We start from the raw sequence: 57671 nt of genomic DNA on the forward strand, positions 1-57671 counted from the left end.
TCGGGAGAAAGCGGGATAAGAAAAACTGAACGCTAACCCTCCAGAAAGTGGTCTCGTACCACTTTCTTTTTATTTTGCATTAATAGTAGGAAAAATATTTCCAATCTCTTTTTGAAATTTTGGCATTGCGCATCCTTTTTTTGTTTGCTATGCTTCTCAATGAAAACGACAATGATAATCATTATCAATGATAAAGCATTCCTGTTGCCTACATAGACAAGATCAACAACAGGGATGCCGTTCGATTGAGAAGGTTGTCGGCGTGATCAATACATATAGGGAGATGGAAAAAGTGGGGAAATTAAAAGCATCAATCATGGCGACATCGCTCGTCTTGTTGCTCGCGGCATGCGGGAACGAGAATGAAGCAAAAGATACGGGTAACGCGGAAGCGGAAGCGAAACCGAAGACGGTGGAAATCACGGACGCACACGGCACGATCGAAGTACCGGTCAACCCGGAGAAGGTCGTCGCGCTCGACAACCGGACGTTCGAGACGCTCTCGGATTGGGACATCGACTTGGTCGCGGCACCAATCGGATTGATTCCAGCGGACTTGCCTTATAAAAATGATAAAGACATCGTTGACGTCGGGATGCACAATGAACCGAACTTAGAAGCAATCGCCGGTGTCGATCCGGATGTCGTCATCGTCGGTCAACGATTCGCCGACTACTACGACGACATTAAAAAATTAGTTCCGGAAGCAGCCGTCATCGATTTGAATATTGAGCTCCCAGAAGATGCGGGCACGCCAGGTGAAATCTTGGTAGAAGGCTTTGAGACGACGACGCGTTCACTCGGCCAAATCTTTGAAAAAGAAACGGAAGCAGATGAACTCATCAAAAGCTTCGAAGCATCGATCGACAGTGTAAAAGCTTCATACAACGGTGAAGACAAAGTGATGTCAGTCATCGTCTCAGGCGCCGATATCGGATTCTCGGCACCGAATACAGGTCGTGTCTTCGGACCGATGTATGACATCTTTGACTGGACACCTGCCCTCGAGGTAGAGAAAACGACAGGTGACCACCAAGGGGATGAGGTATCGGTTGAAGCGATTGCTGAGAGTGACCCGGACTGGTTGTTCGTCCTCGACCGTGACGCGGCGATTTCGAGCATGGAAGACGCTGTACCTGCAGCAGACGTGATCGATAACGCACCGGCACTTCAAAAAACAAAAGCCGTGACAGATGCAAAAATCGTTTATGCACCGAACGACACGTACATCAACGAGTCGATTCAAACATACTCTGAACTATTCAACGATATCGCAGCCGCGCTTTCGAAGTAAGGGAGTCATGTTGTGCAAAAACCAATGACAGCAAGGGTTGAGACATTGTCTCAGCCCTCCTTTTCTAACATATGGACAAAGTCCTTTGTCGTAGCAGTTCTCGTTGTCTTCATGTTGGCATGCCTCTCGCTCGTGACCGGCGTCTATGACATTCGTCAGGAGGGCGGAGCGGATATGTTTTGGATTACCCGCGTCCCGCGCACGATTGCCATCATGTTGACCGGTGCCGCCATGGCGATGTCGGGGCTCGTCATGCAACTGATTACGCAAAACCGTCTCGTCGAACCGACGACGACCGGAACGCTCGAATGGGCGGGGCTCGGTCTGCTCACTGTGTATCTGCTCGTTCCGGCGCCGACGCTCATGATGCGCATGACGGGGGCCATCGTCTTCTCGTTCATCGGAACGATGGTCTTCTTCTGGTTCCTGCGCTCGGTCAAACTTCGCTCATCGTTGATCGTCCCGATTATCGGGCTCATGCTCGGGGCGGTCGTATCGGCCGTGTCGACGTTTCTCGGCTTGTTCTTCCAAGCGAGTCAGACTATTGAAGGCTGGTTCGTCGGGTCGTTCGCATCGGTGCAGGTCGGACGTTATGAATACTTGTGGCTTATCATTCTCGTCACGTTCTTCATCTTCATCCTCGCGAACCGGTTAACGCTCGCCGGACTCGGCGAAGATATCGCGACGAGCCTTGGCGTCAACTATAGCCGTCTCATCTTGATTGCGACGGGGCTGATCGCACTTGCGGTCGGGGTCGTGGCGACGGTCATCGGTAATCTGCCGTTCCTCGGACTGATCGTCCCGAACATCGTCTCGATGTTTCGTGGAGACGATCTCCGCAGCAACTTGCCGTGGGTATGCGTCATCGGTATGGGCACGGTTCTCGTCAGCGACTTGATTTCGCGGACGATCATCATGCCGTTTGAATTACCGGTATCGCTCATTCTCGGGACGGTCGGGTCGGTCGTGTTTATCGCGATTCTCTTGAGACAACGGAAGACGGGAGGGGTACGATGAGCACACTCATCGAAAACAAGACGAAGCAACGGGAAGCGTATGACGTCGATGGTCGATCCGTGCATACGGAAGAGCGGTGTGCGACGGCGTTCCGTTCGAAACGAGAACAGCGCCGTTATTGGCTGTTCCTTGCATTCTTCATCGTGGGCGGACTGCTCTGTGCGTTCGGGTTACTCGTCTACAACAATCCGGTCCCGTTCGATTCGCCGTCGTTCATCCCGGTCGTCGAGCGTCGGGTCGTCGCCGTCATCACGATGGCGATCGCCGCGCTCTGTCAAAGCTTGGCGACGGTCGCGTTTCATTCGGTGACGAACAACCGCATCATCACGCCATCCTTGCTCGGGTTCGATGCGCTTTATTCGACGATTCAGACGAGCATGATCTTCTTCTTCGGTGCGGGTGCGTTAATCGGTTTTTCGGGAACCGGTGCCTTTTTGACCCAGGTCGGCCTCATGGTGCTCATGAGCCTGCTCTTGTATGGCTGGCTCTTGTCCGGGAAATACGGGAATCTGCAACTCATGCTTCTCGTCGGGATCATCATCGGGACCGGTTTGAATTCGGTGTCCTCGTTCATGCGCCGTATGCTCGCGCCGTCGGATTTTGATATCCTTCAGGCCCGTCTGTTCGGATCGGTCATGCATGCTGATGCCGCGTACTTCCCAATCGTCATTCCGATTGTGATTGTCGTCGGAATCATGTTGTATAGCTTCTCAAATCGCTTGAACGTCGTCGCACTCGGGAAAGATGTAGCGACATCGTTCGGGGTGAACCATCGGGGGAGCGTCATCTTTACGCTCATTCTCATCTCGCTATTGATGTCGGTATCGACAGCGCTCATCGGACCGCTGACGTTCTTTGGATTCTTGGTGGCGACGCTCAGCTATCAGGTTGCTTCGACGTATGACCATAAGTATATGTTTCCGATGGCGTTCGCGCTCGGTTTCTTCGTGTTGACGAGCGCGTATTTCTTTATGTATCACATTCTCAATACACCGAGTGTCGTGTCCGTCATTATCGAATTGTTCGGCGGAATCGTTTTCTTGGCAATCATCTTAAGGAGAAAATCGCTATGATTCAACTTGAACAAGTACAAAAATCGTATACGGATGACGTCCGAATCGGACCGATCAATCTCGACATCCCGAAAGCCGGGTTCACGTCGTTGATTGGGCCGAACGGGGCCGGCAAGTCGACGACGCTCATGATGATTGGCCGCCTGCTCGATTTAGACGCGGGTCAAATTCAAGTCGCGGGGATGGACGTGTCGAGCACGAAATCGAAAGACTTGGCGAAAATCATCACGATTTTACGACAAGAAAACCATTTCGTGACGCGTCTCACCGTCCGTCAGCTCGCCGGGTTCGGTCGCTTCCCGTATTCGAAAGGACGGTTGACGCAAGAAGATGAACGCATCATCTCGAAGTATATCGACTTCCTTGATTTGACGGAGCTCGAGCATCGTTATCTCGATGAACTGTCGGGCGGGCAGCGCCAGCGGGCGTACGTCGCGATGGTGCTCTGCCAGGAGACGGAATACGTGTTGCTCGATGAGCCGCTCAATAACTTGGACATCGCTCGCTCGGTCCAGATGATGGAATACTTGCGCCACGTCGCCGACGAGTTCGGCCGGACGATCGTCACCGTGCTCCACGACATCAACTTCGCGGCCAAGTACTCGGACCGGATTTGTGCGATGAAAGACGGCAAGATCGCCGCCTTCGGTACGGTTGATGAGATCATGGTCGCCGAGACGCTATCCGACATCTTTGAAACGAAGCTTGAAATCATTCAAGGACCATACGGACCGATTGCGGTCTATTAATAGAAGGAAGGAGTGACGACGATGCAAATTTACTGGACACCGATTCAACGAGTTGTACAGGAAGCGCCAGATACATACACGTTCCAACTCGAGCTCCCGGACGGCTTCACGTGGGACGAGGGGGCGCATACCCACTTCGCGTTAGAAGGGTTCAACAAAGAAGACAAACCGAACCGGAGCTTGATTCGCCACATGTCGATCTCGACGCTGCCGCGTGAAGGCGCGATCGGTATCACGACACGGATCAAGCGAGAGTGCTCCGAGTTCAAGTCGATCTTGCGTGATATGAAGATTGGCGAACAAGTCGCCATCTTCAAGACACATTCGAACGTCCCATTGAAGCGTGAGGGGAAGAATGTGTACTTGTTGTCGGCCGGTGTCGGGCTCGCGACGTTCCGCCCGATCGTACTCGAATACTTACAGAATGGGGCAGGTATCCCGCATCTCCATTCGCTGAACGTCGACACGTCAGCGAACTATCTATTCAACGACGTATTTACGTCATCAAACAGCTTCACGGCAGAGTTTGTCGCCAATCGTTCAGATTATTACGCGGCGGTCGAGATGCTCGCGACCGATCAGGATGGTTTGTATTACATCGTTGGGAGCGACGACTTCTTGCGGGAGACGATCGCGACACTACGTGAGCGAGGCATCGCACGCGATCAAATTGTGCTCGACAAGCATGACTTTCAGTTGGATGAGTTTTTAGCAGAAAGAGACAAAAACACGATCTCTTCTTCAGGCAATGGATAACGATTGAGCAATCTCGTGCAATCAAAAAAAGGGTGCCGATTCATTCGAAAACAGAATGAGTCAGCACTCTTTTTCATTTGCTATGGACGTCAGACATGTCTCAGATTGTGAACTCGATTCCTTTAGAGGTGAGCCAAGCTATTAACACGCCATACCCGAATATACTGATGGCTGAATAGATGAGAAGTGTAGAGCGCCTCATCCCAATCGAATGACCAATCACGCCAACTACCCATGATCCTAATAGAGGCGTGACGAGGATGATGGACCAACTGCCATGTTCGCGCATTAAATGACTAAAGCGGTGTTTCTCTAGGCGGTCTAACCAGCCACTAAGACGTTTGAATCGATGAAGCCAATCGTAAAAATAAGCGAGCAGAGGAACCGGCAAGAAGTTACCAAGCCCGGCCCAAAGGACGGCAGAGACGCCGTCGAGACCGAGTAACATCGTACTCGGGATGGCTAAATAGATTTCGAACATAGGGAAGAAGCCCATGAACCATGCGGTCGCAGACAGACTGATGTATTCAAATAGATTCATTTTGATTCTCCTTTATGTTCAATCGTTTGACCACTTGTCTTCACGGTGAATGCCTAAATTCAGATTATTGAGTACTTCAATCGAACCTTTGACATCAATCTATTCTTCCAAGAAATAATCATAGAATCGTCCTTCGTCTCGAATCAATTCCTTTGAGTTGGGCGGGACATCCTCGAGGAAGAGCTCCATCTGATGTTCATTTTCCACGTGTACATAATAGTGTAAATCACCGATTAATCTTGGGTCTTCAATCACTTCGATTTTCATCAGTCCGCGTTCCTCGGCATTCGAGAGTCGCATCACAAAGAGCCAACAATACATACATTCTTTTCACTTTGACGGTCTTTACTAAAAAACACGTCTCGGAAGAATTATTGCTTAATCCATTTCGCACTCCGGCCGAGTCCAGACGGAGCGATTTCCCCTTCATCCCGCAATTCCCGAAGGACACGGTTGATGGTCGCCTCACTAATGTCGGGACAAGCATTCCGAACATCCGACTTGGTAAACGGTACGATTCTCCCTTCTACGAATCGTCTAATCCGGCTACTCTTACTTTGACTTCCTGACGTGACGAGTCCTACACGATCTTCTAGCTCTTTATATGCGGCAAGGATCACGCTCAACAGATAATGAATCCATGGAAAAGGGTCTTGTTGGTTCTCATGCCAATCGATTGAGGACAATCGCAGGGATTCATAGTAATCTTCTTTTCGTTCCTCGACAATCTTCTCGAGACTAATATAGCGACCGACCTCGAAGCCGAATTGATAGAGCATCAACAAGGTTAAAAGACGGGCGATTCGTCCGTTCCCGTCATTGAACGGATGGATGGATAAAAAGTCGAGGATGAACATACTCGTCAAGATGAGCGAATCGACGTCTTCATTTTGCCGACGTTCTTTTACACTGTCACATAAGGCCTGGACAGCCGCTGGGGTCTCAAAGGCTGGGACTGGTACGAAACGCGTCCGGCGCGTGCCATCAGGGAAGGTCTCACTGATTTCATTATCGACATTCTTCCATCTCCCGCCCTCAATCGGAACAAACTTGTAGAGCTCTTTATGGAGCTGAAGCAATATGTTCGGGTTGATTGGGATGTCCTGGGCTGAGGCATGAATCAAGTTCAATACATCCCGGTATCCGGCAATTTCAGCTTCCGAGCGGTCGGCCGGGTCAGAGGTCTTCGACATGATGGTGTGTAGGCGGCTCTCGGTCACGACGATTCCCTCGATTGCATTGGAAGCCTTGGTCGATTGGATGACAGCCACGTCACGCAAGGTGTTCAGAATTTGAGGCGCCTGTTGTTTATACAGGTCTTGTTTGCCTTTGTATTCATTGATGTGGCCGATCAATCGTACGGTCTCCATCGGCAAGGAGAGATTTCTTAAATACTGATAATCGTAATTTCGCATAAGAATCACCCTCATTCATTATCAAAATTGATTAAACATATTCATTTCATCAATTTTTGACTATGTTTAGCTATAATATAACCTATTTATGATGAGTTTAAAATATTAAACATACTCATTCTCTTAATGTATGACTATGTTTAGGGATAGATGAGTTATATTTCAAATTATGAACGTGAGTGACATGAAAAAGCGCATCTCCGATTTCAACGAAGACGCGCTTGGTTCATATGATTCATCGTATGTGTAGCATCAGACTTCTTCATCATTGTACGGAAGTTCGACACTCAGACCGAGGACACGTTCCTCGGTCTTTTTGTGTGACAAATCGCGACGAACCGTTCGAACAGGTCCCGTCCGTCCGGTGTCCCGATCGACTCGGGGTGGAACTGGACGCCGTACGTCGGGTGTTCGGGATGCTCGAGCGCCATGATGACACCGTCCGCAGTCTTAGCCGTCACGGTGAGTTCCGTCGCTTGGACGACGAGCGAATGATACCGCATGACGTCCATCGGTTCCCCGTCAAACAAGGCACCGGGTGTCGTCTCGATCACGGACGTCTTGCCGTGCATGACCTGTTTGGCCCGGCCGACCGTGCCGCCGAACGATTCGGCGATGACTTGATGACCGAGACAGACACCGAGGATTGGGATTTGTCCCGACAGCTGTCGGACGACGTCGAGGGAGACACCGGCGTCACCTGGACCACCTGGACCAGGTGAAATGATGATACCGGACGGGTTAAGGGCGCGAATTTCATCGACCGTCAGCTCGTCGTTACGGACGACCAAGACATCGCTGAACCGGGCGACGTCTTGATAGACGTTATATGTGAACGAGTCGTAGTTATCGATCAGTAAAATCATGCGAACACCTCCAACAGGGATTTGGCTTTATGCAGCGTCTCTTCATATTCAGACACTGGGTCCGAGTCAAAGACAATGCCGGCCCCAGCTTGGACGTACGCCGTATCATTTTGGACGACCATCGTCCGGATGGCGAGGGCGAAGTCGAAGCCGCCCCGGACGTCGAGATAGCCGACGGCCCCGGCGTATACTTCACGTTTCACCGTCTCGAGCTCATCGATCAACTGCATCGCCCGAATCTTCGGCGCCCCAGAGACGGTGCCGGCCGGGAGACAGGCCCGTAGCGCGTCGATCGGGTTCAAGTCGTCACGCAGTTCGCCTTCGACTTCGGAGACGAGATGCATGACGTTTTTGAAACGCTCGACTTCCATCTGTTTCGGGATCGTGACCGTGCCGACTTTGGCGACGCGGCCGATGTCGTTCCGGCCAAGGTCAAGTAGCATCCGATGTTCGGCCAGCTCTTTCTCGTCTTCAATCAAGTCGGCAGCGTGGCGCATGTCTTCTTCGACGGTCTTGCCGCGCGGGCGCGTACCGGCGATCGGGTTCGTCGAGACGCGGTTCCCTTCGACACGGACGAGACTCTCAGGCGACGCCCCGAGGACGATTGCTTCGCCGAGGTCGATGTAGAATAAGTACGGGCTCGGATTAAGTTTTCGCAGCGTCCGGTAGAAGTGGAACGGGTCACCGGTGAACGTCGCGTCAATCCGTTGCGACAACACGAGCTGGAACACCTCGCCGGCAAGGATTGCTTCTTTCGCTTTCAAGACACGCTCGATAAATGCGTCTTTGTCGGTCAAGATCCGTTCGCTCGTTCGGACGACCGGCGCGAGTTCATGCGTCTTCGCCGTCTCGAGCTCGATTTTCAACTGTTCGAGCCGGGCCGCTCCGTCGCTGTCGCCGGTGTCGATCAAGATGACACGCTCCTCGAGATGGTCGTATAAGACGACCGTCTCATAGCGCTGGAATAACGCGTCCGGCAAGTCGCGCGTCTCGGTCGGCGTGTTCGGGATTGGCTCGTACGTCCGCAGCAGGTCGTAGCCGATATACCCGACGGCGCCGCCGATGAACGGGTAGGGGGCGTCTTCCGTGTCGCGTGCGATCAATGTGGATAAGACGGCGAGCGGGTCGTCCGTTTGGGTCGTGCCCGTTGCATCGGTCACGGTGTTGCCGTCGACACGGATCGTCTCGACCGGGTTCGCCGCGATGATCGAGTAACGTCCGTGTTTGCCTTCAGCCCGGCTCTCGAGCAGTACTTTCCGCTCTCCTTGCAATCGGTGGAAGATTGCCACCGGGGTCAGTTCGTCGCCGTTGATGATCAGTTGTTCCATGTAATCTCCTCCTCCAAATAAAAAAGTCCCCCGCCCGACATGTCTAAATAGACATGAAGGACGGGAGACCCGTGGTGCCACCTTCGTTGGGGGAGTTCCCCCCACTCATCGCGAACGATCATTCGCTGTCCTCGGTAACGGGAGGACCCGTCAGAGCCTACGTATCGGTCTGAACGCTCAAAAGCCCATTCACGCAAGACACGTCACCGGTTCGCATCGACCACCGGCTTTCTGGAGACGTCCCTTCGCGCTACTCTTCTTTCTCATCGCGAGTTCGTATGATGTTATCGTTACTTTAACGGGATGACGTGATGATGTCAATCTTTGACGTGTTTCATTTTCGAAATATTTTTGTAACACGATTGAAACATTTTCTAACAGATCTCGTATACTATATCCAAGGTGATTCACCTAATACTTGGAAAAGAGGAAAACAAATGAAACGATTGGTGCAACGGACTGTTGCGACATTGCTCGCGGTCCTACTTATCGTCTCGCTCGTCCCGCCGCGCATCCACGCTGATGCCGGGGCCGGAATGAAGCAAGCGACACTACTTGAAGCCGGGGAGGCTGTCACGTTCACGACGGGCGTCGACCCGGTCAATACATACTGGTTCAAGATGGAGCGAGGAGCTCCGAGCCAGATGACCCATATGGAAATCGTCATGGAGGCGACGAAACTCACCAACGTCTCGGTCTATCCGAGCGCCGATATGGCCGGGAAAGACGATACGTTCTATCCGTACCGTGCGAGCGCCTCGAAAGAGGACGGCAAAGCGACAATCCATCTCCCATATGCATGGGAAGGACCATACTACGTCAAAGTCGAGTACATGCCGATGGAGACGCCGGACATGTATCCACCGGAAGAGGAGATCTTCTCACTTGAAGAAGGAGAAGAGCCGAGTGAAGAAGGAACAGAACCGAGTGAAGAAGGAACAGAACCGCCAAGCGAACCGGACCCGTCGGAGTTCGCTTCAGAGATCAACCTCGTCTACAACCCGGTCAAATTGCCGGTGAAATATGAACAGGCAAGCGGCGATATGTGTGCCGTCGAATCGATTTTAATGCCGGCAAGTGATCAAAAGACGATGCTCGAGCTGATTCGACGTGTCCAGACGGACGTGCTCAACCAATCAGAAGAAGGGCGGGAACTCGCGGCACTCTACTACCGTGCCTCGCCTTACATCATCAAGGCGATCACGTTCGACAAGACGAAGCGTCAGGCGGCGTATAACGACCTGGTGACACTCAAACCGCTTTTGACAGCTCTCGTCGAGCGAAAACAGCATACAGTGTCGTCGAAAGAGTCAGCGGCCATCAACCGGATGCACGCCCTCGTCAGTCAAAGCGTGCCGGAAGGATTGAAGGCGGACATCGCGTCTGTCGCAGGTCTTGCCGGGATGGATGAACTTGCGGGAACACCGCTCACGGACGTGTTCGACCGCATCGGCGTCACCGTCAACGTGACGGACGCCCCGCGTTATATCGTCAAATACAAGTCGTCACCGAACCAATCGATTGGCAAGATGAACGCGATGCGTGATGTCTCGGCCGAACGTCTCGCCATCGGTTCACCGGGTGACCAATTCGCGCTCGTCGATGTCGAAACGGCGTCAGCGAAGACGAAAGCGTCGGCACAAGCGGTGCTCGAGTCAGACCCGAACGTCGACTATATCGAGCCGATCGAGACGTACTCTGCATTTATGGCGGACCCGAGCTATAGCTATCAATGGTCGGTCAACAGCCGCTCTGTGTTGAAACCGTTCGGGGACGCGGGCATCAGCCTTGATAAGTACGAGGCGCTCAACTTGAAAGCCCGTACCGTCAAAGTTGCCGTTCTCGATACCGGTGTCGACCACCGCCTTCTCGATTTGAAAGGGAAAGTTGATGTCCGAAATGGGAAGAACTTCGTCGACCCGAACGGGGAAGGCGACGCAATCGATGACCACGGTCACGGGACGCACGTCGCCGGTGTCATCGCGGCCGCTCAAAACAACGGCACGTCGATGCGGGGGATTGTCCCGAACGTGTCCATCTTACCGGTGAAAGTACTTGATGCCGGCGGATATGGGGAGACGGATCAAATCGCACTCGGTATCAAGTATGCCGTCGACGCCGGAGCGAAAGTCATCAATATGAGCCTCGGCGGAACAGAAAGCCGCACGATCGGTTATATGTTGAAGTATGCGCATGACCGCGGTGTCATTATCGTTGCAGCAACGGGGAACGACGGACAGTCTCGCGTCTCGTATCCGGCGTCTTCGAAGTACACGATTTCGGTCGGCGCGACGAACACGTTCGGTCTCGTCACGGACTACTCAAACTACGGAGTCAATGTCGACGTTGTCGCACCGGGTTCAAAAGTCGCGAGTCTTGTTCCGGACGGTAACGTCGTCTATATGGACGGGACGAGCATGGCGACGCCACACGTCGCATCCGCTGTGGCACTTCTCGTCTCGCAACACCCGCGTGTGACAGTCGAAGGCGTCCGGACGATCTTACGCCGTTCGTCGGAGCCGCTCGCCTTCACGGGTGGAGACGCACCGAAAGACCCGCGTGAATATGATGGTATGCAAGACGTGTTAGATGGTTTGAATACTCCGCTCCTCCCGTATTATGACGTCGTGAGCGGTTACGGGAAAGTGAACGTCTACCGGGCCGAGTCGATGCTTCAACTCGCGCCGAAGCCGGAGCGCATATTTGATAACGCGCCGGTCTTCAACGTTTCCGCAAAATCGGGAACGGTCGTCAACGTGTATAATAAAACGAAACGGATCGGCTGGGGAACGGTCAAAAACGGCAAGTTGACGATGTCGCTCGCCCCACAAAAAGCGGGAACGGTACTTCGTGTCACGTATACGAACGGGCCACTCTTCACGGGAGAACGTGTCGTCGTCGCCAAAGGGCTTCGACCGAGTGCCCCGAGCGTCACAGCACCTCGTGCAAACGCGAAACAAGTGACCGGGAAAGCGCAAGCCGGGATGACCGTCGTCGTGCGTGACCAGAACAAACGTGTCATCGGCAAGTCGAAAATAGCATTGAACGGCACATACGTGGCGAAGACGCGAGCCTTGAAAAAAGGTGAGCGCTTGTCTGTCCACGTTGAAGACGTGACGAAGAAAGTCAGTAAAATCACGACCGTCACCGTCAAATGAACGAACGAAAACCGGCTCTCCATAGAGGGCCGGTTTTCGTATGCGTCAAAAGATTTCGGTATTCAAATAATTGACGGACACTTTCAAATTGCCGTTCATCTTGCGGAGCTCATCGATCACTTGCTTGTCTTTGACACCGTCCTTGTTTTGGACGATGTAGACGAGCTGGATCATCGTGCCGAGGTTCGTCGTCTCGACCGAGCGAAGCGCGTAGTATTTATAGTGGGCCGACAAGACACCGTCGAACGCCGTCTCGTCGTGCAAGTTTTCAGGCACCGTGATCGACAGTCGCTTCTTGTCCGAGCCGCCGCGACCGAAGTCGAACATGTACAACACGATGATGATGACCGACAAGCTGACGGTGAACAGGATTGCGAGTATGTAGAAGCCGAGCCCGCATGAGATACCGGCCGCCATACCGAAAAAGATGAAGGCGATGTCTTTCGGGTCGCTCATCGCGCTACGGAAGCGGATAATCGAGAACGCACCGACGAGACCGAAGGCGACAGCAACGTTGTTGCCGATGACGATCATGACGACCGACACGGTGACGCCCATAATGATGATCGTCTGGACGAACGATTGCGAGTAACGGGCACCTGTATGCGTCTTTTTATATAGGTAGGCGATACAGAGCGTTAAGATGAAGCTGAGGAAAATGGCGGCCGCCGCCTCGAGCACGGTTAGTCGGGACGTAACGTCGGCGAGCTGGCGGACTTCGTTAAAAATATCGGTCATGACAGAATCCTACCTTCACTTGAATTTTCTTTGTCTAGCAGTTCGACACTCGTACAGAACTTCGAGACGCTTTGCTTGTTACACTCGAGGTCGGAGAGAAGCCGTGCGAGCCAGAACGGCACGACCTCAGACACTTTCACTTCGAGGACGACGAGACCGGGATCGATGAAATGGTACCCTTCCGGCCCGTGCTCGATGCGAAGATCGTCGTTTCGGCACATGAGGTTATAGTCGAACGTGACACGCAAGTCATGCTCGAACGTGCCCGAGAACGCTTGGCGGTCGTAACTGACGACCGTGTGCGGCAATAAATTATATGAGTGCTGAAAATGGAGTGCCTCTTTTAAGATTTGCGGGTTCGACGCCGCGACCGCCTCAATCGGTTTGTTCGGGTCACGCAAAATATCGTACGCTTCGTGGAGCGGCAAAATCGTCCGGCGCTTGTTGACGACGTTTTTGAATTTCTGTTTTACCTCGATGAACGACATACTGCCGAGTTCGGCCTGATCATAGACACGGAGCCGCAGCTTTTGGCGGAACGGGAGCTTGTTGCGCGTCTCGTAATAGATCGCCTTGTCGCTTGAGTCGAAATAGAGACTGACGATATTGTATTTACCTTCCGGGTTGCCGTACGTGTCGTAATGCATGTATGGCATGATGAGCTCACGCAGCTCGAGGTATTTGGCGAAAGTGATTAAATATTTGATTTCGTATCGCTTGAAGATCTCTTGGGCCACGGTGTCACTCCTTTATGGGGATTGTTAATTATTTGTTAAGGTCTGTGTTAGAATTCAAGTATACTGTTACAACACACGAGACGCAAACGAAGTTATAGATCAGGAGGCCTGTATTATATGAAGGGTTTAAAAGTTGGGATTTTGGCCGTGCTCCTCGCCGGGACATGGGGTGGGATGTATTATCTTGCCGAGGAGCAAGCGACCGCGGGCGCAGCGTTCGAGCAAGCGCTCGCCGAACAATTGAATATCCCGGTCGGCTCATTCAACCAAAACAAAGTGCGTGGCGTCACCGAGCTCGACTTGTCAGGATACGGCCTGACCGACTTGGCCGGCCTCGAGCATTTTCAGTCGCTCGAGACGCTCAACTTGTCGGGGAACCAATTGACCGACGTCACAGTGCTTGAGAACCTCCGTTACTTAAAGACGCTCGACCTCAGTTTTAACCAGCTCAAACAAATACCTGAGTTGCCGGAAACGCTCGAGTCACTCGACCTCGAAGGGAACGACGTCAGCGATTTAGCGTTCTTGCCGGAGTCAGACACGCTGACGACGTTGAACGTACGGGATAACGACATCGATGCGCTCGACGTATTACCGGAGCGGACGCCGAACGTGACTTATCTCAATATCCGCGGGAATGCTGTCGCCTCGGTCGAGCCACTCCGCGACATGGCTGCGCTCATCGACGTCAACTTACGCGACAATCGCATCACTGACATGTCACCGCTTGAAGCATTAGCCATCACGGAACGGCTTTATGTGACGGGCAACGCGACGCATGACTATGCCGCGCTCGATTCGATTGCGGAACAAATCGTCGACCGTGACTTCGAGATGTTGCCGGATCGTCCGGTGTTCTCTGTTGACAGCGGCGTAATTTCTCCTGGCACCGAGCTCATACTCGAGGCAACACCCGGGAGTACGATCTATTATACGATCGACGGAAGCGACCCGACACCGGAGTCGATTCGATACAACGGACCAATTACACTCGATCAAGTGCTGACGCGTGACGTCGCCGTGCTGTCGAACAACCGGACGGCTACGAACCGTGTGCCGCCGACACTTGGGCGCGGGGCTTCCGAGCGAGCGCTCACCATCCGTGCCATCAGCGTAAAAGATGGGGCACAGAGTGCACGTGCGACAAAGACGTATCTACTCGACTTTGATTTGTTCACGTCGAACTTGCCTGTCGTCTCGCTCACGACTGACGCAACGAATTTGTTCGATTCGGCAATCGGTATTTATACGCCAGGTGACGCGCCGGACGGACCGCTCGAGTTTGGTCGCGGTAACTTTTTCGAAACGGGACAAGAATGGGAGCGACCAGCCCACGTCGACTATTTCGAGGGCGGGGAGCACGTTTTCGGACAAGACATCGGTATCCGAATTCACGGTGGCTTCTCGCGTGGACTCGCCCAAAAGAGCCTCCGACTTTACGCGCGGAGCGAGTACGGACAGAGCCGCTTCTATCACTCGTTCTTCCCGGGTAACGACGAGGTCGAATTCAATCGTCTTCTGCTCCGAAATGGGGGGAATGACTGGCAAGGGGCGATGCTCAGGGACGCCTTCATGCAGGAATTGCTCAATGAGCGTTCGCTCGACTTCCAAGACTACCAACCGGTTGTCGTGCTCGTGAACGGTGAATATTGGGGACTGCAGAATTTACGGGAGCTATATTCCTCAGACTACTTTGAAATCAAATACGATATCGACGAGACGGAACTCGTCATTCTCGAGGCCGATCGGGATATGCCAGAAGGTTTTGTTATCGAGGCGGGACGAGACGCCGACCTCATCCACTACCGGGAGATGGTCCGCTTCGCCGAGACGAACGATTTGAATGATCGCACGACATTTGAGGAGCTCGAGCGGCGAATGGACGTTGATAATTTCCTCGAGTACGTCGCCTATCAGGCGTTTTATGGCAACCTTGACAGCATGTTCAACAACTACGTCGTCTGGAGGAAGGCGACCGAGTTCGCGGATGAGACACCGCTCGGACATGATGGGCGCTGGCGCTGGGTCGTCTTCGACCTCGACCAAGGGTTCGCACAGCGACTTCCGCTCGACGAGAGCGTGAACTACGACATGTTCACGTATTTGACAGGGCCAGAGCCTGAGCATGCACTGTTCCGATCGCTCATGAGGAGTACGGAAGGTCAGGAGCGCTTCGTCCGGCTCTTCGAGGAATTGCTCAACGGACCGTTTACTTCCGAAAACATGGTGGCGAAGCTTGACGAAATGTCGGGTGTGATCGCCCCCGAGATGCCGAGACAAATCGCGAGATGGGGAAATATCCCATCTGTTACAGCGTGGGAAGCCGAAATCGCAGAGATGCGTCAGTTCGCCGAGATGCGGCCGGACATCGTGCAACAACAGCTGCAAGCTAGATTTGGAGAAGGGGTAGCGGAATGATGAAGAGGTATTCGTTCGGGGCGTTCTGAGCTTGATCTATGATATGATGGACGCGGAAAGGAAGGTACAGCTATGGAAACACTCAACATGAAACAACTTTCTGACGACCGGGCCTCGCTTCAAACCGCGGGCGACCTTGACGCGATGCGGGGCATCATGCACGATGAATTCCGCTATGTCGACTCGAGCGGGCGTCAGTTCGATAAAGAGACGTTTTTAGACCAGTTCGTCGACCCGGCCGCCGTCCAATGGATCGCCCAAGAGACGGTGACGTTCGACGAGACGATCAAAGGTGAGCTCGCTGTCGTGCAACTGTTGCTCGAGGAGCGGTTCATCCTTGGGACGAACGCTTACGAGGGCCGATTCTGGGCACTGCACTTGTACGTGAAAGACCAGGACACGTGGCTCTGGCAAGGCGGACAAGCGACGATGATTCACGAGACGTGATCAGGCATCTCCAGCGATGGAGATGTTTTTTTTGTGCACCGAAGAAAATTGTGCACCTAAAATAGAAAATTATGTACCTATTTTTAAAAAAATACATTAAAATAAAGTTGTTGTCTAATTCGATACATTATTTAGGAGGAATTCATAAAATGAAACAACCGAAATACTTAGCGCTTTTCCTCGCCGGGACACTCGTCATCGGTGGCTTTACACCGACGTTCGTCGCGGCTGAAGGAGACACGACGACTGTCGCCGACGTGACGGCACCTGCTGCACCGGTCGTAGCGGCACCGTTCCATACGTCGACGTCACTCACGATTCAAGGGGAGATCGGTGCAAAAGCTGAAATCCTTGTCGCTGGGAAAACATACGAGCGCGTCATCCGTACGAACGGTGAAGCCGTGTTCACGATGTCCCCACAACCAGTCGGCCGCGTCATCGATGTCCGTTTAGTCGATGCGAGCGGGAACGCAAGCGCTGTGACACGCGTCATCGTCGCGGAAGACCCGGCGGCACGTCCGGCGGCACCGGTCATCAACCCAGTCGATAACTCGGCTCGTGCGATCGAAGTGAAAGGTACACCAGGACTCGCCGTCACTGTGACGGTCGGGGGCAGCACGTTCAACGGCTCGTTCGACGCGAACGGGAACTACCGCCGTGTCATCGCGCTTCAAAAAGTCGGTACCGTCTTGACGGCGCAGGCGAAGACGGCGAACGGTGCGATCAGCGAACTCGTCAAGTCGACGGTTGTAGCGGATAAGGTCGCACCGAGCAAGGCGCGCCTCACGCAAGCGGTCACGACGCTTTCGAACGGGATTGCCGGAACGGCAGAGCCGCTCGCGACGGTCATCGTGACGATCGACGGGAAAGCGTACACGGCCCCGGTCATGTCGACAGGGAAGTTCGTTCTCCCGATCCCGAAACAACCGCTCGGCAAGAAGATGTCGCTCGTCGTCCGTGACGGTGCCGGCAACCGTAGCGCATCAGAGACGCTCACGGTCCAACACGCACTCTTCAACAACTTCCACCGTGTCAGTGACGAAGAGGGAAATCGTATCGTCGTTCATAAGGAAGTGTTCGCAGCAGACGGCTCGGTCCGTTATGACGAGACGTTCGCGCCGCTCTTCTTTGACCGTCCGACAAAAGTCAACATGGGATTCTTGTTGAACTACATCGCAGAAGACGGTGAGCCGCTCGAGTTCGAGAAGCTCCGGATTCGTGTCGGTTCGGCATCGTTCGTCCACACGATCGACCCGTATGACGTCGAATACTACGAATATGAGGATGGGACGGTCGAAGAGTCTTACTTGTTCCAACCGGATGCGAAGATGATTGCGTTCATCAAGCAGCACGTTCGTCCGGAAAACCGGATCGTCGTCACAATTGAAGGATATGACTATGACGTCGAATGGGCCCTTCTCGGTGGCGAGAAGCGCGCCTTCATTCAATCGCTCCAATACGCGGGTTACTAATATAGAAGAAAGACGTCTTTCATAAGCTACGGACCAAACCGGTTCGTAGCTTTTTTTGTGTATAATTTGCAATCGGACTAGTCAAAATGTATTCCCCAAATTTCAAACTAGTCTTATTGAATCAGTTTTAAAAGTTTGGTCAATGTAAAAATAAGGGTTAAATTATTCCTTATTTTGATACAATCTAAAATTAGACATGGTAATTATATGAGAAGGTAATAAAAGTAAAATTAAATACATTTAAAGGATTAATCATATCGAAAAATGTCGAAATGGCGTTATATCGGCGTTTTTCGACGGTTTTCGACATTTCAAAAAGTGGGGAATGTGATATTAAATTATCTCACAAACTCCAAAATTCAAAATCATTCCCATTTTTGCGAAAAAAAACGCTTGTGCTGATTGGAAGCGTTATGTATATTATGGATGTAAGGTTTTCCAAGTTCATACTTGGTAAATTGTTCAAGATTCACATCTTGAAAAATACCTATCAGTTTAAGTGAAACTCAAGACCTAAAGGATCAGGTTGCATAAGTCGTTCGAACGAATGGCGTATACATATGGAATCGTTTAGTGGGGGGAGCGTAGCTTGCAAGCTGGTAGAGCAAAATCGCAACATACCAAAGGGAGGATTTACACAAGATGGCAAAGAAATCATTCAAGCTAGTCAAAGCGTCAGCAGCACTTGCTGTGACGGCAGCAGCTCTTACTCCGGTAATGGCAGCAGAAGCTTCAACAGCGAAAACTGTTGAACTCAAAGCAGAGGTAGTACTCGGCGGCAAGTTCAAAGAGGCACTCGCGCTTAACACGCCTAAAGGTGTAGAAATCAAATGGGGCAAACACCTCGTAACAGCAATCAACAAATGGCAAACAGTTAAAGGTCAAGGTTCTGATGGCAAGACTTACATCAAAAAACTTTACCCACGTAACTACCCACTTTACGTCATTGAACAAGATCTTGGCGAAGTGAAAGCTGGTTCTGAACTTGTGAAGCCATCGATTCGCGTCATGTACCGCGACGGTAAAGTTTACACACAAGCTCCTGAGCGTTTCACAATGAGCTCTACTTACAACACAAAAGATGCAGGCGCACAAAAAGTCCTCATCTCGTACAACCATAACGGAAACCGCATCACTTCGTTCTTGACTTACACAGTTGTAGCAAGCGAAGTTGCATTCTCAAACGTTGCTTCTTCAGTCGACCAAGCAAAAGAAGTTCTTTCTGTAACTGCTGACGTTGAAAACGCTAAAGAAGATACGAAGGCAGATGTTCTCATCTACCCATTCAAAGATGCTTCTAAAGCAATCCCGGTTGCTGCAACAATCAAAGATGGTAAGTTGACTGCTAAGACTCCAGCTCTTCCTGCAGGAACTCACTCATTCGTCATCAAGTCTGGTGAAGTAATGACTGCAGAAACTGCTTTCACAGTTGAAGCTACTGAATTCTCAGTGAAGCCAGTTAAAGTTGACCAACTTGAAGTGAAATTCAACAAAGAAGTTTCAGGCGTTGAAGCTGCTGACTTCAAACTCAACAACGGCCGCTACGTTACTAAAGTAACAGTTGACGCTGACGACAAGTCTAAATTGCTTCTCACACTCAACGCAGACTTGGTTGACCGTGGCGAGTACACGCTCTCAGTTAATAACTTCTCAGTTCCATCTGGTGAAGTGACAACTGCGATCGAAAAAGACTTCGAGTTCGAAGTTGCTGCTGCTGCTTCAGTAACACTCACGAAAACAAACTTCCTTGATGGCGATGACATCTTCAAATCTCTCGTTGTCAAAGACAAAAACGGCGTTCTCTTGTCAAACAAAGATCTTACGCTTTCAGCTACTTCGCCAGTGTTGAACACAACTACAGGGAAGTTCACATTCTCTGAAAATGCTGCTCAAAACACGTTCTTCGTTGAAGTTAAAGCAATGGACGGTTCGAAAGTCTTGGCAACTACAGGCGCTGTCAAAGTAACTGTATCTAGTGCTCAAGAAATTGCAGCATTCGATGGCGTTCACATTTCTAATTCTGGTAGCCTGACAGAAGCTCAAGCAGTAACGGCATACGAGACAGCCAAGAAAGCAGGCAAACTTGATACGACAATCAAACTCTCTGAGAAGAACCAATTCTTGGATGTGTTCGTGAAAGATGTATCTGGAAATATCCACATCCTCACGAAAGCTAACTCAACGTACACGAACTTGACACCAGCAATCGCGACAGTATCTAAAGACGGTGTCATCACTGCTTATGCAACTGGAACGGCTAAAGTTAAAATTGTGAGCGGCGACTTCGAGCGTATCGTAGAATTCTCAGTTGTAGCTGACTCTAAGATTGCTGACGCTAAACTTACTACTACTTCACTCAGCTTTGATTCTGGAAAAGTAGTAGCTGGTGATTCACCGAAAACAGTTGGAATTGACTTCATTGACCAGTACAAAGAAGCATTCGACGCAGTCATCGAAGCTGATGGAGACGTTAAAGTTGGTACTTCTAAAGTTGGTACACTTGAAGTAAAATCAAGCAACACAAACGTAGCGACAGTATCACTCGACGCTAACGGTGCTGTTGTAGCTGAAGGCGAGCGTAACGGTACTGCTACTGTAACGATCACGTTCAAAGACAACGCTGGTAAAGTTGTATTCACGAAGTCGGTTGCTGTTAAAGTATCTGAGTTCGACGCAACAGTCGCTTCTTACGACCTCGTTCTCACATCGGCGAACACGTCACTTGATGCTGACGTAGATGTCGCACCAGCTGCGAATGATAATTTCGTGTCATTCGAAGTCCGTGGACTTGACAAGTATGGCAACGTCATCACAACTGTCGACAACGCTAAAGTTGACTATGTTGTAACTTACTCTTCAGCTGAAGATTTAAAATCTTTCAATGAACTTGATGGGGTACTTGAATTCAAAGGCGACGCTGCTGTGAAGTTCGCTTCTTCAGGTAAAGCAACGATCAAAGCACTCGTGAACGGTGTTCAAGTTGACACGATCTCAGTGGACTACACAAACACTGACTCTGTAGCGACGAAAGCACAAGTCAACACAGCGATGCGCACAATCGACGCTTCTGACTTCGGTAAATTGACAGTCGATAACCTTCTCTTCGGTCAAATCAAAGACAACAAGTTCACATTCGCTCCTGCTGTAACGGTCGTAGACCAGTTCGGTAAGACAATTGATTACAAAGGATTTACACAACTTTCAAACGGAGTTTTCGTTGACATCTCACCAGTTGTCACAAACTTGGTTGGTCTTGAGTACAACAAAACAACTGGAGAGCTTACATTGGCTGACAAGCGTCTCTCTGGTACTGCTACAATCGTCGTACCACAAATCACAACTGCTGCAAACGGAGATCTCCTTTCTTCGCCAGTATCGTTCGACGTAAAAGTCGTTCAGTAATCGTTGACCCTCCCTTAGGGTTAAATAGAGCAAAGTCTTCGGACAGAGCCATCTTGTAAACCGGTAGTGCTTCGGCACTGCCGGTTTTTTCTGTGCTTTGCACAAAAAACTATTCCCCTTTTCTAAAAAAGCAATTATACTTTTTTTGTAATAAAAAATATCATTTCCCATAATTTTAAGAAAAGAGGAAAACATACGTGAAACGAATTATCTATTTGTTGGCGCTTTTCTTGGTTGCCTCCGGCTTCGCTTTGCCAAGTGCGAACGCCGAGACAACCAATGAGCCGATCCCAGGGCACCACCGGATCTCAAACAGCCCTTACGTCTTACTAAACGACTGGACGGCGCTATATGAGCCTGCGACCGGCGAGCGCATCCCGCTCGAGGAGACGCTAGACATTATGCGTTACCATGACGTCAATAGCTTCGCAAGTATTGATGGTGACCACGTCGTCATCTTGAGAAGTTGCTCGGGTTGTTCCACGACGAGTTACCTCATCGGTTTTGATGGCAGCGTCACCGCTTTCTGGTTCGATGAAGACGACAAATTGCTCGGGGCGGATGTTGAAAATGATCGTTTGCTCTGGTACAAAGACGGCAAGACCGTCATGACAACACTCAACCGAGACGTGATTTGGGAGAAAGACCTTGGTACACGTTACGTGTCGTTGTCGACAGATCGAAAAACGGTGCTCGCCGCGTCGAGCCACCTCGAGACGGTCGACCATGTGTCGGTCGAGACGGGCGCGACGCTCTTTACTCGGACGTTGCCTCGCCAACTGAACCCGATCAACAAAGTGCTCACGTTCGAAAAGACGACCGTCTATGTGACAGGTTATTCGAACGAGGCCCACTACATTTACAATGAAACGACCGGTGCGGTCACCTTGACGACACGAAATCACTCACGGACCGAATATGCGATGTCGAACGGGGCGCTGCACTGGACCGGACAAAAAGCTTACTCGGTGCACGATGTGACGACCGGCGAGACCGAGACGTACCAAACGGACACCGTGCCGCGCGTCTATAACGGCGTCCTTGGCTTCACGGATCAGACGATGCCGATGGCGGATTACAAAAAGCTTCCGACGAAACTCGAACTCGTCGTCGACAAGCGCCAAAATCGCGAAGGGGACACGACGATTTATACGAAGCGTGACTACCCGGTCTATTTGAGCGCGACTTACCTGGACGGGACGACCGAGTCCATCTCGATTGAACGAGCGAAGAAAAATGGCCGTTATGAGCTGTTGACGTCGCCGTTCAATCGGAGCTATGCGACGACCGTCTATTACGATTTTGTTTATCTGGGGAAAGTATTTAGCGGTAGTTTGAATACGACAGATGAAGGGACGGTCAGTTTAAATCGATTTGGTCTTGCTGGTGAAATTGTCGGACAGACGTCGCCGCGGGCAAGTGTCACCGTCCGTGTGTTGAAGTCAGAGACTGACGTGTTGACATACACGGCGAGTGCTGACGCGACGGGTGTCTTCCGTATGCAGACGGAGCGCCTGCTCCCGGGGACACCGCTCACGGTGACGTCGAATTCGAGCGGGACATACGTTTATCGGAAACCGTTCGTCGTGCCGACGCCAAATCCGGAAGCGAACACGATCACGGTCGTGAGCGATTCAGCGGAGGCAGGTGTTGTCTTCAAGACGGTGCCGAACGGGAAAATCGATTTGTACGTCATCGAGTATGCGCACCGCTACTATGACACGATACAAGCGGACGCGAACGGTATCGCCCGTGTGACCGATACGGTCGACCCGATCGCCAAGGGTGTCGAGATCCAGTACGCGCCGGCCGGGACGGAAGGAGCCGAGAAGAAGCTCGTCGTCTATGAACGAGCCGAACCGGTATTCAGTCTAGCCGGCACGCCGAACGAAGGAGATACGACACTCACGATATCTTCGACGGCAAAATTGACGACGTTCACACATTATATCAACGGAAAACACGTCGGGAATGGGAAGACGGTCTCGTTGACGACGCCATTAAAAGACGGGGACGTCATCAAAGTCGTCGCCAAAGCCGGTGACCGGGAGAAGACGCTCGAACATCGTGTCGCCGCAGTTGGTCCGACCATCCTCCAAGTGACGGACGTTGCGATGACGGCGACGCATACGGTCGTCAGTGTTCGCCGTGACACGCGCGCTGTGCTCCAATTCTTCATCAACGGGAAGTTGACGACGGCGACACCGGTCTCATCGACACGCTTCACGGTGCCGGCAAAACCGGGCGACATCGTCCTCGTCCGCTTGACACGAGGCGGGCAAAAGCTCGACACACGCCTTGCCCTCCCGCAAGTGACGTTCAGCAACATTCGTCTCCACGATGAACAGAAGACGTGGGTCGGCATGGTGCTCCCGAACAGTCGCGTCACGTTGCAGAACGGGACGAAACAAATCACGAGCGGCAAGAGCTCATCGACGGGCCGTGTCGTCATGAGCTTGGCACCGCAACCGCTCAAGGCGAAGATCACGCTCGTCAGCACACGCGGTGTCTATCGCTTCGTCCAGACGGTGAACGTGAAGGCGGGTCTTACCCCGGTCATGAAGGTCGCCGCCCCGACGAGTACGATGCGCACGCTTACGGTGAACTCGAACGTCGACTACGGCACGATCACGGTCCGTCGCGGAACGACGCTGATCGCGACGAAGACGGTGACATCGAAATCGACACCGGTCGCGATTGCGGCACAAAAGTCAGGCACACGCCTGACCATCAAATTCACGACGCCGAAAGGGCGTACGCAGACGGTGTATGTGACCGTCCGCTAAACCGAAAAACGCCTGTCCGAATTGAAATCGGGCAGGCGTTTTCTTGTGAAGAAAAACGAGGCGCGTGAAGCACCTCGTTTGAAAAATTAATTGATGACCATGACAGACAGGCAAGACGTCGCCGCTTTGAGGCAGTCGCGCTGCGTATCGTATTTGGCTTTGACGTTCGGGAACCATTTCCAAAGCGCTGCCGAGTCGAGTGAATCGATTTGTTGGAATGGCTCGGCCAGCTTCGCTTGCTTACTGACGCGCAGCGTGAACGAGAATTCGGATGTGGCTGACTGGTGCAAATCGATCTCCGCGAGCCGCTGTAAATTTCGTTTATATGTGAATCGCTCGGAACAAGGGAGAAAAGTTGTCATGACCGCACCTCTTTCTATCAGTTTCTTCCACATCAGTATACATTTATATCCATAATTTGTCGCTTCTTTTTTTGTTTTTTTAGGTTGTGATTTTGGATTAATTGACGTTTACTCTTTTATGAATTCCAAATACAAGGAATTGAATAGTTTTACGAAATTACGTTTCAAAAACATAGATATTAAGGGATTCTGACGAGTATATCCTTGTAGCCATACGCTTGAATCCGAATCGATTTTCCTTTGCTCAATCCGTAACTGCCGGCCGCGAGGTATGTCCCTTTGTTCCAATCGCCGGCATCCGACACGTTGCCCACCGCGAATTGGGTCGGTTCATCATAAGTCCCGCCTGTCTTGAACTGTTGAGCGTGTTGTAGCCATGCCTGGTCCGACGAGCGGATGAAGATGTACCCGCTGCTCAGTTTGACTTCGACTTTTGGTGCGGGTTTTTGAAAAGCATGCAACGGTTGTCCGTTCACTTTGACGATGCCGAGACGTCCGTCGACATCGGCGACTTCGACGGAGACGATGTGCCGCTTTCCGTTTTGGATGGACACGTGACGGTACAGACCGGGTGCCTCGTATGGTTCAAGAATCATTTGACTGTCAAGGGTGCCGAACTGATGCAATTTCGGATTGGAATGCGTCCGCTTGAAGGCAATCTGTTCGAACTGACCCGTTGGACCGATGAGCCCGATCAACTCGTATTGATAAAGATCCGTTCGGTCGGTCTTCAAATCACGAAGCGGGCGATCGTGACGGACGAGGATGTCGTTGTCGTTCGCCAAGACGAACGGGTGATCATACGTCGTTGTGGCGAGTGAGGCGTTCACGTCGAGGATGAGCCGCTGCCAAGACTCAAGCGTCCCCATCTCGATGCGTGTGTTGGTCGCTTTCGCGTTCGTCTCGAATGCGAGTCGGTATGAGGGGAGGGCGTCGTCCGTGACGTGTTTTAAACCGAGCTGCGTGAACCATTGACGTAGCGTCTTGTCATCGATGGTTCGATTCGCCATCATCTCGGTCCAAGAACTGATTCGCCGCTCAGGGTCATTCATCCACCGCCCGCGAACGAGGGTCGCTCGCGGTCTTGTCCCGCGGATGAGGCCGAATTGACCGTCGAGCAGCTGATTGGCGTCCACACCTTTAAGGTTACGGACGACGGTCGTTTTTCCGAGTGTGACTTGGGCGTCCCGGTAGAGGCTCTCTAGGTGCGTGATCGTCCCATTGATTTGGACGTCGGCCGTGTAGCTGTGGGCGGACGGATATAGGTCGCCCATCCGCAGGACGAGGCGGTCGATCGTCGCTTTACCGGTGAGGGTGGCGCGACCTGTCAAGTCGACTTGCCGGAACGTTCCGTTCAAGCGCAAATCGCTTTCCCCGTAAAACCCTTTCTCATACGGTCTAGCGCCATACGTCGCGAGCTGGCGAACCGGGGCGGCCGCCGTGATCGTGACGGGCAGGTTCGGGAAGGCGTCAATCGGGACGACGAACGTGTGGATGCGGCTCGCCGCCGTGGCATCGATCTGAATCTGGGCAGCTTTAGGGCCGCGCAAATCAAATTTCAGCTCTTTATAGCCGGTCACGGTATTTCCGGATATGATCGGCAGTCCGAAGATTGTCTGCAGGGTGGCCACGTTTTTTTTGAAGAACGGCAGCAGCGGCGGGTCGATTTTATAGCTTTTCCCATAAATGCTGATCACCGAACCGCCTTTGTAAGAGGCGAACTGTGTATACGCATAACTTGGTGCCGGCAACGTGCCCGCTGCCGGTTTCGGCGCGGCGGTCTGCTTCTTGATGTCGCGCTTGGCGACGTAGCCTTTCTGCTTGCCGTATTGGACGTTCGACCAGCTGCCTTTATCGGACAAGTGGGTGACGACCTTGCCTTTCGGTATGGTGACGAGCGTCTTCGCTTTCGTCGACGCCGATTGCTTGAGGGCGACTTGCTTCACGGTCACATATGTTGCCTTCGCCGAGACGGCCGGCGGGAATACGCCGATGAGGAGTGTGGCGATCAAGGTGAAGATGATAAATCGTTTCATGGGACTGGACTCCTTTACGCATTTTCTTTCAGTATAGCAACGACCGGATGCGCAAACAGACCCTTTTGTCAGAAGGTGGAAATGAGTTATTTGGAAACGGAAATAAAAAAATGGTTCCCTTCATTTTGAAAAAGTTTCCTTATGTACGTGTTATAATGGTAAAAAAAGATAAATGGGGTATTCGATGAACACATTAATGAAAGGGACGCTTCTCACGACGGCGCTCGTCATGGCGTCGTCGTCTGTCGGGGCCGAAGCCGGCGCGCGTCCCTTCTTCACAGAAGTCGCGAAAGACACGACCGTCTATCGGCTCATGCCGGATAAGTCGATGAAGCCGATCGCATTGCTCGCGCCGAACAAGCGCTATGACGTCGTTGGCGTCTCGGGCGGGTACTATCAAGTCGAGGTCAATGGACGCCGTACATACGGATTGAAACGGGACATCCCGCTCAAGACGGCACTCCTCACGCAGGCGGTCGTCGCTGACAGTCAGTACGACCGTCTGCTCCACAACTATACGGCGCGCTCGGTGAAGCGTGAAGTGCCGTACTATTATGGTTTCTTGACCGAGGCACAGGCGGTATCGCAAGCGGACTCGGCGCTCAAAGGCAGTTGGCGCCTCGGTGCGGCACCGGGTCGACAAGCCGTCCCGGACATCGCGACGTTCGATTGGGAGCGTGACATTCGAGTCGGCGACTCGACGTCGTTCATGTTCCAGGCCCAGTACTGGATGGTCTTGAACCAAGTGACGATGGCGTACCATTACACGAAAGATGCCAAGTATTTGGCATACGGTAAACAGCTCGTCGAAGGGTGGGTCAAACAGTATCCGACAGCGCAGTATAAGCGTTATCCGAACGCCTATCATCAGCAAGGGACGGCCATCCGGACGTTCCACTTGATCAACTTTTGGAATCAATTTAAAAAGTCGCGTCTGAACAACGACCCGGCGTTCAGCGCGCTCGTGTTGCGCACGGTCGAAGGTCACGGTGACATCCTATCGACGCCGTCATTTTATCGTCCGCGCCATAATCACGGCATCTTCCAAGACATGGCGCTTACCGATATCGCCGAGACGTTCCCGGAACTCGAACGGTCATCGGAGTGGCGCGACCTCGCCGCGTTGCGTCTGACCGAGCAGCTCGACCACTCGTTGAGCCCGGACAACGTCCATCTCGAGCATTCGCCGGGCTATCAAGTGTACACGTATGAGATGCTGTACCGCTTCAATCGCTGGATCGAGGCGAACGCCTTCATGACGTCACCACGGCTCGAAGCCGTCCGACAGATGCCGGAGACGCTGACTCATCTCGTCAAGCCGAACCGGACGCTGCCGCTGTTTGGGGACACGACAGGCGAGCCGCGGACGATGTCGATGATATCGACGCTGCGCAATTATCCGCATCTCATGTATGCGGTAAGTGGCGGGAAGGAAGGGGAACGCCCGCTCGAACGGACGAAACAGCTCCATACCCAATACGCGATTCTACGTGAACATTGGGGTGAGAAGGAGCCGTTCGCTGATGCCATCTCCCTCATGATGACGGCCGGCTTCCATAATACGGCGCACAAGCATCAAGACGATTTGAGCATCGACTTGTACGGCTACGGCCGTGACTTCATCGTCGAGACGGGACGCTTCGGGTACACGACGCTTCCGCAGAGAAATGCAGCGGTGCACGTCAACGCCCATAACACGGTGAACACTGGCACCCGGCAATTGACGCTTCATCCGAGTACGATCGGTAAGAGCGGGATCGTATCGGTCGAGGAGACGGAAGGGTTACAACGAGCACTTGGATACAGCGAGTTGATTGGGCAGGATATGCACCATACGCGCAGTATCGCCCATGATCAAGCGGGCACGGTTATTGTCGCCGATACGATTCGGTCGGATTCGCGTGCCTCGTTCACCCAACGTTTCCACCTCGGTGTCGGGTTAGAACCGGTCGCGGAACAAACTGGTGAGATGACGTTCCGCGACAAAGAGGGACGCACTCTCCAAGTCGTTCAGCTTCCGGTCGCGTCGTCTGGTGCCATGAAACGAGAGTCGAGCTTTATCGCCTACCGTGACTTCGAGTGGGTGCCGCGTCACCAAGTCGTCTCGACGAAAACGGGTGCAGGGACATCGTTCGTCACGTTGTTCCACATGTCGAAGTCGGGGACGAACGTGACGTTCTCGAACGTGGTTGAGAATGATGCGAGTTATGTTGTCACGTATTCTCTTTCGGACGGACGCTCGCGGACGATTGAGATGCCGAAGGGTGAAGGACCGGTGTTGGAGCTTGAGGAAGTTGAAATATCAGAATGAGCGAGAGGATGCCAATCGGTGTCCTTTTTTTCAAAATTCAAAAGAAATAACGAAATATTTACAGAAAAGTAATTGTGTTATTCTGTGAGATTGCGTATCTTTAAAAGTGAAGTCTGTACGTGTTTTGTAATCGCTTCCATTGGCTTGAGGTCAGACATCTGGCAGTGGCGACGAAATGGCGGTTATGACTTCGGTTCGGTCGACTTATACATAATAGAGGAGGAACAGTGCATGTTGAATTCGAAGACACGCAAGTTTTATCAAGGGATGCTCGCGGCGACGCTCACGGCATCGGTGATCGCCCCAGCGGTCGTGACAGAGGCAGCCCCGGCCAAAAAAACAATCAAGTTGAAGGCGGCTTTCGTTGAGAACGGGGATCTTGACGCAGCGCTCGACAAGACATACCAAGGCAACAAGATCTATTGGTACAAATCGACAGTCAACATGGACAAGCTCGGTACATATCAAACGGTAAAAGGCTACATCAAGTGGAAGAACCAACACTTCGAGAAGAAAGTACGCGTCATCAACTATCCGAAAGCGATCATCGCACCGAAGGGTGAGTGGACGTTCAAGCACGGCGAGAAGTTGACTGGGCAATTGAACACGCTCCAAATCCAATTCGTCGACCGCGTTCTACGCCAACCGGTGAAGTGGACGAACTTATCGACTGACAAGATCGGTAAATTCACGGCGACGGCATCGTACACGCACAAAGGCCGCACGGTGACGCTCGACGTTCCTTACGAAGTAAAAGGTTTCGAACTCTCGTTCATGCATACGAACGACACGCATGCGTCGCTCGACTTTGCGGCGAACCGTGCTTCGGCAGTCAAAGAACTCCGTGCCGCTAACCCGAACCGCCTCTTAGTTGACGCGGGTGACGTCTTCTCTGGCTCGCTCTACTTCAACGAATTCAAAGGACAAGTCGATCTTAAGCTCATGAACTATATGAAGTACGACATGATGGTACCGGGTAACCACGAGTTCGACCTCGGCACAGAGCAAGGCCATAAAGAGTTGGCACAATTCGTCCGTTACGCGAACTTCCCGTTCGTCAGCTCGAACGTCGACTACTCGAACGATCAATACGTGAAGTCGCTCTTCCGTGATGAGATCGCGACGAAGCCTTACAACGGTCGCTTGTATGAAGGGATCATTCAAGAAGTCGACGGTAAGAAAGTCGGATTCTTCGGTTTGACGACGGAAGACACGGCGAACATCGCGAGCCCAGGACCGATTCAATTCCAAAACTATATCGACGAAGCGAAAAAAGCCGTCAAAGCGTTCGAAGACATGGGCGTCGACCAAATCGTCGCTGTCTCGCACCTCGGTTACGACGACAACCCGGCAATCGACAACGACCTCGAACTCGTGAAAAACGTCGACGGCATCGATGTCATCATCGGCGGTCACTCACACTCACGTCTTGACGCACCGGTCGTCATCACAGAAGGTGGTAACTCGACCGTCGTCGTCCAAGCGTATCAATACGGTGACTTCCTCGGTACGCTCGACCTCGTCTTCGATAAAGACGGAAAAGTCGTCTCACATGCCGGTAAGCTCATCGATGTGAAGACGTATGCACCAGACCCAGGCGCAGCCCGACTCCTCGCACCGTTCGCGGCTGAAATCGACGGCATCAAGAACGCTGAAATCGGCGTGACAGCGACTGCCGAGTTTGAAAACTTGCGTGACGCAGGTGACGTGACGAAGCCGAGCGTTCGTAAAAATGAGACGGCTCTTGGTAACTTGATCACGGACGGCATGCTCGAACGTGCGAAACAAGCCGACCCACAAGTCGTCGCGGCGATTCAAAACGCGGGCGGTATTCGTGCTAAAATCGATGCGGGCCCAATCACGACAGGCGAAGTGCTCACGACGCTTCCATTCGGAAACACACTCGCGGTCATGACGCTTCAAGGCAGTGAGTTGCTCGCGGCACTTGAACGTAGTGTCAGCGTCTATCCGATCGAGAGCGGCGGCTTCCTCCACATGTCTGGCATGAAGCTTGAGTTCGATAGCTCGAAACCGGCGAACAGCCGTGTCGTCAAGGCGCAAGTGCTCCAAGGCGAGACGTATGTCGACATCGACCCGGCAGCAACTTACAAGATTGCCACAAACTTCTTCGCAGCGAAGGGTGGCGACAACTACCTCGAGTTCAAGAAGGCTTATGAAGAAGGACGCGTCAACGACCTTGGTCTCATCGACTGGGAGATCATGCGTGACTATCTCGTGAAGCAAGGCGAAGTCACACCAACTGTTGAAGACCGTATCAAAGACGTCAAATAATGATTTTCGAAAGGACATCCACTGGGTGTCCTTTTTTTGTCTCCGTTTTGTCAAACAGATGATTTTGCCTTTTGAATTGAGCGTTTGCTATAATCAATGGGTGTCGAAACGAGATGTTTCAAATAACAGGGCATCGGTTAAAGAGAAAACGATGCCATTATGAATTTGGAGGAACCCCCCATGAGTTGGAAACGAAAAGTGAAGCGTGGTGTCTATTTAGGCATGCAACGCGGCAAACGAATCGGCCGTCGGTTGATGAAAGGAACGAAGACGCAAGTGCAGACGAGACAGTTCGTCGAAGTCGTCCCGTCTTGGCACGCTCGGACGTCTGCGAACTATGAAGTTGACGGTGCGGCGCTCGTTTCTACGATGGCTGAAAAACAATTTTTATCATACGGTGAGCGCGCCTCGTCGTTTCGGACGGTACCTGGTGCGAACTCATTTCAACTCAACCCGTCAATCCGCGAGTTTGACGCGAGTTTAAACGTTGAGAAGAGCGGTGACATCGAAGTCACGTTGCTCGTCATGATTTATAGCGACGAAGAACGCAAACGTGTCGTTCGCGTCGGAGACGGTGTCCGTACGACGGTCTCGCTTGTAGACGGTGAGACGAAGACACGCTTTGTGATTCAAACGCAAGGAAAAGGTCGGGTCTTGATTCAATCGCTCCTGATTGACGGACAATCGCTTTGGAACGTCGAAGGAATGAGCAGTGCGGTGGCAGACGCCGACTTTGACGCGATGATTCCTTTAGATGTGGATTCGCTCGAACTCATCTCGCCGCTTAGCCGAATCGTTGAGATCGATGGCGGGCTCATTCGTGTCAGCGGGCAAGGGAACCAATACGAGCACTACGGTGTGCTCGAGACGGCGCTCCCTCACGTCGACACCGAACGCGGTATCGATTTTTCGCTCGCCGATATGGACGATTACGTCTATCGTTTCTATTTAAAAGGAGAAGCCGAAGAGCTGGCGAAAGCGACGTTGTTCGTCGCGACGTATGCCCACGGTGAACGCGACCAGCTCATCGAGGTCCCGCTCGGCTTCAGTAACGTCTTGAGCCTTACACCGAGCCATGATTCGGTTCGCTATTTCATCCGTTTCCACGGCAACGGTACACTCTCAGACTTGAAGCTCGGCGTCATCCGTGAGAACAGTGTACGCCGTACCGAGACGTTCGACCTTGACCCGACGTTCTGGACGATCCCGACACCGGAATCAATCAAGTTAAAACAAGATCCGTCTGGTCTCCGTCTCGTCCTCGATGTCGAGCCGGACGTGCGCCGCTACGTGTCGTATATGGAAACGAACAACCGCTTCACGGTCCTCCCGAAAGAGAAACCGTATACGGTCCGACCGAACCATCGTTACCGTGTGACGGTCGACGGTGAACTCGATGCGAACACCGGTGTCGTCCTCTACATCATCTCGTATTCGTTGACTGAGCGGTTGTCGATGCAGCAAGTACAACTCGGCAGCGAGAAGATTTTCGAGTTCGGGAAAGACGTGCGCTACCTGCGCTTCGCGCTCCGCGTCGACGGGACTGGCGAAACGCTCGTCACGAACATCCGCGTCACCGAAGAGATCATCACGGACCGGACGCAAGTGCCAGAGTGGATCGACCCACGCGAGGCCCGTCTGTTTGAAGCGAAACCACGCGAGCTTCACGAGATGAAAGTCGCAGCCATCTTTGATGAATTCACGACCGCCTCGTATCGTCCTGAATGTGAACTGATCACGTTCTCGCCGGACGATTGGCCAGCGGTTCTCGCCGACCGTCAACCGGACTTCCTCATGGTCGAATCGGCCTGGAAAGGGAACGACAAGACGTGGGAGAAGAAAATCGTCAAATATGGCACGAACACGTGGGAAGAGCTCGATGCGCTCCTCGACTGGTGCCGCGTCAACAACGTGCCGACCGTGTTTTGGAATAAAGAAGACCCGATTCACTATGACCGCTTCATCGAGACGGCGAAACGGTTCGACTTTGTCTACACGACGGACGCGAACATTCTCGATAACTATAAAGAAGACTGCGGACATGACCGGGTCGGCGCTTTGCCGTTCGCGGCGCAGCCGAAAGAGCATAATCCGATCCGCCTGCCGGGCACACGTGAACCGTACGCCTCGTTCGCCGGTTCGTATTACGCAAACCGTCACGAATCGCGCCGTATCGATATGGATCGCTTGTTCGCGGCGGCTGATAAGTATGGCCTTGTCATCTATGACCGGAACTATGAAATGAACCAACGCGGTGAGACGGATCAACTCCAATTCCCGGAGCAGTTCCGTAAATCCATCCGCGGCAGCTTGAAGTACAACCAAATCGCTAAAGCGTATAAAGGCTTCAAAGTCATGCTGAACGTCAACTCGGTGAACGATTCACCGACGATGTTCTCACGCCGCGTGTTCGAAGGGCTCGCTTGTGCGACGCCGGTCGTCAGTACGCGCTCTGTCGGCGTCAAGCAGATGCTCGGGGATTACGTCTTCCTAGACGAGGGCGACGAGATGCTCGAAGAGACGTTCCGCAAACTGCTCACGGACGACAGCTTCTATGAAGACGTCGCCATGGGCGGCATGCGACATGTGCTCAAGTACCACACGTACACACAACGTCTCGCCCAAGTCGTCGGCAACATCGGTCTGCCGTATCGTGTCGATCACCCGGAAGTCGCGCTCGTCGCGTTCGTCCGCTCAGCCGACGAGATGGACCGCGCCGTCGAGACGTTCCGCGCGCAAGACTACGAGCATAAACACCTCGTCGTCTTCCTCGACAAGTTCGAGGGGCATCTTGACTTGTATGAAGCTTACAACACCGAGGACATCTCGACGTTCATGCTTAGTTACTTGACGCAATATAACGCCTTGTCTGAGATTCTTGAAGGCTTCGACTGGATGGCGTTCATCCGTCCGAGTGACTATTACGGACCGGCGTACGTGTCGGACTACATGCTCGCGACGCGTTACGCGGACTCGAACATCTTGACGAAAGAAGATTACTTCGTCTGGAAAGACGGACTCGAGAAAATTGACTCGGACGGCACGTACCGCTACGTCTTCGATGCGACCCCGTCGCGCTCGATCATGAAGCCGGATGTGCTCCGCTTCTATAGCGTCCCTGAAGCGCTCGATGTCTTAAAACAAGACGAGACGCTCAAAGAGCTCGCTCAGTCCGGAGAACGGATCTTCAGTACAGACCCGTATCAATACGTGAAAGCAGGGAGCGATATGCCAAAAGCGGTCGCTCAGGAGGTACAATTATGACGACACCACTTCGCGTCCTCGTCTATGGGGATGTCAATTTAAATTTGATCGACGGGTCGGCCATTTGGCTGACGTCCGTCGTCTCGATGTTGAACCAAGACCCATCGATTCAAGTCGACGTGCTGCTGAAGCGCTCGATCACAAAACCGGAAGTGACGGCCGGCATCCGTGAGTTGCCGAACGTCCGCTTCATCGATGTGTTCGCCAAAGATTCAGGCAGACAAGACGCGCCGTACTACGAGCGCGGGGTACTCCAAGCCGACGAAGCGGCCGGGCTGATTGACGAGTTGATGACGACAGGCGGCTACGACATGTCATTCATCCGTGGCTTCCAGCTTGCCTACGACTTGTCACAGTATGAACGGACGATGGCGAAGACGTGGACATATATCACCGACTTCACACACGACCATACGCAGGCGTCGGCAGAAGAACTCGCCCGCTTGCAGCAGATCGCGTCGCGTTCGGCGCGCATGCTCTGTCAGACCGAGGCGATGAAGACGTATTTCGAATCGTTCCTGCCGACGGACCGGCCGTTCCTCATCTTGAACCCGATGATCCCGAACGTGAAAGACGAGACGCCGACGTTCACGAAACCGAACGATCGCCTCGTCTATACGGGCAAGTTCGCCCCGCTATGGTATTCGACGGAGATTCTCGACGCGTTCGCGAAGCTTCGGGCCGACTACCCGGCCGAACTCCACGTCGCCGGCGACAAGTTCAATCAAGACCCGAACAACCCGAACTTTAAACGAGACGTACTCGCCCGCTTGAAGGCGGATGACGGCGTCCATTGGTTGAAAGGGATTCCACGCGCCGATGTCGAGACGTTGATCGACTCGAGTGCGATCGGTGTGTCGTGGCGTCATCCGGAGCTCGACGCGAGTCTTGAACTGTCGACGAAACTGCTCGAGTACGGATCGCTCGGAAAACCGGTGCTGTTGAACCGTAACCCGATGCACGAACTCATCCTCGGTGCGGACTATCCGCTATTCGTCAATTCGGAAGACGAGTTCATCGAGAAGGCGAAGCTCGCGCTCACAGATGAACGTGTCTATCGTGATGCGGCGAGTCGCCTCTATGAGATGGCGCAATATTACACGTTCACGAACACGTATAAACGTCTCCACGATGAACTGTGGGGGATGAAGAAGATCAACTTGCTCTTCGCCGGACACGATTTCAAATTCCTGCGTCTGTTCATGGACTACTTTGAGCGCCATCCGCGCTTCAACGTCTTGATTGACGAGTGGGAAGGTCACAAAATCCATGACGTGAATCACAGTAAGGCGTGCTTGGACCAGGCCGATATCATCTTCTGTGAGTGGGGTCTCGGTAACGCCGTCTGGTATTCGCACCATAAAAAGCCACACCAGACGATGATCGTGCGCATCCACCGCCAAGAGAAAGAGACGCCGTTCCCGCGGGAGTACAACCTTCACAACATCGACCGGATCATCCTCGTGTCGCCGTATATGCTCGAAGAGATGTACCGCTTGTTCCGTATCCCGCGTCATAAGATGACGATGATTTACAACGCGGTCGACGGGACTCGTCTCATCCAACCGAAACAGCTGGACGAGTTGACGTTCCACCTCGGTATGATCGGGGTCAATCCGAAGTTGAAACGACTTGATCTCGCGCTCGACATGCTCGAGACGCTCCGCAAGGAAGACACGCGCTACAAGCTGTTCATCAAAGGGCATCATCCGAACGAGATTTACTGGATCAACAAACGGGAAGACGAGCGCGCCTATTACGATCGTCTGCTCGAACGACTTGAGGAACCGACGTTCAAGGACAGTGTCGTCTTCGACGGTCACGGTGATGATGTTCCGGAATGGCTGACGAAAATCGGCTTCATCTTATCGACGAGTGACCTCGAGAGCTTCCACCTTGCGCCAGCAGAGGCGATGACGTCGGGAACGTTCCCGATCATCCGCCATTGGACGGGGAGTGAAACGATTTATCCGGACGACGTGCTGATGGAAAACGTGCTAGACGGCGTCGACATCATCCGATCGTTCCGCGATGATTCAGCCAAGCTACTCGCAGCGACACAAGACTATATGGCTTACGCACATCATCATTTCGCCATCGAGACGCTCGCACCGAAGCTTGAACAGCTCCTTTTGATAGAATTGAATCGGAAACACTAAAAGCAAGCCCGGTCATTCCGGGTTTGCTTGTTTTGAAATTATTTTGAGGAGATACGCTATGAGCCATTTTATATATGAATCGACTGGTCAGACGCTTGATTTTGAGCGCCGCGACGGTCTGACACACATCGTCTCGGAGACGCCGCTCGACGTTCGTCTCGGTATGTACGATCAGTCACGAGACGAACCGAACGGGATGAACATCTCGTTCACGTTAGACGAACAGTTCAGCGTCGCCGTCCCGTTCAATAACTTGATCCCGGTCTACTATTCAGAAAGTCCGATTGTCGTCGGGACGTCACTTGAAGAAGTGGCACAGCTAGCCGGGAAAACGTCCGTTCGCGCAGAGGCCGTCTCTCAGATGCGCCTCATTGGGCATGTGTTTGGGGACGGGACTCGCTTCGAAGGGGTCAAACGTCTCGGTGCGGGCGAACGATTGACGGTGCGTGACGGAGCGATATTGATCGACACGTGGGACGAACTTCCGCAAAGTACGCCACAGCTCCGCGACGATTTTGTCGACTCGTGGATGACGACGCTTCGAAACGCGGTCAACGTACCGATGCAAGCCGTCAATATCCCGTTCGCCGGGTCAGCGCTCGACGTGTTGCTCACAAAACTTTATCTCGAAGCCGGAAAAAACGTGACGCTGCACGTACCTGACATGGGAGGGAACGAGGCGCGTGTCGCACGCGACTTGTTCGACGACATCGAGCTCGCCGAGACGGCTGCCCCCGAGGCGACACTCGCGTTGTCGCTCTCTAAACGGATCGCCGCTTCCTACGAGGCGACAGACGGCAACTTGACTGCCTATGAGAGCATCCCGACCGGTAGAGCCGTTGACCTTGACTATGTCGAGGTTGGGAAACACGGGACGGATTGGTTGTACGGGAAACACGTGTTTTTGAAAGACAACATGGATGAGCACGAAGCGAAGCAACAACTGTCGCGTAAGGCGATTCGTGCATTCGAAGGATTTGGTGAAGCGGAACGCGAACAAGTTGAAGGTATGCTCGACCGCCTATTCGACGCAGAACCGGAACGCGATTGGAACGGCCGGCTTGAAGCGGTCTGGTTCCATTTGAAAATCGAACATTTCCACGCTTACGCACGGCGTGGGTTCATGGGTGAGATGACGCTGTTGCAACCGCTCTTCGATCGCGACGTCTTGCGTCACATCCTCGAAGCGCCATACGAACTGCGCCGCCAAGGTCATCTCGTCAAAGTTGCGCTTGAGGAGCTATTTGGTACGAAGCCGCTCCACTTCGTCAAGGAGACGTTCGCTTGGAGTGACGCACCGCTGCTGCCGACGGTCGTACCGACGCCGCTCAACTGGCGGCTCATGCTTGAAGCGACCGCATCAACTCAAGTGAAGCGAATGAATGAATTGCTCGGTGTCGAATCGGGCGTGACTGAGGCTTTCCAACCGAGCGAGACGCCAGACCATGGCTACGTCTCACTTTGGAACGACTGGACGGCTAAAAACTGGTCGGCCCGCCTGTCTGGTTCGGAAATCGAACCGGAGACGGTCGAGTTGATGATTCCGGAGGCACACAAGCCGCGCAGCGTCACGATCAAGCCGTTCATCTATCACTACTTCATCCCGTTCAACGCCGAACTGTTCAACATGCGTGAAGAAGGATTTGCCACCCATATCGAAGTCAAACCGCTCGGCGGGGAGAACGGCTACGTACAATTGTTCAACCAGAGCTTCAGTGCGCCGCCATCGACAGAGTTCCAAAAAGATGCGACACTCGGTAGCGCCCCTTATATAAACATCGAAGGAACGATCGAAATCGTGTCTGACGAGACGACACCGATCGAACTATACGTCATGCAATACGACGCGAAAAAGAATTTGAAGAAGACGGCGTTCAGCCATGAACTCCGTCCCGGCGCGAACACGCTCCGCCACCGTTTGCCGAAAGAAGTCGAGGCCAAGTTCGTCAAGTTAGCGATTAAATTCCAAAACAATCAACACACCGTCCAAGTGAGGATGGGGTCGTGGGTCATAGAAAGCTGAGGAAATCGTCATGGACCGTCAACAAGTTGAATATGTAGAACGTGAGAACGCATTTTTGCGGGAACAGTTACATGCACTGACAGACCAAATCGAAACGGTGAAGCAAGACGTGCTTGAAGAAGGCGCGAAGCATATTCGCGGCAAAGAGAACACCGTCCAAAAAATGAAAGAGCTTGAACGCGAAATCCGCCAAGCGAAAGCGAATACGGGCAAGTGGAAACAAGAAGCGATGAAGGAGAAGCAGCGAGTCGAAGAGTTGACCGGCCAAGTTGAATCGTTGACGAGTCAAGTTGAGCGTTTGCAAGGTGTGGTCAATCGGGCGAAATCAATCCCGTTCGCGGGTAAACTCGTCACGAAACTCGAGCAGGAATGTAAGCCATCATGAGTCACTACGATGAGCTGTTAGCTGAAATCGTAGCCGAGAAGAAAGCGTGGAACCGATTCGTCGAGCAAACGTTCGAACCGGTTAAACTCCCGCCATGGTTTGACGAGCCGGTCGAACGGGGAATCAGTGTCATCGTGGCCTCTCATGACTCGGAAGAGCTGCTCGCGACATGTCTCGCCTCGCTCGAGGCCCAGACGCTTGACGCCTCGCTCATCGAATGGGTGCTCGTCTTCAATGGAGACAAGAACGAAACGTTGCTTGAGGCGAGTCGACAGTTTGGCCGTGACGTGACCGTGCATCGTCTGCTTGAAGACGAAGCGAACGTGAGCATCGCCCGAAATCGAGGACTCGAGACGGTGACGCGTCAATACGTGACGTTCTTGGACGAGGACGACACGTTCAGCCCGACCTACTTGGAACGACTATTAAACGAGGCGTTGCCGGACCGGGTCGTCATCGCCGATATTCAAGACTTCGATCCCGAGGGCAACGTACTCGTCTCGCCGCTCCATCGTGAGTTCGAGCGACTCGCCGGAGGTGACTGGTCGTACGAACAAATGGCACAACTGTTGACGCTGAACGCCTGCAAGCTCATCCCAGCGGTGTATGCGAAACAAGTCCGTTACGAGCCGTCGCTTCGCAGCGGGGAAGACGTCGTGTATTTCTCGACGCTCTTCTCGACCTATCAACCGGCCGTCACGCTGTTGCCGAGCGGCACGGACGCCGTCTATTTCCGCCAAGTGAGAGGCAATTCAGTATCTCGGCAGGCAGTGAGCCGCGAGTTCTCGATTCGACAACGCCTCGCCGTCATCAAGTCGCTTAGCGATTTGCTTGTGAACGCGAATGACGCGTCGCGCCGTTTCATCGAGCGCAAGATTGATGCCCAAACATCGATGATGAGCCTGTACTTCAAAGATCATCCTGAGGAGCGCGGGGCCATTCATCAACTTGTCGTCGAGAGCGACCTGCCGTACTTTTCATACAGCATCTTGAACCAACACGCGGCAACGGTTGGACTTGTTCTCGGGGAAAAGCTCGAGAACGTCGAACGACTCGTCTCGGAATATCCGGAAAACACGATTCTCCGAGTTTACTTGCTTAGTCCGTTCACTCGAGGTAAGCTTGCCGAAGCTGTCAGTCCGGAAGTATTCCGTCGTCTGACGTTCGCTAACATGGCTTCGGTGTCGAATTGGTCATTGTTACCTGAAGTTTGTTATAGTTTAGGAGATGTGCGGGCGGCGGCCTTGAGCACGGAATATGTGCTTAGTACGACCGTGCGAGCGGTTGCGTCGTCGTAATCCCGTTTTGTCATTAAAATGTAATTGCTTCTCAATTCACATCAGGAGTATAATGGGTTTGATTTTTGATGAATTCTTAAATAAAGTGAAATGTTAAGCAATATTCAGTGACTAGTGTCACTAACATCTATGGAGGTAAGCTCAACTATGAAAGTATGTACAATCGGATTAGGATATATTGGACTCCCAACGTCTGCAGTCTTCGCCCAATACGGTGTCGATGTGCTCGGCGTAGACATCCATCAGTCAGTTGTCGATAAATTGAACCGTGGTGAAATCCACATCGAAGAACCGGGCCTCGGAGACGTCGTCAAAGACGTCGTCGCCAAAGGCAAGTTCCGTGCCTCGCTCGAGCCGGAGAAGGCAGATGCATTCATCATCGCCGTCCCAACACCGAACAACGATGACGAACATAAATCTTGTGACCTCACGTACGTGTTGGATGCAACACGTAAAGTATTGCCATATGTTGAAAAAGGCAACGTCATCATCGTCGAGTCGACAATCGCGCCGCGTACGATGGATGATTTCGTGAAACCAATTGTCGAAGAAGCAGGCTTCATCGTAGGTGAAGACATCTTCCTCGTGCACTGCCCAGAACGTGTCCTCCCAGGACAAATTCTGCATGAACTCGTTTACAACAACCGTATCGTTGGCGGTATCACGCCAGACTGTGCCGAAGCCGGTGCTAAAGTATACAGTACGTTCGTAAAAGGTGAAATCATCAAGACGGACGCGAAGACGGCTGAAATGTCGAAACTCATGGAAAACACGTTCCGTGACGTCAACATCGCACTCGCGAACGAACTTGCGAAAGTGTGTAACGCCCTCGACATCAACGTCCTCGACGTGATCGAAATGGCGAACAAACACCCGCGTGTCAATCTTCACAGCCCAGGACCAGGTGTCGGCGGACACTGTCTTGCGGTCGACCCGTACTTCATCGTCGCGAAACAACCAGAGCTCGCGAAAATCATCAAGTTGTCACGTGACACGAACGTCTCGATGCCGGCATACGTCGTCGAAAACGTTCAAAAACTTGTGTCAGGTCAAACAGACGCAAAAATCGCCGCGTTCGGCGTAACGTATAAAGGGAACGTTGATGACATGCGTGAAAGCCCAGCTGTTGAGATCATCGAATTGATGCTCGAGCAAGGCATGAACGTCGCCGTCCACGATCCACACGTTGAAGTCTCATCGTCGAAACACTTCGATCTCGTCTCGAAAGAAGAAGCAATCAAAGATGCGGACATCGTCCTCGTCCTCGTTGACCATAACGAGTTCAAAGCGCTCGACTTCAACGAGTTGAACGCAGCGATGCGTCGCCCGATGATCTTTGATACACGTAATATCGTGAAGGCTGATGACAGCGACCTCGCGGTTGTAAACTACGGAAACTTGTACGAATACGTCAACGGAAAAGTAACGTTGGCTTAACCTGTGTGCCGACTATGATCAAAGCCTCGAAGCAAGTATTCATCGAACTATGGGAGAGTCTCTATTTAATTGTGAGACTCTCTCTATATGAAACGAAAAGTCGCTATTCGATGCAGTACTTCGGATACTTGTGGGAAATCTTGACGCCAATCATTCAAATCAGCATCTATTGGCTCGTCTTCGGGTTCGGTCTTCGTGCGGGTCGAGACGTTGGTGATGTCCCGTTCCTTCCATGGCTCGTCTCCGGAATTGTGCCATGGTTCTTCTTTGGACCGGCCATCGTCAGTGGTTCTCGATCCGTTTTTTCGAAGATTGCACTCGTCTCAAAGATGAGCTTCCCGATCAGCACAATCCCGGCGTACGTCATCTTGTCGGAACTATACCGACACGTAGCGATGGTTGTGATCGCGTTCATCTTGATGATGGCGTTTGGCATCAGTGAAGGCTGGAACATCCTGTTCTTGCCGTACCTGCTTCTCAGTGCGCTCGCGTTCCTTTATGCGTTCTCACTTTTGACGTCGGCACTGGCCACGATTATCCGCGACTTTCAAAATTTGCTGTCACAAATTATTCGGATGATGCTTTATTTACTACCTATCTTTTGGCAACCGACCGGAACGCTTGAAACGATTCTCATGATCAACCCGCTCTACTACTTGGTGGAAGGGTACCGATCGATGTTCCTCGGAACGGATTGGCTCATGCAAAATCTTAGCTACGGCCTCTACTTCTGGGGCTTCACGCTCGTGACGTTCTTAATCGGTTCGGCGATCCACGTTCGTTTCCGTCGCTACTTCATTGACTATATTTAAGGAGCGGTGACGTATGAGCTACCAAGTAAAGTTTGAAAACGTATCAAAACGGTACACGTTGTACCGGAAACAAAGTGATAAGCTGAAAGAAGTGTTGTTCAACCGGGCGAACGGTAAGCAGTTTTATGCGCTCCGTAACGTCACGTTCGAAGTCCCGCCTGGGGAAGTCGTCGGGATTCTCGGGATTAACGGTTCGGGGAAATCGACGATGTCGAACCTTCTGTCGGACGTCATCCCGCCGACGCACGGCAAGATCGAGCTGCGCGGAAAACCGTCGCTCATCGCCATCTCGTCTGGGCTGAACGGAAACTTGACCGGGATGGAGAACATCGAACTGAAATGCCTCATGCTCGGCATGGACAAGCATCAAATCAGAGCGATCACCCCGGAAATTATCGAGTTTGCCGATATTGGCGACTTTATCGATCAACCGGTCAAGACGTACTCGAGCGGAATGAAGGCGCGACTCGGCTTCGCCATCTCGATCAATATCAACCCTGACATCCTCGTCATCGATGAGGCGCTCTCGGTCGGAGACCAAACGTTCACCGACCGCTGTCTCGTCAAGATGAACGAGTTCAAAGACGAAGGAAAGACCATCTTCTTCATCAGCCACTCGGTGTCACAAGTTCGGCAGTTTTGTACGCAGGCGATCTGGCTTGAATACGGTGAGATCCGTGAGTACGGACTCGTCGACGATGTGGCCGACGAGTACATGAAGTTTTTGAAATGGTTCCGTACGCTTGATTCGAAGCGTCAATCGGAGTTCAAACATCAAAAAATGGAACAACGCACAACGATCGTCGACCAGCACGATATCGGTGAGACGATCATTTTGCCGCGTCACCCCCGAAAAGGAGAATCACTATGATTAAAGTTATGACCGTGTTCGGCACGCGTCCCGAAGCCATCAAAATGGCTCCACTCGTTTTGGAGCTCAAAAACCGTGAAGGGATCGAACCGATCGTCGTCGTCACAGCCCAACATCGGGAGATGCTCGACCAAGTCTTGCAATTGTTCAAAATCACACCAGACTATGACCTAGACGTCATGAAGAAGAATCAAACGCTCTTCGACGTGACGACACGCGTCCTTCACGGACTCGATGAAGTCATGAAGGAAGCGAAACCGGACATCGTCCTCGTCCATGGGGATACGACGACGACGTTCGCAGCGTCACTCGCGGCGTTCTACAACCAGATTGCCATCGGTCATGTCGAGGCAGGGCTACGCACGTACAACAAGTACTCGCCGTATCCGGAAGAGATGAACCGTCAATTGACTGGCGTCATGGCTGATTTACACTTCGCACCGACTGAGACGTCAGCTGAGAACTTGCTTCGTGAGAACAAGACAGAAGCAGACATCTTCGTCACAGGCAACACGGCAATCGATGCGTTGAAGACGACCGTTCAAGACGGGTACGACAATGAACTGTTGAACTCGATCACGTCACAAGGCAAGCGCCTCGTCTTGTTGACGGCACATCGTCGGGAGAACCTCGGTGAACCGATGCGCAATATGTTCCGTGCTGTCCGTCGCTTGATTGAAAAATATGACGATATCGAAGTCGTCTATCCGGTCCATATGAACCCGATCGTTCGGGAACTGGCCGGTGAGATTTTAAACGATCTCGACCGCGTCCACTTGATCGAGCCGCTCGATGTGTTCGATTTCCATAACTTCGCATCACGCTCACACTTGATCTTGACAGATTCAGGTGGCGTACAAGAAGAAGCACCATCACTCGGCGTACCGGTCCTCGTCCTTCGTGACACGACGGAACGTCCAGAAGGTGTCGCAGCCGGAACGCTCAAACTCGCAGGCGTTGAAGAAGAAGTCATCTTCGGCCTCGCTGACGAGCTCTTGTCTGACGCGGCGGCGCACCAAAGCATGGCGAAAGCGTCTAACCCATACGGGGACGGGGAGGCGTCACGCCGCATCGTCGACGCAATCGTCGAACGCTTCACGCGTTGATGGGTTTAGGCTGTCCCTCGGGGCAGCCTTTTATTTTTTATGAGAAAGGAGGGAACTCATGCTCTTCAGTTCGACGATTTTTTTATTCTGGTTTTTACCGATTGTTCTTATTCTCTATTATGTCGCACCGCGTTTTTTGAAGAACACGGTGCTCCTGATTGCCAGTTTATTGTTCTATGCATGGGGAGAACCGATCTATACGACGGTCATGCTCGCATCGATCGTCATGAACTATGCGTTCGGTCTGCTCGTCGACAACAACCGTGACGACAAGAAGAAGGCGAAATGGCTCGTCGGGGCGATGGTCGCTGGAAACGTGTTGCTGTTATCTGTCTTCAAATATACGAGTTTCATTATCGAGAACGTGAACGCCATCACGGGTCTCGAGCTGACCGATCCCAAAATCCCTCTACCGATCGGGGTGTCGTTCTTTACGTTCCAAGCGATGAGTTACGTCATCGATGTGTATCGAAAAGATGGGAAAGTCCAGCGCAACCCGCTCGACCTCGCGCTCTACATCTCGCTCTTCCCACAACTGATTGCCGGGCCGATCGTTCGCTATCAGACGGTCGCTGACGAGATCAATGATCGCCGTGAGACGATGGACGACTTTGCGAGCGGGGTGCAACGGTTTGTCATCGGTCTCGCTAAGAAAATGCTCCTCGCCAACAACGCCGGCTACGTGGCCGACCAAATTTTCTCGCAAGACGCCGGGGAGATGTCGATGGGCCTCGCTTGGATCGGGATTATCGCGTACTCGCTTCAGATTTATTTTGATTTCTCTGGATATTCCGACATGGCGATCGGGCTAGGACGGATGTTTGGTTTCCATTTCCTTGAGAACTTCAATTATCCGTACATTTCAAAGTCGGTGTCTGAATTTTGGCGCCGCTGGCACATCTCGCTCGGTAGTTGGTTCCGTGACTATGTCTATATCCCGCTTGGTGGGAACCGTGGCAGTGCGTGGAAGCTCTATCGTAACCTCGCCGTCGTCTGGATTCTGACCGGGGTTTGGCACGGTGCGAGTTGGACATTTATCGCCTGGGGTGCCTACTATGGAATCTTTATCATGCTTGAGCGGGCGTTCCTCGGGGCGTGGCTCAAAGCACTTCCGGCACCGCTCGCCCATGCGTTCACGTTGTTCGTCGTCATCATCGGTTGGGTGTTCTTCCGAGCGGATGACTTCCCGTACGCCATCTCGTACTTGGCGGCCATGTTCAACTTGAATGGAGCGGCGGTATGGGATAGTGAGGCGATGTTCTACTTCGTGCAATACGGGGTCATCTTACTGATTGCGATGATTGCGGCGACACCGCTCCCGAAAGTGTTTGGGGAAAAAGTGCTCCGTCTCGAACAGGAGAGCAAGAAACTATGGGTCAACTACATGGCCGGTTTCATGCGCCTCGGATTTATGGCGACAATCTTCATCTTCGCCGTGTCGTATATTATCGCGAGCAGTTTCAACCCGTTCATCTATTTCCGGTTCTAATTCCTGTTTGTTCTAAGCAACGGCTAGGAAGAGCGCACAACAAAGAGAGACGAGTCATCCTATTCGGGATGATTCGTCTCTCTTTTGTTTACTCATTCAACTTGTCGTGATAGAGCGGGATGAACTCACCGAGGTTGACGTTGTGGATGAACAAGACGACGTCGATGTCGTTATCCTTCACATACGTTTCAATCGATGACTCATCGAAATGGCGGATATCGATGACCGACAGATGACCAAAATGTTCCGGCAACAGCGTTAGCATCGGATTTGCGTACGAATCTTTCAAGATGAGTGTCCGTGTATCATTCTTCGGCGCCTCTTGGTCCATTGTGATGATCGGCCAGTTACGGTGTAAGAAGAGCGAGTACATCTCCGTGTACGTCTCTTCTGATTTGAGCGGTTTTTTGTTGATCAAATTACCGTTACACGGTTCGGCCCGGTTGTAACAAATCGAACTTGGCGTGAATCCGGCCTTTGGTTCCATCCATTCGAACGTATCACCGTTTTTGACGTATTGGAGCGTTGTGCTACGGGCGTAAGAGCCGTAGTATGGGCGGTCGTGCGCCTTCGTCCGGAGTTCGCCTGGCTTGAGCGGATCACTGACTTCGGGATGTTTGGCAGCAATCTGCTTCACCGTTTGGACGTAAGCCAGATAAGCGCCGTTTATATTCCAGTGGTAGTCGGTCTTATAAAAGACGTCACTCAATTTGTCTGCCGTGTTCAGTGGCTTCCGGTAATCCATGACCGTCATTCCCTCGACCGTAGCCAAGCTGTCACGCGTTTCTTTAAAGATTGTTGGTGCCTCGTTGCCCATGTAGTCAGGCATGTTCGGTTCGACTTCGACCATCGAAGCTTTGTTCGGGGCAAGCCCGAAGTAGACGTCGACGCCAGACGACTGCATCGATGTCGTGAACGCCGACAGATCATCGAGGAGCATGTTCGTATCGATCGTCTCTTTCATGGGAGATTCCATCGTCCCGTCAGCCGAAACATAAATCCCATTCTTCACAGTCTGCCGGAACAAGTCTTTCGATAAAAACGCATGTAAGCTGATCCAGCTGTCACGGTTAAAGACGTGATCGGTGACATACGTCTCGACGCTCTTCATATAGGCGCCGGACATGACGTTCTCGAACGTGAGGTCGGCGGTCGCTTTGGAGAGTTGGCGATTCTCCATGGCAGAGACTTCGCGTTTCTCCGAAGAGAGCGTCACATAGGCGCCGCCTATAAGAAAGGCTAAGAAGCCTATGATTAGCAAACTATGGAATACTCGTTTTGTAACGATATGTCGCGTCTCGTGCCGCTGTCGTGTGCTCCGAGGCGTAGGATTCAAGTTTTGCATTGTTGCGACTCCTTCAAATTCAAATTAATCCGATACTCATTCTACCATATATTTGCTTTACCTACTGTAACAAAAACGTATCAGTCAATCGAAGAAGCCGTTGATGCTATACTTGAAATCAAGGCAGGTGACCCCTATGCGACGACATCAAGCGGACGGTACGTACCGATACGTCCTCATCTTAGGGGCGAAAGTGAACGGGACGGCACCGTCACGGGCGCTCCGAAACCGAATCGACGTGGCGGCTACATATGCGCACCAATATCCGCACGTCAAACTAATCGCCTCCGGCGGGCAAGGTCCGGACGAAGGGATGGCCGAGGGGCGCGTCATTGCCCGGGAATTGATCGACCGTGGCGTCGACCCGGGACGCATTCACGTCGAAGCCGACTCGACGTCGACGTACGAGAACTTTTTATTCAGCCGCGACGTGTGGGCAGGCGAGACGGGACTGACGGTCGTGACGAACGACTTCCATGTGCGCCGGGCCCGGCTCGTCGGGCGGCTCTACTTCGGGCTCGGGACGGACGCGCTCTATGCCCCGACGCCGGCTGCCGCGAAAGCGAAGTATGTCATCCGTGAACAGCTCGCCTATATCAAGCTGTTGATCAACTATATGCGCTGGAAGTGGCGCCCATGAAAACAAGGACTTAGCGGTTGCTAAGTCCTTGTTCGTCGTGACAGCCGATCTCTTCAGACAACAACTTTCCGAACGCCTCGGCGCCATCGATGTTCAAATGGACACCGTCACTCTCAAAGTAGTCGGCTTTATCGGCGGACGCTTCATGCCAGTCGATGAGCGTGACGAAATCGTGCCGCTCGCTCGCGCGCTTGAGCAACTCGTTCACTTCACGTTCCCACGGGCGCGGGACATGCGTATTGATGACGTACACGTGATCGGCTGATTCAAACATACCGATCAACGTGTCGAGCTGTTCCATCTTGAAAGCTCCGTTCGTCCCGAGGTGGAGGAAGACGACGTGGCCGGGGGCGTCAAATTCACGATAGACCGCGGCGACGTCTTGCGCGTCACGGACTTGGCGGCCGACTTCGGCGTCGATCGTCATGTTCGGGAACGCGGTACCGAGATACTCGTTCAAGCCGAGCAAGACCGAGTCGCCGATGGCAAGGGCGGGCGGACATGACTCGACCGGCCGTTCGGTCGTCGTTTCTTTTGGCTTCGGCTTCGGTGCTTTGACGACCGGGAGCTCGTGTTGCCGGTCCGAGTTATCCGTGAACGCGAGGATCGTCAAATTCCCGACGAGGACGAATGACAAGACCGTCGCGGTTGTGATCGCGAACAGTCGAGCCGGTTTGATGTTGCGAGTCGGGATCAGGTTGCGGATGACATGGCGGAACCCGTCGCGGCGAATCGGCGTCTCGACGTAGCGGTAAGACGCTTCAGCGATGAGCAGCGTGATCATAACTTGACCGAGCGCGAGAAGGGGATTGAACGAACCGATCCGCTCAAGCGGGGTCGTCAAGATGATGACCGGATAGTGCCATAAGTAGATGCCGTACGTCCGTGTCCCGATCAACCGAAGCCAAGCGCTTCCAAACAGACGGGACCAGAGCGTCGACGGATGGGCCGTCGCGGCGATCAACACACCTGACGCCACGGCGACGAGCAAGAAACCTCCATAATACAGGAACGCATCATAAGCGTTCGCTGTCATCATGACCGTGACGAGCGTTATGAGCGCTCCGGCGCCACCGACGTTCAAAATACGAAGACCGAGCGCTGGCATGTCGCGCTTGAACGCATCCGGACGCCAACCGAACGCGAGCAACGCCCCGATGAGGAGCGCGAACAGACGCGTGTCGGTGCCGTAATAGACACGGCTCGGATCGGTCCCAGGTGTGAAGCTGATCGCCATCCAAACGGTTGAAGCGAGTAAGACGATGCCGGTGAGCTGGAGGAAGCGTTTCTTCATGGTCAGCCCAAAGATCAATAGCAGCGGCCAGACCAAGTAGAACTGCTCCTCGATCGAGAGCGACCACAGGTTTTGGAGCGGTGACGGCTTGCCGAAACTCTCGAAGTACGAGACGTCGTGGAAGATATACCACCAGTTGTTCACGTAGGCGAGCGCGGCGAGCGTATCTTGGCGCACCGTATCGAGCAGTCCGCGCTCGAACAACGTGACGTACGCCATGACGACCGATAGCATGAAGACGAGCGCCGGCAACAGGCGCCGGAACCGGGCGACATAGAATCGTTTCAAATTGATCCGTCCGTGTTTTGCTTGCTCACGAAGCAAGATGCCGGTGATTAAATAACCGGACAAGACGAAGAATAAGTCGACGCCAAGGAAGCCGCCGGGTATGTATGGTGCGTTCAAATGAAAGAGTATGACTGCAAAAACGGCGAACGTGCGCAGGCCATCGAGACCTGGCATATACGTTGTTTTATGGTGTAAGGGCTGCATGACCCCACTTCCTTTCTCAAGTCCGAGCGGAACGTTTCCCTCTTTTGTAAAGGGATCCATACTCCAGTATAGCGAGCGCTAGACTTGAAAAAGTTTCAAATGATTAACATTTTAACTTGCGAAGTGGAGAATAACAGGGAACAAAAAAAGGGACACGAAGTCCCTAGTCACGTTACAACATTCCGATAATCGTCCCGCCGATGACGCCAGCGATGACGAGTGCCCAAGGCGGCAGTTTCCAATAGGCGATCATGACGAACAAGAGGGCGGCGAAGACGAAGTCGACGGCGCCATTCACCGTGCTCGTGAAGATCGGCTGATAGAATGCGGCGATCAAAATTCCGACGACGGCCGCATTGACACCAATCAACGCACCGGCCACTTTCGGGTTGCGCCGGAGTGCGTCCCAAAACGGTAACGCCCCGAGGATGAGCAGGAACGCCGGCAAGAAGATGGCGAACGTCGCGAGCAGTCCGCCCGGGACACCGTTGATGACGGTCCCGAGGTACGACGCGAACGTGAACAGCGGACCCGGTACGGCTTGGGCCGCCCCGTAGCCGGCGAGGAACGCCTCTTCGCTCAAGAATCCGGCCGGGACGAGCTCGCGCTCGAGGAGCGGCAAGACGACGTGACCACCGCCGAAGACGAGGGCACCAGACCGGTAAAAGCTGTCGAACAAGGCGAGCGACTGGCTTTCAATCGTCTCGCGCAAGAGCGGCAAGATGACGAGTAACGCTCCGAACAGACCGAGCAGCGTCGCCCCGAGCCGTTTCGAGAGCGGGAACGAGGCCGACTTGACGTCAAGGTTTTGCGGCTTGAACAGCAAGAATCCGGCGAGCGCGGCCAAGACGATGACGAGCACTTGGCTATACGTCGTCTGCCAGAGGAGCACACCGGCGAGCGCGAAGAAGGCGATCGTCCGCGTCTTTGCGTCCGGTGTCAGTTTGCCGGCCATACCGAGAATGGCGTGGGCGACGATGGCGACGGCGACGACTTTCAAGCCGTACAGCCAGCCCGCGTCCGAGACGTCGAGTCCTGAGACTAAAAGGGCGAACAAGATGAGGGCGATGACGGACGGTGCCGTGAAGCCGATGAACGAGGTGATACCGCCGAGGATACCGCCACGGACGATGCCGATCCCGATCCCGACTTGACTGCTCGCAGGGCCAGGTAAGAACTGACAGAGGGCGACGAGGTCGGCATACGTTCGCTCGTCCATCCATTTCCGACGCCTTACGTATTCCTCATGGAAGTAGCCGAGGTGGGCGACCGGTCCGCCGAACGACGTCAAGCCGAGCCGGGTCGATACGAATAAAATCTCCAGTAACGTCTTGAACGTCACACGTTGATTGGCCATTGGTTTCACTCCTTGATCTCTTTGAATAGTTCGTGCGCTTTTTGACGGGCTTCGGCCAAGACGACGAGCCCTTTTTCGGTCGTCGTATAGTTCTTGCGGATATGACCGTCGACCAACTCGTTCGTCCGAGCGAGCAGGCCGTCTTGTTCCATGCCGTGCAGGATCGGATAGAGCGTCCCGGCACTGATCGCGTAACCGTGCTCGCGCAGCTCTGCGACCATCCACGCCCCATAAACCGGGTGTTCGGACGCATGGTGCAAGATGTGGATATGAATAAAACCAAGAAACAGCTTACGAAGGACGCGGTCTTCCACTTGCTTCATCTCCTTGAAATCGATTTTCGATATCGGGTTTCGTAATCATACTAACAACGGGGAGGGAACCGTGCAACCTGTGAGGCGGCATTTACAAAAACTTAACCTTTGCACATTGGCAGGAATCGATTCGGAAAATATAGGGAATTCATCGAAAATGAGGTAAACTAAAATGTAGAAAAACAGCGTAGGAGGAAATGACGTGACAGAACGAGACAGCACCCAATACAGATCTTTGTTGCGCCATATGCCCCAAGGCTACGTCGAATTCAAAGTCATCTTCGACGGTGCCGGGGAGCCGGTCGATTATGAGTTTGTCGAAGTGAACGAAGCGTTCGAAAAAATGATGAAGGCGAAGCGCAAACAGTTTCTCGGCGGACGCATCACCAAGCAGTTGAAAGACTTTGAATACAGCGAACGCGAATGGATCGTTCAAGTCGCGCGAGCGGTGAACAACGGCGAGACGATCAAGTTCGAACACTTCTCGCGCCGAAACAAAGCGTGGTATGAACTGTCCGTCTTCAGCGAACGACCAGGTTACGTCTCGACCTTGTTCCATGACATCACCCCGCACGTCCAAGAGAACAACGCCTTGAAACAACTCGTCAACGTGTCGCATCGCTTCGTCGCCACGGGCCGGGAACTGTTGATGAACCAACATTTCCTTGACCAAATCCGGGACTTCACCGGTGCGAAAGCGGTGACGCTCAACTTGATGAATGACGATGGACAAACGTACTCGACGGTCGCGATCTCTGGGATCGACGAGCTGCTCGAACGCAGCTTGGATGTCCTCGGCTTCCACCCGGTCGGCAAGAAATGGCCGATGAGCCGGAAACGTATCGAGCTGTTGGAGTTGCCGAGTCCGATCATCTTGGACGAGATCGACCCGCTGCTTGAAGGCGTGTTGCCGAAACGGCTCGTCAAAAACATTTTACGCATCTTCGACCTCGGGCAAGTCATCTTGTTCAAGATTGAAAAAGACGGCGTCTTTTACGGTGATTTGACGATCGTCATGCAAGGGAAGAAGCGGGCCGACCGTCTCGGTCTCGTCGAGCTGTACATCGTCCATATCCTCGAACAGATGACGAAAGTCGACCGTCAAGTCGGTGAGGCGAAAGAATCGATGTTTGAAGGGTTCGCCACCGTCGACCTCGAGTGCATCATGTCATTGACGACGCGAGACGTACTGCATTTGAATAAGGCGTGGGAGCGTGTGCTCGGCTTCCCAATCGAGTCACTCGAGAACATGGACTTCATCGGGCTCGTCCATCCTGACGATCAGGCGAAGACCGAAGCGGCCTTTAGTGAGCTCGATACGGCGCGTGAACTGTTCCGGTTCGTCAACCGCTTCCGGACGATCGATGGAGATTACCGCTCGATCGAATGGCATTGCAAAGTCCAAGGCAACTACATCTACGCCGTCGCCAAGGACGTGACCGAACGCGTCCAGCTCGAAGAGGAACTCGCCGAGCGCGACCGTCTGCTGACGAAGTTGTCCGACCAGGTCCCTGGCGCCATCTACCAGTTCGAGCTCCGGCCGGACGGGTCGTTCTACTTCCCGTTCTTCAGCCGTGGCTTTGAAGTGTTGACCGGGGTCACGGCGGACGAGGTGAAACGGGATGCGAATCTCATCTTCTCAAAAATCCATCCGGACGATTATCCGCAAGTGATGGCGAGCATCCAAGAGTCATATCGCAGCTTGACGATTTGGGACGCCGAGTTCCGGGTGTACATGCCGGACGGGCGGACGAAGTGGATCCTCGGGTCGTCCCGTCCCGAGAAGCTCGCCGAGGGGCACGTGCTCTGGCACGGCTACATCGGGGATGTGACCGAGAAGAAGACGTACGAGATGGAAATCGAGTATTTGAGCTATCACGACCAGTTGACCGGGGTGAAGAACCGCCGCTACTTCGACGAGGCGCTCGTCACGTTCGACGAGCCGGGCTATTACCCGCTCGCCCTTATCGTCGTCGACATCAACGGCCTGAAACTGACGAACGACGCGTTCGGCCACTTGGTCGGAGACCGCCTCTTGATCGAAGCGACGAATATTTTGAAGCGTGAAATCAGCGGTGTCGATACGGTCGCCCGGATCGGCGGTGACGAATTCGTGATCATCTTGCCGAATACGCCGTTGTCTGACGCGCGGCAGTTGTCCAATCGATTGAGCCGTTTATTCCTTGAAAAATCGATTGAAGGGTTGCCGATCTCGGCATCGTTCGGAGAAGCGGTCAAAACCGACGGCGCACTGTCGATCATGGACGTGTTCAATTTGGCTGAAGACCAGATGTACCATCATAAAGTGTCCGAGAAGCAGAGCCGCCGCCACTCTTCGATTCAATTGATCATGCGGACGCTGTATGAGAAAATCCCGCGCGAAGAGGCGCACTCGCAGCGTGTCGCCGAGCTATCAGGTCAGCTTGGCGAGGCGATGAACTTGACGAGCAGTGACGTGAACGAGTTGAAGACGGCCGCCATCTTGCACGATATCGGCAAGGTCGCGATCAGTAATGAGATTCTCGACAAATCGGGTGCTTTGACCGAAGCCGAGTGGCGCGAGATCAAACGACATCCCGAGGTGAGCTACAATATTTTGAGCACTGTCCCTGAGTACGGGACGCTGTCAGAGATCGTGCTGTCGCACCATGAGCGTTGGGACGGGAACGGTTATCCAAACGGCATCAGCGGGTTTGATATTCCGCTCGCCTCCCGAATCATCGCGCTCGCCGACACGTTCGACGTCATGATGACGGGCCGACCGTACCGCCAAGCGAAGACGCTCGCCGAGGCGCTCGCCGTCATCGAACAAGAGGCAGGTCGTCAGTTCGACCCTGTGCTCGTCGAGGTGTTCTTCCAAAAGATTGTTCCGACGTTACAACGCTAACAGGCGAGACGCTCTGATGAGTGTCTCGCCTTTTTTGTGTCATGTGAGCGGTCGTTTTTTCAACGCGAAGACGGTCGCTGCGAACACGATGAGCGCCATACCGACCATGACGAGGACAGACAGCGTCGGGAACCGATCGTCATACATGTCGGCGACCCCGCTATTGAACCAATAGGTCGGCAAGAAGCGTCCAACGAGCTGGAGCGACTCCGGGAGCCACGTCAAGCTGATAAAGGCGCCCCCGGTGATGGCGGCGGCCATCGTGACCGACGTCTGCCAAATGTTCGCCTTGTCCCGATTCGTCGCGAGGACCGCGATGAGTGAACCGATCGCGAGACAGACGAACAAATAGACGGTGAACAACAACGTGAGCACGGGGAGGTGAGCGATGATGTCTTGCCGATAGAGGACGGCGCTAAAGACGAGCAGCATGAGCACGTAGATGAGGCCGACGGCGCAAAATGATAAAAACAGCGACCCGACGTAGCGGCGCGGCGTGACCGGTGCCGCGAACAAGCGCGAGTAAATCAATTCATCCCGGTCGTCGGCGACAAAAAGCGGAATGAATTGGAGGAACGCCGACATCATGACGAACGACAACAGCCCGAGGAACGCCTGTGTCCGCGCGGTCGTGCCGACACTTTCTTGGAACGGCTCGCTCGAGAGCGTGTAACCGTTCATTGTCTCCGCTTCCGCCAACTCGAGGAACCGCCCTTCGTCAAACTCACTCGCCGCGAGCAGTTGCCGCTCGCGGGAAAGATGGGAGTTGAGCGCCTGTTCGATCAAGGCGGCGTCACTCCCTTCGGTCGCGCTGAACGAGAGCCGCGGAATGTCGCCGGCGAACAAGTCTTCCGTAAAACCGTCCGGGATCGTTAAGACGATATCTTGTCCTTCGAGCAGCGCCTCGTCGGCCTCGTCCGTCTCAAGCGGTGTCACCGAACCGAACCGGCCCGCCTCTTCGATGACCCGGCCCGACAACGAGCCGCCGTCACGGTCGAGAATACCGATCGAGACGTTCAAAGCAGATGTCGAGTTGAGGAACGACAGGACGAGGGCGAATCCGAAGACGGATACGAACGTGAACACCCATAACCCTTTTCTTCGGAGCATCCGTTTAGCGACATGCCTAAACAAGACCACGGCGGCTCACTCCTTTCCACAACAGCAGGCTGATCACGGTGAAGACGGCGACGTGCAGGGCGAGCCAACCGAGACCTTGCCAAAACAAGGTGACGTCCCCGCCCCGGAGCAGCACTTGGAGGATGCCGTCGCGCATAAAGATCGGCATGAACACGTACTTCGCCCACGGTGCGACGCTTAACGTCACTTGGTCGAATCCGGGGACGTAGCCCCCGGAGAGGATCATGATGATGGCGACGCTACCGTTGACGATCGCGTCTTTCGTGCCGCGCGTGATGCGAGGCAAACTGGCGATTATAAATCCGAACGCGGTGCCGTAAAGGGCGAGTGCGACCCAGGCGAGAAACAACAGTCCGAAGTGGACGTAGTCGAGCGAGAAGCTTCGGTAGACGAAGTGGCTGAACCAAAAGACGAGCACGAGCTGCAGGAAGATGAGCACGTAACGGCTGACCGTGCGGGCGAGCCTATATTCGATCGTTTTGACCGGAGCCGCTTGGATGCGCAGGTAGCTGCCTGTCATCGGCTGTTCTTCACTGAGCATGCCCGTGATATAGAAGGCGCCGAACAAGGCGGTCATGATCGAAATCGTGACCGTGAAGTATTCGAGCGAGGTCGGGGTGCGGCCCGACAAGTCGACGCTCTCGCTGTCGATGAACGTCTCCGGCTCGAACGGGACGGCGACGCCTGACTCGGCGAGCATGATCTGTTGATTGGCGACGTCGGTATATTGCCGGATGACCGCCTCGAGCACATCGAACTCGATCGTCGTCGGTTCTTCATACAAGAGACGCACGTTTGACCCGTCGAGGTGCAAGATGACGTCGGCATCGCCGTCGTTGACGCCACGTTCGGCAGCGGCGACGCTGTCGTACGGGACGAGGTTGACGAACGCCTTGATGTCATCGTCGGCGAGGAACGTCTCGAGCGGGACGCGATAGTCGTCGGTCGACTGCTCGACATAAGCGACGTCTGTGACCGGGAGTGAGAAATCGTTACTGAAAATGGCAGACAGCATCGTGCCGAGCCCGAAGATGAGGATGATCGGGAACAGCAACATCCAAAACAAGGTCGAGCGGTCGCGCAGTTGTTGTTTGACATCGTATTTGATGAACGTCCACGTCTTCATGACCGTCACTCCCTTAGCGTCTTGCCAGTCAAGGCCAGGAAGACGGTATTCAAGGACGGGCGGTCGACAGTGATCGACGTGAACCGGACCTTCGCGTCGTGGAGCACGTCGAGGAGCGGGGCGAGCGGCGTGTCTTTCTCGAGCGACACCTCGATGTACGGCTCATGATACTCGACTTTCTTTACTTGACTGAGTGCGCCGAGCCGTTCGATGAGCCCTGGCGTCAAGGCATCAACTTTGATGCGGGCCGTCTCGAGCGTCATGACTTGGTCTTTCAACTCGTCTTGCGTCCCTTCGGCGATGATCTTCCCTTCGTCGACGATGGCGACGCGGTCGCACAGCATCTCGACTTCCTCCATGTAATGGGACGTATAGATGATCGTCGCCCCGCGCCGGTTCAACTCACGGATGTTCTCGAGGATCGTGTTCCGCGACTGCGGGTCGATGGCGACGGTCGGTTCGTCCATAAAGATGAGCTCCGGTTCATGGACGATGCCGCAGGCGATATTTAAACGACGCAGCAGCCCTCCGGACAGTTCCGGCGGACGTTTCTTTTGGTGAGCGGTCAGCTCGACGAAGTCGAGGGCGGCCTCGGTCTTTTGTTTCGCCTCGGCCGGCTTGAAGCCATAAAGTTCGGCGAAAAATTGGATGTTCTCGAACACGGTCAGCTGGTCATAGACGGAGACGTGCTGCGGGACGATGCCGACGCGTTGCTTGATCGCCTGTTCGTCTTTCGGCATGACGCGGTCAAAGATACGGATCGTACCACTGTCGGCAGGATATAGGTTGAGCATGACGGAGATGGCGGTCGTCTTGCCGGCCCCGTTCGGACCGAGCAGACCGAACAGTTCGCCTGCTTCGACGTGGAGCGAGAAGTCGTTCAAGGCAATCGTCTCCCCGAAACGCTTCGTGACATGGTCGAGTGCGATGATGGACACGTGGACGCAACCCCTTTCAGATGGACGGACAGAAAAAGAGCATACAGAGATTTGTTCCCGTTTGCAGGGATTTTGAACGTGTTGGCGAATCATTTT

At 53.2% G+C, this 57671-nt stretch carries 41 protein-coding genes and 1 other annotated feature (1 of these 42 cut by a window edge); of the genes, 26 read left to right on the forward strand and 15 right to left on the reverse strand.

Annotated elements, in window-relative coordinates:
• From BJU60_RS08750 to BJU60_RS08775, 6 genes are all read left to right on the forward strand, one after another.
• Nucleotides 1-29: the 3' portion of a hypothetical protein gene (locus BJU60_RS08750; RefSeq protein ID WP_070328506.1), read on the forward strand. It extends 262 nt beyond the left edge of the window; the window shows 29 of its 291 coding nt (coding positions 263-291); the start codon falls outside the window, past its left edge; it ends in the stop codon at nt 27-29.
• A 263-nt stretch (nt 30-292) separates the two neighbouring features.
• A complete protein-coding gene (locus BJU60_RS08755; RefSeq protein ID WP_438802342.1) occupies nt 293-1294 on the forward strand; it encodes a siderophore ABC transporter substrate-binding protein in 1002 nt (333 codons plus the stop codon).
• Nucleotides 1295-1318: 24 nt separating this feature from the next.
• Nucleotides 1319-2311, forward strand: coding sequence for an ABC transporter permease (locus BJU60_RS08760; protein WP_370259176.1), 993 nt, complete (start codon nt 1319-1321; stop codon nt 2309-2311).
• Nucleotides 2308-3384 carry an iron chelate uptake ABC transporter family permease subunit gene (locus tag BJU60_RS08765; protein ID WP_070328509.1) on the forward strand — a complete coding sequence of 359 codons (1077 nt, stop codon included), beginning with the start codon at nt 2308-2310 and terminating at the stop codon, nt 3382-3384. Before BJU60_RS08760 ends, BJU60_RS08765 begins: the two co-directional genes overlap by 4 nt.
• Nucleotides 3381-4133 (forward strand): iron ABC transporter ATP-binding protein, encoded by a 753-nt coding sequence (locus BJU60_RS08770; RefSeq protein WP_070328510.1) that lies wholly within the window; start codon nt 3381-3383, stop codon nt 4131-4133. Before BJU60_RS08765 ends, BJU60_RS08770 begins: the two co-directional genes overlap by 4 nt.
• 21 nt (nt 4134-4154) lie before the next feature.
• Nucleotides 4155-4889 carry a ferredoxin--NADP reductase gene (locus BJU60_RS08775; protein WP_070328511.1) on the forward strand — a complete coding sequence of 245 codons (735 nt, stop codon included), beginning with the start codon at nt 4155-4157 and terminating at the stop codon, nt 4887-4889.
• A 100-nt stretch (nt 4890-4989) separates the two neighbouring features.
• Here BJU60_RS08775 and BJU60_RS08780 read toward each other — a convergent pair whose 3' ends face one another.
• The 4 genes from BJU60_RS08780 to trpE form a co-directional block, all read right to left on the reverse strand.
• A complete protein-coding gene (locus BJU60_RS08780; RefSeq protein WP_070328512.1) occupies nt 4990-5430 on the reverse strand; it encodes a small multi-drug export protein in 441 nt (146 codons plus the stop codon).
• Nucleotides 5431-5801: 371 nt separating this feature from the next.
• Nucleotides 5802-6845 (reverse strand): Fic family protein, encoded by a 1044-nt coding sequence (locus BJU60_RS08790; protein WP_070328514.1) that lies wholly within the window; start codon nt 6843-6845, stop codon nt 5802-5804.
• 287 nt (nt 6846-7132) lie between these two features.
• The gene (locus BJU60_RS08795) at nt 7133-7711 is read right to left on the reverse strand and encodes an anthranilate synthase component II (protein WP_070328515.1); all 579 of its coding nucleotides are present in this window, start codon (nt 7709-7711) and stop codon (nt 7133-7135) included.
• Nucleotides 7708-9039, reverse strand: a complete 1332-nt coding sequence (gene trpE, locus BJU60_RS08800; protein WP_070328516.1) for an anthranilate synthase component I — start codon at nt 9037-9039, stop codon at nt 7708-7710. The genes BJU60_RS08795 and trpE overlap by 4 nt, the downstream gene beginning before the upstream one ends.
• Before the next feature lie 53 nt (nt 9040-9092).
• Nucleotides 9093-9315 (reverse strand) — a binding site (T-box leader).
• 161 nt (nt 9316-9476) lie between these two features.
• Between trpE and BJU60_RS08805 the strand changes: the two genes are divergently transcribed.
• A complete protein-coding gene (locus BJU60_RS08805) occupies nt 9477-12197 on the forward strand; it encodes a S8 family peptidase (protein WP_070328517.1) in 2721 nt (906 codons plus the stop codon).
• Between the two features lie 45 nt (nt 12198-12242).
• Here BJU60_RS08805 and BJU60_RS08810 read toward each other — a convergent pair whose 3' ends face one another.
• Complete coding sequence (locus BJU60_RS08810; protein ID WP_070328518.1) at nt 12243-12935, reverse strand: DUF4956 domain-containing protein; 693 nt, start codon at nt 12933-12935, stop codon at nt 12243-12245.
• A complete protein-coding gene (locus BJU60_RS08815) occupies nt 12932-13672 on the reverse strand; it encodes a polyphosphate polymerase domain-containing protein (RefSeq protein WP_070328519.1) in 741 nt (246 codons plus the stop codon). Before BJU60_RS08815 ends, BJU60_RS08810 begins: the two co-directional genes overlap by 4 nt.
• 117 nt (nt 13673-13789) lie before the next feature.
• Here BJU60_RS08815 and BJU60_RS08820 point away from each other — a divergent pair, with 117 nt between their 5' ends.
• From BJU60_RS08820 to BJU60_RS08840, 5 genes are all read left to right on the forward strand, one after another.
• Nucleotides 13790-16090 (forward strand): CotH kinase family protein, encoded by a 2301-nt coding sequence (locus tag BJU60_RS08820; RefSeq protein ID WP_070328520.1) that lies wholly within the window; start codon nt 13790-13792, stop codon nt 16088-16090.
• Between the two features lie 72 nt (nt 16091-16162).
• Entirely contained in the window at nt 16163-16537 is a 375-nt protein-coding gene (locus tag BJU60_RS08825) for a nuclear transport factor 2 family protein (RefSeq protein WP_070328521.1), read from the forward strand.
• A 149-nt stretch (nt 16538-16686) separates the two neighbouring features.
• The gene (locus BJU60_RS08830; RefSeq protein WP_070328522.1) at nt 16687-18009 is read left to right on the forward strand and encodes an Ig-like domain-containing protein; all 1323 of its coding nucleotides are present in this window, start codon (nt 16687-16689) and stop codon (nt 18007-18009) included.
• Nucleotides 18010-18651: 642 nt separating this feature from the next.
• The gene (locus BJU60_RS08835) at nt 18652-21411 is read left to right on the forward strand and encodes a hypothetical protein (RefSeq protein ID WP_070328523.1); all 2760 of its coding nucleotides are present in this window, start codon (nt 18652-18654) and stop codon (nt 21409-21411) included.
• 197 nt (nt 21412-21608) lie between these two features.
• Nucleotides 21609-24197 carry a hypothetical protein gene (locus tag BJU60_RS08840; protein WP_070328524.1) on the forward strand — a complete coding sequence of 863 codons (2589 nt, stop codon included), beginning with the start codon at nt 21609-21611 and terminating at the stop codon, nt 24195-24197.
• Between the two features lie 86 nt (nt 24198-24283).
• On the opposite strand, the gene BJU60_RS08845 is transcribed toward BJU60_RS08840, so the two are convergent.
• The gene (locus BJU60_RS08845) at nt 24284-24559 is read right to left on the reverse strand and encodes a hypothetical protein (protein WP_070328525.1); all 276 of its coding nucleotides are present in this window, start codon (nt 24557-24559) and stop codon (nt 24284-24286) included.
• Between the two features lie 179 nt (nt 24560-24738).
• Entirely contained in the window at nt 24739-26595 is a 1857-nt protein-coding gene (locus BJU60_RS08850) for an SH3 domain-containing protein (protein ID WP_070328526.1), read from the reverse strand.
• Nucleotides 26596-26779: 184 nt separating this feature from the next.
• Here BJU60_RS08850 and BJU60_RS08855 point away from each other — a divergent pair, with 184 nt between their 5' ends.
• The 12 genes from BJU60_RS08855 to BJU60_RS08910 all read left to right on the forward strand — a co-directional run bounded on the left by BJU60_RS08855 (nt 26780) and on the right by BJU60_RS08910 (nt 46042).
• Nucleotides 26780-28906, forward strand: a complete 2127-nt coding sequence (locus BJU60_RS08855) for a heparinase II/III family protein (protein WP_167615709.1) — start codon at nt 26780-26782, stop codon at nt 28904-28906.
• A 231-nt stretch (nt 28907-29137) separates the two neighbouring features.
• Nucleotides 29138-31198: a bifunctional metallophosphatase/5'-nucleotidase gene (locus tag BJU60_RS08860; RefSeq protein ID WP_070328527.1), complete on the forward strand. Its 2061-nt coding sequence runs from the start codon at nt 29138-29140 to the stop codon at nt 31196-31198.
• 180 nt (nt 31199-31378) lie between these two features.
• Complete coding sequence (locus tag BJU60_RS08865) at nt 31379-34462, forward strand: CgeB family protein (RefSeq protein WP_070328528.1); 3084 nt, start codon at nt 31379-31381, stop codon at nt 34460-34462.
• Entirely contained in the window at nt 34459-36621 is a 2163-nt protein-coding gene (locus tag BJU60_RS08870) for a glycosyltransferase (RefSeq protein WP_070328529.1), read from the forward strand. Before BJU60_RS08865 ends, BJU60_RS08870 begins: the two co-directional genes overlap by 4 nt.
• A gap of 58 nt (nt 36622-36679) precedes the next feature.
• On the forward strand, nt 36680-38644 hold the full coding sequence (locus BJU60_RS08875; RefSeq protein ID WP_070328530.1) for a hypothetical protein: 1965 nt from the start codon (nt 36680-36682) through the stop codon (nt 38642-38644).
• A gap of 10 nt (nt 38645-38654) precedes the next feature.
• Nucleotides 38655-39029: a hypothetical protein gene (locus BJU60_RS08880; RefSeq protein WP_070328531.1), complete on the forward strand. Its 375-nt coding sequence runs from the start codon at nt 38655-38657 to the stop codon at nt 39027-39029.
• Nucleotides 39026-40327 (forward strand): glycosyltransferase, encoded by a 1302-nt coding sequence (locus tag BJU60_RS08885; RefSeq protein WP_070328532.1) that lies wholly within the window; start codon nt 39026-39028, stop codon nt 40325-40327. Before BJU60_RS08880 ends, BJU60_RS08885 begins: the two co-directional genes overlap by 4 nt.
• Before the next feature lie 147 nt (nt 40328-40474).
• Nucleotides 40475-41764: a nucleotide sugar dehydrogenase gene (locus tag BJU60_RS08890; protein ID WP_070328533.1), complete on the forward strand. Its 1290-nt coding sequence runs from the start codon at nt 40475-40477 to the stop codon at nt 41762-41764.
• A gap of 14 nt (nt 41765-41778) precedes the next feature.
• Entirely contained in the window at nt 41779-42576 is a 798-nt protein-coding gene (locus BJU60_RS08895; RefSeq protein WP_070328534.1) for an ABC transporter permease, read from the forward strand.
• Between the two features lie 13 nt (nt 42577-42589).
• Nucleotides 42590-43447, forward strand: a complete 858-nt coding sequence (gene tagH, locus BJU60_RS08900) for a teichoic acids export ABC transporter ATP-binding subunit TagH (RefSeq protein ID WP_070328535.1) — start codon at nt 42590-42592, stop codon at nt 43445-43447.
• A complete protein-coding gene (wecB, locus tag BJU60_RS08905) occupies nt 43444-44553 on the forward strand; it encodes a non-hydrolyzing UDP-N-acetylglucosamine 2-epimerase (RefSeq protein ID WP_070328536.1) in 1110 nt (369 codons plus the stop codon). Before tagH ends, wecB begins: the two co-directional genes overlap by 4 nt.
• Before the next feature lie 58 nt (nt 44554-44611).
• Nucleotides 44612-46042 (forward strand): MBOAT family O-acyltransferase, encoded by a 1431-nt coding sequence (locus BJU60_RS08910; protein ID WP_070328537.1) that lies wholly within the window; start codon nt 44612-44614, stop codon nt 46040-46042.
• 88 nt (nt 46043-46130) lie between these two features.
• Here the strand turns inward: BJU60_RS08910 and BJU60_RS08915 are convergent, their stop codons facing one another.
• On the reverse strand, nt 46131-47222 hold the full coding sequence (locus BJU60_RS08915; protein ID WP_167615712.1) for a DHHW family protein: 1092 nt from the start codon (nt 47220-47222) through the stop codon (nt 46131-46133).
• Between the two features lie 301 nt (nt 47223-47523).
• Here BJU60_RS08915 and BJU60_RS08920 point away from each other — a divergent pair, with 301 nt between their 5' ends.
• Nucleotides 47524-48027, forward strand: a complete 504-nt coding sequence (locus BJU60_RS08920; protein WP_083274087.1) for a YdcF family protein — start codon at nt 47524-47526, stop codon at nt 48025-48027.
• A 10-nt stretch (nt 48028-48037) separates the two neighbouring features.
• On the opposite strand, the gene BJU60_RS08925 is transcribed toward BJU60_RS08920, so the two are convergent.
• The 3 genes from BJU60_RS08925 to BJU60_RS08935 form a co-directional block, all read right to left on the reverse strand.
• Nucleotides 48038-49813, reverse strand: a complete 1776-nt coding sequence (locus BJU60_RS08925; protein ID WP_070328540.1) for an acyltransferase family protein — start codon at nt 49811-49813, stop codon at nt 48038-48040.
• Between the two features lie 172 nt (nt 49814-49985).
• A complete protein-coding gene (gene chrA / locus BJU60_RS08930) occupies nt 49986-51170 on the reverse strand; it encodes a chromate efflux transporter (RefSeq protein ID WP_070328541.1) in 1185 nt (394 codons plus the stop codon).
• Nucleotides 51171-51175: 5 nt separating this feature from the next.
• Complete coding sequence (locus tag BJU60_RS08935; RefSeq protein WP_070328542.1) at nt 51176-51484, reverse strand: PadR family transcriptional regulator; 309 nt, start codon at nt 51482-51484, stop codon at nt 51176-51178.
• A 202-nt stretch (nt 51485-51686) separates the two neighbouring features.
• Here BJU60_RS08935 and BJU60_RS08940 point away from each other — a divergent pair, with 202 nt between their 5' ends.
• Nucleotides 51687-54371 (forward strand): HD domain-containing phosphohydrolase, encoded by a 2685-nt coding sequence (locus BJU60_RS08940; RefSeq protein WP_254281678.1) that lies wholly within the window; start codon nt 51687-51689, stop codon nt 54369-54371.
• Between the two features lie 39 nt (nt 54372-54410).
• Here the strand turns inward: BJU60_RS08940 and BJU60_RS08945 are convergent, their stop codons facing one another.
• From BJU60_RS08945 to BJU60_RS08955, 3 genes are read right to left on the reverse strand one after another with little or no spacing between them, the layout of a single operon-like run.
• Nucleotides 54411-55511 (reverse strand): ABC transporter permease, encoded by a 1101-nt coding sequence (locus BJU60_RS08945; protein WP_070328543.1) that lies wholly within the window; start codon nt 55509-55511, stop codon nt 54411-54413.
• Nucleotides 55498-56637 carry an ABC transporter permease gene (locus BJU60_RS08950; protein ID WP_254281679.1) on the reverse strand — a complete coding sequence of 380 codons (1140 nt, stop codon included), beginning with the start codon at nt 56635-56637 and terminating at the stop codon, nt 55498-55500. The genes BJU60_RS08945 and BJU60_RS08950 overlap by 14 nt, the downstream gene beginning before the upstream one ends.
• A 5-nt stretch (nt 56638-56642) precedes the next feature.
• Entirely contained in the window at nt 56643-57575 is a 933-nt protein-coding gene (locus tag BJU60_RS08955) for an ABC transporter ATP-binding protein (RefSeq protein ID WP_070328545.1), read from the reverse strand.
• Nucleotides 57576-57671 lie beyond the last annotated feature (96 nt).

This window comes from Exiguobacterium aurantiacum (assembly GCF_001766415.1).
Classification (GTDB): Bacteria; Bacillota; Bacilli; order Exiguobacteriales; family Exiguobacteriaceae; genus Exiguobacterium; species Exiguobacterium aurantiacum_A.

Bases quoted from the DNA above. Each gene is read 5' to 3' on its own strand.
- BJU60_RS08895 (WP_070328534.1), top strand. From the start codon at position 41,779: ATGATCAAAGCCTCGAAGCAAGTATTCATCGAACTATGGGAGAGTCTC.
- BJU60_RS08850 (WP_070328526.1), bottom strand. From the start codon at position 26,595: ATGAAACGATTTATCATCTTCACCTTGATCGCCACACTCCTCATCGGC.
- BJU60_RS08885 (WP_070328532.1), top strand. From the start codon at position 39,026: ATGAGTCACTACGATGAGCTGTTAGCTGAAATCGTAGCCGAGAAGAAA.
- BJU60_RS08855 (WP_167615709.1), top strand. From the start codon at position 26,780: ATGAACACATTAATGAAAGGGACGCTTCTCACGACGGCGCTCGTCATG.
- BJU60_RS08860 (WP_070328527.1), top strand. From the start codon at position 29,138: ATGTTGAATTCGAAGACACGCAAGTTTTATCAAGGGATGCTCGCGGCG.
- tagH (WP_070328535.1), top strand. From the start codon at position 42,590: ATGAGCTACCAAGTAAAGTTTGAAAACGTATCAAAACGGTACACGTTG.
- BJU60_RS08820 (WP_070328520.1), top strand. From the start codon at position 13,790: ATGAAGGGTTTAAAAGTTGGGATTTTGGCCGTGCTCCTCGCCGGGACA.
- BJU60_RS08805 (WP_070328517.1), top strand. From the start codon at position 9,477: ATGAAACGATTGGTGCAACGGACTGTTGCGACATTGCTCGCGGTCCTA.
- BJU60_RS08825 (WP_070328521.1), top strand. From the start codon at position 16,163: ATGGAAACACTCAACATGAAACAACTTTCTGACGACCGGGCCTCGCTT.
- BJU60_RS08880 (WP_070328531.1), top strand. From the start codon at position 38,655: ATGGACCGTCAACAAGTTGAATATGTAGAACGTGAGAACGCATTTTTG.
- BJU60_RS08795 (WP_070328515.1), bottom strand. From the start codon at position 7,711: ATGATTTTACTGATCGATAACTACGACTCGTTCACATATAACGTCTAT.
- chrA (WP_070328541.1), bottom strand. From the start codon at position 51,170: ATGGCCAATCAACGTGTGACGTTCAAGACGTTACTGGAGATTTTATTC.
- BJU60_RS08925 (WP_070328540.1), bottom strand. From the start codon at position 49,813: ATGCAGCCCTTACACCATAAAACAACGTATATGCCAGGTCTCGATGGC.
- BJU60_RS08890 (WP_070328533.1), top strand. From the start codon at position 40,475: ATGAAAGTATGTACAATCGGATTAGGATATATTGGACTCCCAACGTCT.
- wecB (WP_070328536.1), top strand. From the start codon at position 43,444: ATGATTAAAGTTATGACCGTGTTCGGCACGCGTCCCGAAGCCATCAAA.
- BJU60_RS08770 (WP_070328510.1), top strand. From the start codon at position 3,381: ATGATTCAACTTGAACAAGTACAAAAATCGTATACGGATGACGTCCGA.
- BJU60_RS08910 (WP_070328537.1), top strand. From the start codon at position 44,612: ATGCTCTTCAGTTCGACGATTTTTTTATTCTGGTTTTTACCGATTGTT.
- BJU60_RS08920 (WP_083274087.1), top strand. From the start codon at position 47,524: ATGCGACGACATCAAGCGGACGGTACGTACCGATACGTCCTCATCTTA.
- BJU60_RS08845 (WP_070328525.1), bottom strand. From the start codon at position 24,559: ATGACAACTTTTCTCCCTTGTTCCGAGCGATTCACATATAAACGAAAT.
- BJU60_RS08950 (WP_254281679.1), bottom strand. From the start codon at position 56,637: ATGAAGACGTGGACGTTCATCAAATACGATGTCAAACAACAACTGCGC.
- BJU60_RS08765 (WP_070328509.1), top strand. From the start codon at position 2,308: ATGAGCACACTCATCGAAAACAAGACGAAGCAACGGGAAGCGTATGAC.
- BJU60_RS08875 (WP_070328530.1), top strand. From the start codon at position 36,680: ATGAGCCATTTTATATATGAATCGACTGGTCAGACGCTTGATTTTGAG.
- BJU60_RS08870 (WP_070328529.1), top strand. From the start codon at position 34,459: ATGACGACACCACTTCGCGTCCTCGTCTATGGGGATGTCAATTTAAAT.
- BJU60_RS08810 (WP_070328518.1), bottom strand. From the start codon at position 12,935: ATGACCGATATTTTTAACGAAGTCCGCCAGCTCGCCGACGTTACGTCC.
- BJU60_RS08835 (WP_070328523.1), top strand. From the start codon at position 18,652: ATGGCAAAGAAATCATTCAAGCTAGTCAAAGCGTCAGCAGCACTTGCT.
- BJU60_RS08790 (WP_070328514.1), bottom strand. From the start codon at position 6,845: ATGCGAAATTACGATTATCAGTATTTAAGAAATCTCTCCTTGCCGATG.
- BJU60_RS08830 (WP_070328522.1), top strand. From the start codon at position 16,687: ATGAAACAACCGAAATACTTAGCGCTTTTCCTCGCCGGGACACTCGTC.
- BJU60_RS08760 (WP_370259176.1), top strand. From the start codon at position 1,319: ATGACAGCAAGGGTTGAGACATTGTCTCAGCCCTCCTTTTCTAACATA.
- BJU60_RS08865 (WP_070328528.1), top strand. From the start codon at position 31,379: ATGAGTTGGAAACGAAAAGTGAAGCGTGGTGTCTATTTAGGCATGCAA.
- BJU60_RS08775 (WP_070328511.1), top strand. From the start codon at position 4,155: ATGCAAATTTACTGGACACCGATTCAACGAGTTGTACAGGAAGCGCCA.
- BJU60_RS08915 (WP_167615712.1), bottom strand. From the start codon at position 47,222: ATGGAGAATCGCCAACTCTCCAAAGCGACCGCCGACCTCACGTTCGAG.
- BJU60_RS08780 (WP_070328512.1), bottom strand. From the start codon at position 5,430: ATGAATCTATTTGAATACATCAGTCTGTCTGCGACCGCATGGTTCATG.
- trpE (WP_070328516.1), bottom strand. From the start codon at position 9,039: ATGGAACAACTGATCATCAACGGCGACGAACTGACCCCGGTGGCAATC.